This is a genomic window from Pseudomonas kilonensis (assembly GCF_001269885.1).
In the GTDB taxonomy this organism is placed as follows: Bacteria; Pseudomonadota; Gammaproteobacteria; order Pseudomonadales; family Pseudomonadaceae; genus Aquipseudomonas; species Aquipseudomonas kilonensis.
The window spans coordinates 1-57,671 of sequence record NZ_LHVH01000009.1 but is presented as its reverse complement, the minus strand read 5'-3'; the positions used below and the strand labels follow the sequence as shown (position 1 = coordinate 57,671).

Sequence of the window (57,671 nt, the reverse complement as noted above, 5' to 3'; positions counted from 1 at the left end):
TGCTCCTGGATTTGCGCGACCAGCGTGGGCTGTCGATCATCATGATCACCCACGACCTGGGGGTCGTCGCCCAGACCTGTGACTCCATCGCGGTGATGTACGCCGGTCGGCTCTGCGAGCACGGCAACAAGCTTGATCTGCTGGCTCACCCACGACATCCCTATACGGCGGCCCTGATCGACTGCCAACCGGCGACCAGCGCCGGCCATGCCATGCTCAAAACCATCGCCGGCCAACCCCCTCTGCTGGATGCGCTGCCCACCGGTTGCCGCTTCAACCCACGCTGCCTTCAGCAGGGCAGCCAGTGCACGCGGCTGTTGCCACAGATGCAAGTCACGGCAGAAGCACACCGGGTCGCCTGCCATTACCCGCTGCCTGTGGGAGCCTCGTCATGACCCTGTTGCACGTGAAGGATCTGCAGGTGCGCTTCGCCGCCCCTGGCAGTGGTCCGTTCGGGATCAACAGGCAATGGGTGAAAGCCGTCAACGGTGTGTCGCTGAGTCTGGCCACCGGGGAGGTGCTTGGGTTGGTGGGTGAGTCGGGCAGCGGCAAGAGCACCCTGGGTCGGGCCATCTTGCGCCTCACGGAGGTCAGCGCCGGACAAATCCTGTTCGATGGCGTGGATATGGCTCAAGGCAAGCGGATCGACATCGAGCGACTGCGCCACGAAACCGCGATGATTTTCCAGGATCCCTATACCGCCCTCAATCCGCGAATGAGCATCGGCGACACCCTGGCTGAAGTGCTGCGAGTGCGCTGTGCGATCCCTGCATCACTGATTCGCCAGCGGGTCGATGAATTGCTGACCCTGGTCGGCCTGCGGCCAGAGCTGGCCAACCGCAAGCCGGGTTCGTTGAGTGGCGGTCAATGCCAACGTGTGGGGATCGCTCGGGCATTGGCCATCGAGCCACGGTTGATCATCGCCGATGAATGCGTGGCCGCGCTGGACGTTTCCATCCAGGGACAGATCATCAACCTGCTGCTGGAGCTGCGACAGCGCATGAACCTGGCGATTCTGTTCATTGCCCACGACCTGGCGATCGTTCGGCGGCTCTGTGATCGGGTCGCCGTGATGTACCTCGGCGAGATCGTCGAGCAAGGCCCCACGGAGGCCGTGTTCAGCAGCCCGCGGCATCCTTATACCGTCGCGCTGATCCAATCCATTCCACACATCGACCCGACTCGACCGTTGCTGAGCGCCCCCCTGCCTGGCGAGCCACCCAGCCCCCTGAACCTTCCATCCGGCTGCGCTTTTCACCCGCGCTGCCGGTATGCACAACCCATCTGCGCGAAAACGCCGCCCCCCATCCATGACATCAATGGACATCGTTATAGCTGTGTGCTCGGAGAGCCATTGCTCTAAAAAACATTCATCAATAGGGAGTTTGACCATGCGATCGAAACATTTGAAGTTGCTGACCGCCGCGACGTTGACCGTTTGCACACTGGCAGCCGGTGTCGCCCAGGCGGCAGGCGTGCTGACCATCGGTTGCCGTGAAGAAAGTACGACGTTCGACCCGATCAAAAGCGCGCAGAACCGTGATAACTGGGTGTTCTCCAATGTCTACGACGTATTGGTGCGCGTCGACAACACCGGTACCAAGCTGGTACCGGGGCTGGCCGAAAGCTGGCAGGTTTCCGACGATGGCCTGACTTACACCTTCAAACTACGCTCGGCCAAGTTCTCCGACGGCTCACCGATTACCGCCAGCGATGCAGCGTTCAGTCTGTTGCGCATTCGCGACAACAAAGGGTCGCTGTGGAGCGACTCCTACAAGATTATCGACAAGGCCCAAGCACCCGACCCGCAGACACTGGTGGTGACACTCACGAGCCCTTCAGTGCCCTTCCTCGCGCAGCTGGCGTTGCCCAACGTCTCCATCCTGTCGCAAAAGGCCATGGAAAAAATGGGTGAGGAAGCCTATGCCCAGGACCCCGTTGCCTCTGGCGCCTTTATCGTCAAGGAGTGGCTACGCGGTGATCGCGTGGTGCTGGAGAAGAACCCCAACTTCTGGCAAGCCGACAAGGTGAGCCTGGATGGCGTGGAATGGATCTCCATCCCGGATGACAATACGCGGATGTTGAAGGTACAGGCCGGGGAACTGGATTCGGCGATCTTCGTGCCTTTCTCGCGCGTCGAAACCCTGAAGAAAGACCCCAACCTGGTCGTACACATGGATCCCTCCACCCGCGAGGATCATCTGCTGATCAACCATGCGCACGGACTGCTGGGCAAGCCTGAAGTACGCCAGGCCCTGGACCTTGCGATCAACAAAAAATCCCTGGTCGATACCGTGACGTTCGGCCATGGCCAGGTGGCTTATTCCTACATTCCTAAAGGCGCGCTTTATCACAATGCCGATAATCTGCAGCGCCCGTACGACCCGGAAAAAGCCAGGAAAATGCTGGCGGATGCAGGCGCTTCAGGCCTGAAGCTCAACTATGTGGTCAATGCGGGCAATGAAGCCGACGAGCAGATCGCCGTGCTGGTCCAGCAACAGCTCGCAGCCGTCGGCGTGACAGCCACCTTGCAGAAAGTCGACCCAACCCAGAGTTGGCAAATGCTGATCGACGGCGATTACGATCTGTCCGTGATGTACTGGACCAACGACATCCTCGACCCGGACCAGAAGACCACCTTCGTGCTGGGACATGACACCAACATGAATTACATGACCCGCTACAAGAACGACAAGGTCAAGGATCTGGTCGCGGCCGCGCGGGTAGAAGTGGACCCGACCAAGCGCAAGCAGATGTATACCGACCTTCAGGCGATCGCCAAGCAGGACGTCAACTGGATCGATCTCTACTACAGCCCGTACATCAATATTTCGCGCAAGAACATCGAGCACTTCCAACAAAACCCACTGGGACGCTTCTCTCTTGAGGAAACGGTGAAGCGCTAGCGAGTAGTGGCTTTTATCCGAGTCGGATAAGGCCAGTGGCAACGCCTTGATCACGAATCGAGGCTTGCCACTTGATGGCCAAGCAACATCGGCCACTCCCCGGTCATCTCGCACAGCAGCGCTGTGACAGCACTCCCCTCAACCGTGCCGTGCGCTTGCAGAAAGCCCGCCACGGCGCTGACAGCCGGCCAATAACGGTGCACCAGGCAACTGCAACGAGCGATGGCCTGGGATTGGGCATCGAGCAGTTTGCGCGGTGGTAGCAGGCTGATCAATTCCTGCCCCCGGTCCAGGTCACCCCGGCCACTGCCCCTGATCAGCCGATCGGATCGGCGGTGCCGGTAGACCGCTTCGGCCACCGGCCCCGCGAAGCAATGGAGCAGGTCCCGCTCAATGGCATCGACCATCGAGGGCAAGTATTCAGCGATCCCCGGGGCTTCGAAGGCCGGACGCGCGACAAGGTAGTCAGCTTCCACCAACCCTTCTGCGTATTGCGGGTTGCCGCGCAGGTCGAACAGAGGTCCCGTGCAGGCTTCAGCCTTGGTACGCACGGTGATGCGTTTTATCGGTTGGCCGTTCCACCAAAAGGCCAGGGCATGACCCGCTTCGTGGAAGGCCGTGCTGCGCGGGCATTTGTTCATTATTGGGTCCGTCACGGCAGGCGCTGTTCATATCATCTGCCTCACTGCGGGGCCCCGGTAAAAGATTATCCCTATCGACCGTTAATACTGCGCCTATTAGCTATCTGGCAAAGGGGGACTAGCCTGAATTCAGGCTGGTGTAATCCGGCCCGTGAAACCTGACAAAGAGATACGAAGCGTTCAGAAACGTACTGGGCTTGCCGTGGGCCACCGAATGGGTAACCAGACCTCTCGTGTGTTGCCGTGTGGCCGCACACGATCAGTTGAGCGAACTGTGAGCCCTGCGCCCTGAGTCATTTATTTCGCCTGTCGCTATTCGAAGCCCGGCCGGGCTCGATAGCTGGATGAATACGACCAAAGGTAGCTTCTCATGGGAAACGAATCGAAATGCCCGTTCAATCACGCCGCTGGCGGTGGTACGACGAACCGCGACTGGTGGCCGAACCAGCTGAATCTGAAGATCCTGCACCAGCACTCCTCGCTGTCCGATCCCATGGGCGAGGATTTCAACTATGCCCAAGCGTTCAAACGCCTGGACTTCCAGGCCTTGAAACAAGACCTGAATGCACTGATGACCGACTCGCAAGACTGGTGGCCGGCAGACTTCGGCCACTACGGTCCGCTGTTTGTCCGCATGGCCTGGCACAGTGCAGGCACCTACCGCACCGGTGACGGGCGCGGTGGGGCGGGTTCCGGCCAGCAGCGGTTTGCACCGCTCAACAGTTGGCCAGACAACGTCAGCCTCGACAAGGCACGTCGGCTGCTGTGGCCGATCAAGCAGAAGTATGGTCGCAATATTTCCTGGGCTGACCTGATCGTCCTCACCGGCAACGTCGCGCTGGAGTCCATGGGCTTCAAGACCTTCGGTTTTTCCGGAGGCCGCGCCGATGTCTGGGAGCCGGATGAAGACGTCTACTGGGGCTCGGAAAACAAATGGCTGGGGGGCGATGTTCGCTACGGCAAGCCCGACAAAGCCGCCATGCAAGATCCTGGCGAAGGCCAATTGGTGGCCGAGCCTGGCAACGAAGAAAGTCGCACTGACGAGGGCCGCAACCTGGAAAACCCGCTGGCCGCCGTGCAGATGGGGCTGATCTACGTCAACCCGGAAGGCCCCGAGGGCCAGCCGGACCCGGTCGCTGCCGGGGTGGACATCCGCGAAACCTTCGCCCGCATGGCCATGAACGACGAGGAAACCGTGGCATTGATTGCTGGCGGCCACGCCTTCGGCAAGACCCACGGCGCAGGCCCTGCGGACAACGTCGGTGCCGAGCCCGAAGCCGCTGGCCTGGAGCTGCAAGGCCTGGGCTGGAAGAGCACCTTCGGCACCGGTAAAGGCGCCGACACCATCACCAGTGGCCTGGAAGTCACCTGGACCACCACGCCCACCCGCTGGAGCAATAACTACCTGGAGAACCTGTTCGGTTTCGAGTGGGAACTGACCAAGAGCCCGGCAGGCGCGCACCAATGGACGCCGAAAAACGCTGCAGGCGCGGGCATCATCCCCGATGCCCATGACCCGGCCAAACGGCGCAACCCAACGATGCTGACCACTGACCTGGCGCTGCGCTTCGACCCGATCTACGAGAAAATTTCCCGGCGCTTCCTGGCCAACCCCGACCAGTTGTCCGACGCCTTTGCCCGCGCCTGGTTCAAGCTGATCCACCGCGACATGGGCCCGCTCTCACGCTACCTCGGCCCGGAACTGCCCAACGAAGAACTGCTGTGGCAAGACCCTATCCCGGCGGTCGACCATCCGCTGGTCAACGACAGCGACATCGCCACCCTCAAAGGCAAGCTGCTGGCCTCGGGCCTGTCGGTTTCACAGCTTGTGTCTACGGCGTGGGCCGCGGCTTCCACCTTCCGTGGTTCCGACAAACGCGGCGGCGCCAACGGTGGCCGCCTGCGCCTGGCCCCCCAAAAGGATTGGGCAGCCAACCAGCCAGAGCAACTGGCCAAGGTGCTGGCGACCCTCGAAGGGGTCCGGAATGAGTTCAACGCCGCCCAGTCCGGCGGCAAAAAAATCTCCCTGGCAGACCTGGTCGTGCTGGCCGGCAGCGCCGGTATTGAACAAGCCGGAAAAAATGCCGGACTCAGCGTGACGGTACCATTCACGCCGGGACGCATGGACGCGAGCCAGGAGCAGACGGACGTCGAGTCGTTCGGTTTTCTCGAGCCCATCGCCGATGGCTTTCGCAACTACCTCAAGGGCCGGTACCGCGTGTCCGCCGAGGCGTTGCTGATCGACAAGGCCCAACTGCTGACCCTCAGCGCCCCACAAATGACGGCGCTGATCGGCGGTCTGCGGGTGCTGGACACCAACGCCGGCCACACCGCGCACGGTGTCTTTACCCAACGGCCCGGGACGTTGACCAATGACTTCTTCGTCAACCTGCTCGACATGGGCGTGGAATGGAAAGCCCTTTCCGATACCCAGGAAACCTTCGAGGCCCGCGACCGCAAGACCGGCCAGGTCAAATGGACCGGCACCCGTGTCGACCTGGTCTTCGGTTCCAACGCCCAGCTACGGGCCTTGGCCGAAGTCTATGCCAGCCCGGATGCCCAGGAGCAGTTCGTCAAGGACTTCATCGCGGCGTGGGTCAAGGTGATGAACCTGGATCGGTTTGATCTCAGGTGAGCGGCGTACGAGAGCATGAGGTCTGGCAAGAAGGCGACCTCATGAACTTTTCTTCACCCCACGCCCCCGCGTGATTGGGTACAGTCGCCTCGCTCATTCAAGAAACTAAGGTTTTAGCCCGCTCTCCCAGCGGGCTTTTTTTTGCCTGGCATTCAGGTTGCTCCAAAGCCGCCCGCCCATAAAACAGCAACGCCATCAGCCAACAACTCAACCAGACAAAAATCCCCGCCCAGAACGTGTGGGACATGTAATGCCAGCCCTGCAGGACCCGCGTCGTGCCGTAGACAAACCCCAAGGCCAGCGCCCCGTGCATCAAGGCTTTCGAATGACGCCAGCGGTAGCGGCGAGCGACGAAATACAACGCCAGCATCGTAAAGCCGCCGGACGCATGACCGCCGGGCCAGCAGCGACCGTCACCGGCGACTTTCAGCAGGTCGAAATTCTGGAACCATTCCTTGTGCTCGATCTTGCCGGCGTATTGGGTGGTTTCCACCGGGCAGTACACGCTGGTGTGGCCCTTGAGGTAATGGATCACCCCGCTGCTGAGGGAAAAGGCGAAGACCACGTAGAGAAAGTCGCGCCGATGCTTGTGGGCAAAACGCAACGGCGCGGCCAACCGGGTTTTCTCCAACAGGCGAAGCAATCCGGGGCGCTTTTGCGGCTTGAAGATCGGCCAGACAAACGACAACAGCGCCCCGATAATCGCCGCCTCGCCGGTCCAGTTCGGGATGATCCTGGCCCACTTATGGGTGATTTTCTCGAACAGCCGCACGTGCTCCAACGCAAAGACCTGGTGCAGCGGGTCGTAGAATAAATTGCTGAAGGCGATGTCGATGCGAGTCATGTCGAACAGCAAAAACACCACCACGGCGCAGACCAGGGGAATTCCAAGATTGAGCCCGTAGAAACGGGCGCGAGCAGACATCAGCATGGGCGGTCCTAATCGTGGGAAAGGTTACTGAAAGCCGCCGAGCGCCAGTCAGAGGCTTCGATAAAACCGAGCAACTGCGGTGCTTGTGGCTGGGCGGTGGAGACGAACAGCGAAGCGCCGTAGCCAAACGTCGAGGTGGGCCGGTGGAGCGCGGTTTCCAATGCCTGCATGCATTCGCTGTGGGTGACCAGGATCAGGTTGCGCCCGGCGACTTTGTGGGCCAGGGCATTGCGCAGCAGGTCATGGCGGCAATTGATCAGCCAGTCGTCGCCAGCACTCACCTTGTTGAACATGTAGCCCGCCGTCTGGGCCGCACGGACCAGAGGGCTGTTGTAGAGGTCGGCGTTGTCCAGGCCCAGTTGCTCGAACCGGGCGCCGAGGCCCACCGCAACGGCACGGGCCCGGTCAGTGATGCCTTCGCGATCATTCAGGCACGCGGCCTTGGCGTGATCGCAGCGCTCGACATGACGCACCAGCACGATCATCTCGCCCTTGGCCCAGCCATCGGCCAAGGCCCGGGCGCCGGCAACATTGCCATGGGCCAGATCCGGTATCGCCGCCGGGCTGAGCAGCCAGAGGGTCAACGGGATGACCAGCAGCGCCGAAGCCAACACGACCACAGCGTTTGGGTAACGGGCAAAGCGCCGCGTATCGATCGAGCGCCTCAGGCCGAAAAGGCTCAGTCTCAGTTCCACATCAAGCCGCCCCGACGGCATCCACCCAGTCATTCGATGGCGCGACAGTAGAGAGGCTGACGTAGGCAGGCAGTGAAAGCGATGTGAAAAAAAACTTGGTGTGGGAGCAAAGCTTGCTCGCGAAACAGACACCTCGATTCTGTGGCAGACCGCATCGCCTTCATCGCGGGCAAGCCTTGCTCCCACAGATACTCGGAAAAAAACTTTCAGATCCAGGACCAGCGGCCGATACAGCCCTGTTACATGCTCTTGCTGGCTCTTAACAACAACAATCTTCCAGCGTACCGACGATCAAGCAGCACAACGTTCCTGGAGGAATTTGATGAACAGCTGGTTTGGCAACATTAGCGTCAACATGAAATTGGGCCTGGGCTTCGGTCTGGTGCTGGTACTGACCTGCCTGCTGGCCCTGACCAGTTGGACCAGCCTGGGCGGGCTGATCGACCGTAGCAACTGGATGAGCGACATCACCCAGCTCAACGCCGGCCTGACCAAGCTTCGGGTCACGCGCCTGCAATACATGCTGACCAACGGTGACGAGACCGCCGCCCAAAACGTGCAGACCACTCTCGATAGTTTTGTGACACAACAGAACGCCCTGCTCAGCAGCTTCAAGAGCCCGGAAAACGTCAAGTTGCTCAAGGAGCAGAGCGCAGTCATCAGCGCCTACCAGGTGTCCCTGAACAAAATGCGCAGCGCCTACCGCACGGGCAACACCGCCCGCGATGCCATGGGTGCGAACGCCGAGATCGCCTACAAGCTGATCGAGACCCTGGATTCGGACGTGCGGAAAATGGCCCCCGGCGATGAGCGTTTCGCCCAGTTCCAGGCCATCACCCAGGCCAAGCAGGACTTCATGCTGGCCCGCTATGAAGTGCGCGGCTACACCGCCAATAGCAATGCCGACACCGAACGCAAGGCCGTCACCCAGCTGGACGCCGCCATCGCGTCGCTCAAGCCGCTGAACGAGCACTTCTCCAGCACCCGCCAGGATGAACTGCGCCAACTGGAAAACGCCCTCACCCAATACCGCAGCGCCGTGCAGGCCTTCAAGCTGGCCACCGCCGACGCGGTACAGGCACGCAAGGAAATGACTGAACAGGGCGCGTCAATCGTGACGTTGAGCGAGCAGCTGTACCAGATCCAACTCGACCGCCGCGACGCCGAAAGCGCCGAGGCCCGCACCCTGCAACTGATCAGCACCCTGCTGGCGTTGCTGGTCGGCGTCATTGCCGCCGTGATCATCACGCGCCAGATCACCGGCCCGCTGCGCGAAACCCTGGCCGTGGTCGAACGCATTGCCAGCGGCGACCTGTCGCACACGGTCATCGTCACTCGCCGCGATGAACTGGGCGTGCTGCAACAAGGCATCGCGCGCATGGGCGTAACCCTGCGCGACCTGATCAGCGGCATCCGTGACGGCGTGACCCAGATCGCCAGCGCCGCCGAAGAGCTGTCCGCCGTGACCGAGCAGACCAGCGCCGGGGTCAACAGCCAGAAAATCGAGACCGATCAGGTCGCGACCGCCATGCACGAAATGACCGCCACGGTGCAGGAAGTGGCGCGCAACGCCGAAGAAGCCTCCCAGGCCGCGGCCGCCGCCGACGGCGAAGCCCGTGCCGGTGACAAGGTGGTCAGCGAAGCCATCGCCCAGATCGAGCGCCTGGCCAGTGAAGTGGCGCGCTCCACCGACGCCATGACCGTGCTGCAACAGGAAAGCGACAAGATCGGCAGCGTCATGGACGTGATCAAGGCCGTGGCCGAGCAGACCAACCTGCTGGCGCTCAACGCCGCGATCGAAGCGGCACGCGCCGGTGAAGCCGGGCGTGGTTTTGCCGTGGTGGCCGACGAGGTCCGTGGCCTGGCCCAGCGCACGCAGAAATCCACCGAAGAAATCGAAGGCCTGGTGGCCGGCCTGCAGAACGGTACCCAGCAGGTGGCGGCCGTGATGAACAACAGCCGCAACCTCACCGACAGCAGCGTGGCCCTGACCCGCAAGGCCGGCGCGTCACTGGGGAACATCACCCGCACGGTGTCGAACATCCAGTCGATGAACCAGCAGATCGCCGCGGCCGCCGAACAGCAAAGCGCCGTGGCCGAGGAGATCAGCCGCAGCATCATCAACGTGCGCGACGTGTCCGAACAGACCGCCGCCGCCAGCGAAGAAACCGCCGCCTCCAGCGTCGAACTGGCGCGGTTGGGGAATCAGTTGCAGATGATGGTCAGCCACTTCCGCGTCTAACCTCCGCACCGATTTTGCATGCCCCACTGTGGGAGCGGGCTTGCTCGCGAAAGCGGTGGCACATCCAACATCAATGCCAGCAGACCCACCGCTATCGCGAGCAAGCTCGCTCCCACCCTGGGTCTGCTGTGTCCTGCAACTCCGCGCCAGGCACAAACCACTGTGGGAGCGAGCTTGCTCGCGATGACGCCGGATCAGCCAGCATGGAAGTTGACTGACCCACCGCCTTCGCGAGCAAGCCCGCTCCCACAGGACTCGCGTCAGCACCGCCCACGAATCGCTCTTTCGTACAAATCTCCCGCCCCCTGTCCTACCGCCTTTCTTTGCCCGCTCCTGTACGGTTTTCGCTTGGACAAGCACATTCCGTTCGCACAGGAGATGGCAATACATGGACGTAAGCAACAACTTACTGTTGCACAGGCTCGTTGGCTCCCACGACGGTGAGGACGCCACAAAAACCGCTTTGAAAACCGCCCTGGAACAAATGGGCGTGACATCGGTGTTCGACATTGTGCGCATGAGCAAGGCGCAGTTCGCCCAGGAAGTCGCCAAGTACTGCGATGCGAATGCCGAGCAGGCCTATGACAACGCGCAGAGCCATGCCCGAAGGATCAGTCGCTTGTACCTGGAGCATCAGCTCTCCTCCAGCGACGCCAAGCCCCGTGTCCGACGCAGCCTGGATTCAGACCCAACATCAAAGCCGATCAGCTATCAAGGGCTATTCCAGGAAAATTGGGATCAATTCTGCAAGGACAGTGACATCGCCGCGATCGACTCACCCGTCGCCTACCTGCGTGCGCTGTATCTGTTCGCCAGGCAGCTGGAAGACAGCTCCACGGATGGCCGCAAGATATCCCTGGCATCACGTCGAGCGGATCTCGACACACTGATGCTCGATTCACAGAGTGCCTTGGTTCCACGCCCGATGCTCAACATCGTCAACGACACGTTGCGCAGCCATATCGAAGCCAGTCCCGATATGGGCACAACCGTCCATCAGGCATTGGCCAGCGCACACTATCCCTTTTCACTGCCCTATGATCTTCACCATCACCAATGCCTGCTTGGGTTGGGCGCGGGCAAACCGGCGTTGGGCGAAGTGAATTACCGGATCAGCCTGAAGCTGCCGTTTTGCCAGGACGGCTCAACGTACGGACAGGTTGTGCAGCCGTCTGCCGAGGCGCAAAAACTGCTTTCAGGGCTGAATCCGGAGCAACAAAAACTCTTGCTCGCACCGCTCGCTTCTGACCACGATCTCAAGCGCCTGAAAAAGGCCTATGGCACTGAAGCTGTCGCAGACCTGCGTGATCTCAAATTCTTCAAGGAGCGCACCGGGCTGTCGACGGAACAGGTCGAGCAGCTACTGGGACATGGCAGATACGGCCCTCGCGCCTCGACCAATATCCCGCCCTCGACTCGTAACCGCCAGAGTCCTGCTTACATCAATGGTCCCGACACTTCTTCCCCCGACCTGGTGCTTGAAACCCAAACGACCCGGCAAGGGTTCAATTACAAGTCCTACGAGCGCTTCGACCGCATGCAGCGAATGATCCGATTGCAGCGATGGACTGGTATTCCCTTTGCCGAACTGGATACGTTGCTCATCAATATCATGCATTCGGAAGGCAACACCCTGATGACGCTCAGCGCCAATACCTTGCGCGCGCTTGGGGTCTATCAGTACATGAAGCGGCGCCGTGGCATCACACCAGAAGAATTTGCCTCGCTCATGAGCGAAATGCCGACCCGCGCTAGTGCAGAGCGTGTTTCGTTGTTCGACCAGGTATTCAATCGCACCGGTCTTCTCCAAAGCCCTGCGTGGGGGGGGCAAGCGACAGACCTTGATACCGCAGACTCCAAGACACTCAGCTATCTCGGTGCGGGCCTGGGACTCGCGCTCACCGAAGATGCGTTGTTGCTGCTGCTGAAACAGACTGAGACGTACCTGGCGCTAAAACAGGATTTGCCGACCGTATCCTCACTCTACCGCCAGGCCCGTATCGCACGGATGTTCGGGCTGTCGCCTCTTGAGTGCACGGAATTGGCTCGGATACTGGGAGGGGAGACTTTCTGTCGAGCCTTGGTGACGGGGAGCCTGAACACGGCAGGCCCCGACATACTCGACGTACTGATGGCGATGGATTGGGCAGTGGACTGGCTCAAGCAAAACCATCTCGATGTGCTGGCGTGGTGTCGCCTGTTCGACACTTCCCGGGATGACTTACCGTTGAATCAAAATCTGCAAAACCGACTGGTCGCACTTCGAGATCACGCCAAACCCACCAGAGACGACCAACGCCTGGTAGAAACACTGCTGCACGATATCGCTGACTTGTCCGCCGAGTATTCCCCCTGCGTGATGAAAATGGCCGAGACGAATGCCACGAAAATTGTCGACGCCATCATCCCAACTGACGGCAAAGCCCTCCCGTTGCTCGCACGCGTGCTTCGCACCGCGCAAGCCTGCCAGCACTTACATCTGAGCAGCAGCACGCTACAGACATTGATGGACAATCCCACATGGTTAGCCCCGAACAGCTCAGGGGCGCTTAAACCGCAAACGCTGTATTTACTCGAACGCTTCAATCACTGCGCACGGCATCAGGCCCAGTCAGAAGAAAACCTGTTGCATTACTTGCAACTCGCCGATCAAGACGTAACGCAACATTCAGTGCAGGCAGCCAACGACCAGTTGGCCAACCTCCTGGGTTGGAGTACTGAGCAAGTGACTTGCCTGACAGCGCAATTGCCGACACAACGCGCCACCACGATACAAGACGTGGATTGGGTCATGCGTTGCCAGGCGTGTTGCATGGATACAGGCCTGTCGGCAAGCCTGCTGCTCAAGGCCGCCGCACTCAATGGCGACAGCCCGACGCCGGAGTGGAAAATCGTCGGTGAAGGACTGATCGCTGCGAGCCATTGAGGCGTACATTTTTTTTCAAGGATTGAATATGACCGTTGCCATGAAAAAGCAGCTGGATGAAAGCCTGCGAGATGCGCAGTTGGCGTTCTACCTACACAAGATCGCGCCGGGAAAAAGCCTGCCAGGAACAGCGCTACTCAAGACTGCCCGAGACCTTTATGAATATTGGCTGCTGGACGTGCTGGTCAGCCAGGATGTGCCCACCACGCCAGTGGCGTGCGCCATTGCCAGCCTTCAGCAATACATCAATCGCATCCTGATGAATATGGAGCCCGGCTACGATCTGGAAAGCATCACGCCCGAGCATATGCAAACGTGGCGCAACGAGATGCATCAATACCCAATCTGGGCGGCTCATCAGAACCTGCTTTATTTCCCGGCAGGTTATCTGGACCCCGTCCTGAGAAACAACAAGAGCGGCAACTTTCAGCAGTTGGAAAACGAACTCAACCAGAACCGGATCCAGGCCGACGCGGTTCAATCGGCGGTCATGGCCTACCTGACCCGATTCGAAGAAATCGCCAATCTGAATATTCTCAATGGCTACATCGACGGTGCAGATTTTGCCAACAGCACCTATTATTTCATCGCCAAGTCCCGCACCGAAAACACCTACTTCTGGCGCTCGCTGAACATGGGGCAACGTCCGCTGGGCGGTACGCCACCACCGCCCCCTGCCATCGCCGCCAAACTGGACCAGCCGGATCCGTTCGCCTGGTCGGATTGGGAAAAAGCCGATGTGCCGATTCCCGACAGCGCGGTCGAACACTCAATTCGTCCTGTCTGGTTCAACAATCGTCTGTTCGTTGTTTGGGCAGAATGCATCCATCAGGATCAGCCGGCCTCCAGCGCGCCTTCAAACGCCGAAACCACAGCCCCCCAAATGAATCATCCGCTACTGCGCTTGTGCTATTGCTTTAAAAAACAGGATGGTATTTGGAGCACCCCACGAGTTGGCCTGCAGGGTTATTGCGAGGACAAAACGCTGTGTGGCAAGGGCCTTGATGCCATTAAATCATCCATAGGTACTGCAGCTGAGCAACACAATAAAGGCGCCCACGGTGCATTGTTTCTCACTCTCTATGCAGCAGGGTCCAAAACGGACGCCCCCCATCAAGCCGACAACGAATTTGCCTTCAATAGAACGATTTGTATCGACAGTAATCTCGCCACTACTAGCCCAACCTTCACCGAAAAAGAGCACATAGGCGCTGTCAACCAACGCATTCAAACACGAATATTTTCAGAAATCGAAATCACTGAAACGCCTCTCCCAACGGACATGAACATCCTCATGTCGGGTTTCGAAAGCCAACAAGATCGGATAAACATCAGATCGAAAATAGACCGGACCGCCTCCGCGGTGAGGCTACGCATGACCTCAAGCAGCGACCTCAACGGGGTGGGTTTATATACGACGCCTGAAACAATCAAGTTGAGACTTGCAACCCGGCCCGATCGATCCCCGAGACTTCAACTTAACTTAGTACTTCCTGCCCGCAGCCTGCCAGACGCAGCCTATGTGGTGCTTGAGCCGGACTCACAACTCACCATCAGCGACCACACCCCGTTATCGCACCCGCACACACTATCGATCGACGGCATGGCTGATGTACTCAGAGACTCTGAACATTCGCCCGGTATCACCCTGCATGCCAATACAGATCTTCAGGGAAAAGTTGTCTCTACCGAGGCAGTACGTCATCTGATTGAGGAAAGTAGACGCGGGAATGACAGCTCAATTTCCGGGACGGTAAAAAACGTAACGATGCAAGCCAACAATGGCACAGCTATCGACCTTGGCCAGGCAACCGTCAATCTTGATGAACCACTTGACCTTCAATATGTAATTTTCCGTCAGCCAACCACCTTGGCAACTCAAACGCCGTCATATAAAGACCTGACGGTGGTAGTTGAGTCCAAGCCCGCGTCTAAGCTGATGGCGTCCTTCGAGTTCGCTTGGCACAGCAACGACCTCAGCGGCGACGGCGATACTTTTTTTTGTGGGGTGGCCTTTGTCTACCCCAATGAACCGGAAACGAAGCGCTATTCCGCCCTTAAAGGCATCAAGCTGAACTTCATCCCTACGCGCCTCCAGGCCCCAGGCATTACCTCCTCATCGACAGCCGGACTGGGCACCGCCCAATTTATCGATTTCACCCATAGCGCCGTCAAAACCAGCGATGCCGGAAGCCTACTCCGCCAGCCGATCAGGTTGAACACCACGTTTGCCGCAGAACTGATCCGCCGTACAGAAAACGGCCTGGATGAACTGTTCGATTGGACGACACAACACTTGCGCGAACCGACCATACCCGACGGCGCCAACGACGAGATGGATTTCCACGGCCCTTACGGTCGTTACTTCACCGAACTGTTCCTCTACTTGCCATGGCTGGTCGCCCACCGTTTGAACGTCGAACAGCGCTATGAAGAAGCCGAATGCTGGTTACGTCATCTCTTCGATCCAAGTCGCGGCAAAGAAAGTTGCTGGAAGGCCGTCCCTTTGCTCGACAGCAACACGCCTTCGTATGCCGACCAGGCGCCGCACGACCCTCATCAGATCGCGCTCAGTCATCCAGTGCACTTTCGCAAGGCGCTGTACTTCCTGTACCTCGACATCCTGATCAATCGAGGCGACGACGCCTACCGCGAACTGACCCCTGACAGCCTCAGCGAGGCAAAGCTGTGGTACGTGCGGGTGCTGGATCTGTTGGGACCACGCCCGATCGTTCAACTCATCGATGATTGGGCGAGCATCAGCTTGCAAACGCTTAGCAAAACGACCAGTGGCGATTTACGGACATTCGAACAATCACATGCCCATTCCCAGCCCTCATTGTCGGTTCGTGGGAGCGGTGAGCACGCGTCCTTGTCAGCGATCGACAGCCCGCACTTGCGCCTGCCATTTCACCCACAGTTGCTCCGGTGCTGGGACATTGCAGAAAGCCGCCTGTACAACTTGCGACATAACCTCGACATTGCTGGAAAACCGCTGCATTTGCCGATATTTGCAGCGCCGCTGGATCCTCGCGTGTTGCTCAGCAACGCGGTCTTGAATACTTCGGACAATACGGTTCGAGGGGGGCCGCCCACAGCTATCCCGCACTTTCGGTTCTCGGTCATGCACCATCAGGCGTTGAGTGCGGTGGAAAGCCTCAGCCAATTTGGCACCACACTGCTGTCATTGATCGAGCGCAAGGAACAGGCGCAGTTGCAAGAACTGCAACAACAGCAGGCCTGGGAATTGGCGAAAATCTCGATTGACCTGCAGCGCCAGGCCTTGAATATCGATCGTCAGAACCGCCAGGCGCTGCTCGCAAGCCAGGCAATTGTTCAAAACCGCGTAACCCATTACAAAACACTGCTGGACGGTAGTCTAACTGGCAAGGAAATAGCCGTCAGTGGGTTCTCCATATCCAGCGGTACGTTTGAGGCTGCTGCACTGTCCTTCCAAATCGGGGCGGGATTGGCGATGCTGGCTCCAAACATGGTGGGGTTTTGCATTGGCGGCAGCCGTTGGGAGGGGCCGTTGCTCGCCGCCTCTGCGGCCTCGCATAGCGCCGCGATCATAAACCGCACGATTGCGGCCGACCTCGACCGTCAAGCCATATTCGATCGCCGCCGGGAAGATTGGCAACACACCTATGAGCAATCACAGCTCGAGCTGGCCCAGATTGACGCACAACTGGCGCAATTCACCGAACAGGAAACCGCCACTCGCCTGCAACTGCGCCTGGCCGAATCAACCCTGAGCCAAACCAAGGCCAACTACGATCTTCTCAGTAAGCGCTTTACCAGAGCACAGCTGTATCAATGGCTGAACAGCCAGTTTGCCGCCCTCTATCGCCAGGCCTACGACACCACGCTGGCCCTATGCTTCGCCGCCGAGGCCTGTTGGCAATATGAAATTGCCAATTTCACCACGAGATTCATCCAACCCGGAGCATGGAATACCACCTATCGAGGACTTGGAGCAGGCGAGCAATTGAAACTCAGCCTGTTGAACATGCAGGCCGAATATCTGCGCCGTAGCGAGCGAGAGCTGGAGATTCGCAAGACGATTTCACTGCGTCAATTGAATGACCAGACCAAGACTAAAACCATCAACAAGCCATGGCTGGAAATGCATGCCGAACTGAAGAAAGGCCAATGCGAATTCGAGCTGTCCCAAGAACTGTTCGAGAGTGATTACAAAGAACAGAAGCACTACCTGCGGCGGATCAAAACCATCAGCGTTTCCTTGCCGGCCGTTGTGGGTCCTTACGAAAACATCCGAGCCATACTGACCCAAACCTCCAGCAAAGTGCTCATGTCCCATGATGCCAAAGGACAAGCCATGGAGGGCCGGCGCGCCAACCAACAGATCGCCCTTTCCACCGGCGTCGACGACAACGGCCTGTTCACCCTGAACTTCAACGATGAACGCTACCTGCCGTTTGAATACACCGGTGCGATCTCCAAATGGAAACTGACTTTCCCGAACTTCGAAGCGCAAAAAGACCTGCTTGACTCACTGACCGATGTCATCGTGCATGTGAGCTACACGGCCAGGGTCGGTGGAGGTGTGGCATGAGTGAACAAACCGCACTGCCGATCACTGCGCCGTCGCTGCCCAAGGGGGGTGGCGCCATCCAGAGTATCGGCAAAGGGTGGGGCGAAGTCGGCGCCCACGGCACGGCTTCCTATGAGGTGGCGTTGCCCATTTCCCCGGGGCGGGGCTTTGCTCCAGCCCTGTCCTTGAGCTACAGCAGCTCGGCCGGCAACGGTGTGTTCGGGATCGGCTGGGGGTTATCGTTACCCAGCGTGGCGCGACGCACCAGCAAGGGCGTGCCCGCCTATAACGATGATGACGAGATCGTCGGCCCCAGCGGCGTGGTCTGGTTGCCCGAACACGGTATCAGTCCAACCCAAGTCGATCGCTACAACGGTTTGGACCTGGGCACGACCTACACGGTGACGCGTTACTTGCCGCGAATCGAAGCCAGCTTCGACCGAATTGAATATTGGTCGTCGGAAGGGGATAAACCAGGTTTCTGGCTTGTGCACGGTGCCGATGGCAGTCTGCATGTCTTCGGGAAAGATCCGCAATCGCGACGGGCAGATCCCCAGGACAAGAACCGTGTGGGTGAGTGGCTGCTGGAGGAAAGCCTGAATGCTCATGGCGAGCACATTCTGTATCAATACACAGGAAAAAAGGGCAAGGGCCAACGCTACTTGAGCCACGTACGCTATGGCAATGTGAAGGCCGACGCCAGCCTTTACGCTTGGAAAACAGAGCCGCCGAAGCCAGGCCAATGGCACTTCGAACTGGTGTTCGACTACGGTGAGCGAAGCACCGAGTACGAGAAAAAACCATCCTATGAAGGACTGCAATCGCAAAAACGCAGCGATGCGTTCTCCACCTTTGCTTACGGTTTCGAACTGCGCACCGATCGCCTGTGCCGCCAGGTATTGATGTTCCATCGCTTTCCCAGAGAGCTGGGCGCCGATCCTGTTCTGGTGCGACGCCTGCTGCTTGAGTACCGCGAGACGTCCCTTGGATATAACCTGCTGAGCGCAGCGCACGACCAAGCATTCGGCGACGAAGACATCCCCCAGAGCCGTCCTCCCATCGAATTCCAATACAGCCCGTTCAACGCCCCGCCCGATAACGCGGCCTGGGAACCCTTCAAAAACTTGCCTGGGCTCAGCGGCGAACAAGGCATCCAATGGGTGGACTTGTATGGTGAAGGTTTGCCCGGCGTGCTCCATCGAAGCGATGCAGGCTGGTACTACCGTGAGCCCATTCGAGGTGAAGCCAAGACTGATAAAGTGACTTACGGCCAGTGGGAACTGTTACCTGAGATCCCTGTCGCCGACACAACAAAAACACTGCGCCAAACGCTGAGTGACCTCACAGGCGACGGTCGTCTGGACTGGATCATTGGCCAACCGGGGTTCAGCGGCTTCTTTTCCCTCGGCGCGGATCGAAAGTGGTCGAATTTCGCGACCTTCCAGGCGTTTCCTGCCGAATTTTTCAGTCCGAAAGGGAATCTGGCCGACCTGATGGGCGAAGGGCTCAGCGACTTGGCCCTGATAGGCCCACGCAGCGTTCGCGTGTATGCCAACCAGCGCGAGCAGGGTTTCGCTGCCGCCAGGGAGGTTTCTCACGACATCAATGACGATACGTTGCCGGTATTCAGCGGGTCATCCTCCGAGCTGGTGGCTTTCAGTGATCTGCTCGGCAGCGGCCAGCAGCATTTGGTGCGCATTCGTCACGACGAGGTGAAGTGTTGGCCAAACTTGGGCCACGGCCGATTTGGCAAAGGCATCGTGTTGGATTTTCCGGGCCTCGCCTACCACACCTTCGACGCCGCGCGTATTCGTCTTGCTGACCTGGATGGTTCCGGGGCCGCCGACCTGATCTATCTGCAAACGGATCAAGCATTGATCTTCATGAACCAATGCGGCAATGGTTTCGCTCCTGCGGCCAAGTTGCCCTGGCCGCCCGGCCTGCGCTACGACGACTTATGCCAGGCAAGCATCGTCGATCTGCAAGGGCTGGGCTGCTCCAGCCTGGTGCTGAGCGTGCCGCACCTGACCCCAGCGCAACATCAGCGCTACGACTTTGTGAAGAAAAAGCCGTATCTGCTCACCGAGACCCGCAACAACATGGGTGCCGCCAACCGCATCACTTATCGCAGCTCGGCCCAGGAATGGTTGGACGAGAAAGCATCAAGAGTCATAGCCGAAGAGTCCCTTGCCTGCCATGTACCGGTGCCCTTGCACTTGGTGTCGCGCCAGGCCCAGAAGGATGAGATTACCGGTAATCGCCTGACACAAAGATTTTCCTATCGCCAGGGTTATTACGACGGTCTCGAACGGGAATTTCGTGGCTTCGGTTTGCTGATACAAACCGACGCCGAGGCTTTTTCCGACGATGCCAACAAGTCCCCAGACTTCACAGTGCCTTGCTTTAAAAAAAGCTGGTTTCATACCGGTCAGGCAGTGGACATGGACCGCACCGGATATCACAGCGCCGACTCGAAGGCCCAGGCGCTTGGCAAAGCGTTACTGTGCCGATACAAAGATGAAGAAAATGCCGATACATTGGTTGACGCACCAGACGAAGCGACCAGACTTGAGATGTGCCGCGCCCTGAGCGGTCATTTACTGCGCAGCGAGACCTACGCAAAGGACGAAAAAGGGACGCTGTACTCGGTCCAGGAAAACCGTTATCGGGTCCGCCTGCAACAAGCTCCCCAGGGCTCGCGCAGTTATGCCTCCCTGCTGCCATTTCTGTTGGAATCCATCAGCTACCAATACGAAGGCCAGAACGAAGATCCACAGTGCCAGCACACGATCAACTTGCAGCATGATCGTTACGGTGCCGTGATCCACAGCGTGAAAATCCACTACGCCCGCCGCAAAACGCCTGCCGATCCTGCGCCATTCAGCGACATTGATCAGAACAAATGGTGGACAGACGCTCATGATCCGGCGCAACAGTGCTATTACCTGACCGAAAGCCGCGCTGAGATCATCAACCTGCAAACGTCTGAAGAATGGCGCCTGGGTTTACCTTATCGCCAGCGGACCAACGCGTTGAAACGGCCCAAGGCGCCTGAAGACGGAGGACTGGCACCGGAGAATATTTCTTTTGAGAAGATTTGCGAACTCGTCGCAAAGTCAAGCTGGACGACCCAGGCCGTTCTTACCGGCCTCTGCGTCACACGCTACAAGGAGGCTTCGGCCGACAAAACCTTGCCAGACGGCAAAGCCAGCTTCGAAGCCCTGGTCGACCATCTGGAAACCGCCGAGCTGGACGAAAACGCCCTGCAAGCCTTCGACCTGTTACCGGAAAGGTCGCGCCCCGCGGGAACTCTGTTGAAAACAATCGGCTATGAACCCATGACCGATTTCCTTCCGGCGAGTACCTCATCCAAGAAGCTGTGGTCAGTCAAGAGTGGCTTTGCGACCTATGCCGGCTTGGAAGGTTTCTACAAAACCAAGACCGTGCAGCCAAGCAACAGCCACGGCGTGACCAAGATCAGCTACGACCCATACACTTGCTTTGTGACCGGGTTCGAACTGCCCGATGGCTGCACGACCAAGGCGCAATACGATTACCGTACCTCCCTGCCCCAGCGCGTCGAAGACTCCAACGGTAACGTGCAGGAAGGCCTTGTCGATGCCTTCGGCCAGGTACTGGCCAGCACCTTTTACGGCGACGAGAACGGCAGCCCCGTTGGTTTCAAACCGGTTGCGGCGTTCAAGCAATCGCATAAAAGCCCGGCAGCAGCGATCGCACAGGACAAGGACGCTTTGCAAGACGCCGCCACTGCTATCTATTACGCGCCATTCAGCTGGATGGGAGACATATCGGAAACAGGCCGCGAGGACACCGACTGGCTGGAGCGCTGTGTGACCAACGGCGACGTATTGCCGACCGGGCATGTCCGCGCTTCGGCTCGCGCGCGGCTGTCGAAACGCGAGGTAGTTTCTGCCGACGATAAAAAACTGAAACGCGCAATTCGTACTTCGAAACGTGAGCCGATCCACATCGCCACACTAGTTGCCGATCGTTACCCCGATGACGAGCAAAAACAAATCCGAATCGCCATGACGTGCTTCGATGGCTTTGGTCGCCAGTTGCAAAGTAAGCAGCGGGTCGAATCAGGCATGGCTTACATCGTGGATGCCAAGGGTGAACTGACACTCGAGGGCGACAAGCCGCAGGAACAGATCGCCGCACCGCGCTGGCACGTCAGCGAACGTGTGGAATACAACAGCAAGGGACTGGCGGTCCGAATCTACCGTCCCTACTTTGCTGATCAGCATCACCGCATCAACGACAAATCCTTTCGGCAGTTCGGCCATTGCGATCAGCAGTTTTACGATGCATTGGGCCGCCCTACCCACACCCGTCTCGCCAAACAGAATGGTCTTTCCTGGATGCGCCGGCAGACCCGTCATCCTTGGTACACCGTGGAGGAAGACGAAAACGACACGCTGGAAGAAGTCATGGCCGAACATGCCTCGACAGTTGGAGGTGAAGCATGAGCGCACGCCTTCATAGCAAAACGCCCACCCTCAACGCCGTCGACGGCCGCGGCCTACCGGTGCGCCGGGTGGCTTACTGCCGAGACAAGGAAGGCGAAAACGCCCAGACGCGCGTCAGCCGGCAAGAGTACGACGTTGCCGGACGGCTGATTGCCCAGCGCGACCCTCGGTTTGCCAACGCAACTGACGCCAATCTTGCGACCATGTACAGCCTGTCCGGCAAGCCCCTGCAAGTTAACAGTATCGACGCCGGATGGCGCGTGAACTTGCCGGGTGACGCCGGGCAGGTCCTGCGAAGTTGGGATCAACGAGAAAATCATTGGCAGTCCACATACGACAACCAACTGAGACTGACCACCGTCAAAGAGCAAGCAGGAAAAAAACTGCGTACGGTGGAGTACCGTAGCTACGGTGACAGTTCGCCGGAATCGAAGAAGCTCAATCGGTGCGGCGCGCTCATACGTCACGATGACAGCGCCGGTACCTTGATCATTGAGAAATACGCGTTATGTGGCAAACCGCATAGCCTGATAAGGCACTTCCTGAGCAAGACTGAACAACCCGACTGGCCAACCGACGAGAAAGAGCGCGATGGCCTGCGCGAAGAGGGACAAGGTTTTAAAACGAGTTGGACCTACGACGCACTGGGGCAAATTATCCAGCAGACCGATGCGACCCAGCACGAACAGCACTACACCTTCGATGTCGCGGGCCAACTCAAATCCGTGAACCTGAAAATAAAAGACGATACGGCTCCAAAAATCATCGTCAAAGACCTGGTCTACAACGCGTTTGGCCACGTCGAATCCCAAACCGCCGGCAACGGCGTGACCAGTCGTGCGGTGTTCGATCCGGCCAGCGGGCGACTGACTTCGCTCAGCGCATCGGCGCCAGGCAAAACCTTGCAAGACCTCCACTACACCTACGATGCCGTGGGGAACGTGTTGCAAATTACCGACAACGTCCAACCGGAGCGTTTCAACAGCAATCAACGGGTAAAACCCGTCAGCACCTTCACCTACGACAGCCTCCACCAGTTGACCAGCGCCACGGGGCGTGAGGCCGCCGGATTGACCGCGCCCCCCGGTCTTCCAGGCACCGGTACGATTTCATTCGACCCTACGCAACTGTTCAACTTTGCCGAGCAATACACCTACGACGACGGCGGCAACCTGACCGAGCTGCGTCATTTACGCGACGGGAATAATTACACCCGCACATTGAACGTCGCCGCCGCCAGCAATCGCCTCGCGTCTTGGAGACAGGGCGACGACACGACGACCAGAATAACGATGGACTTCGATGCCAACGGGAATCTGCAGGCCCTATGCCCGGGCCAGACACTGGTATGGAATAGTCGTAACCAACTCGACAGTGTGGTGCTGGTCAAGCGTGAAAACGGTTCCGACGACATCGAACGTTACACCTACGACAGCAGCGGTCAACGCGTGCGCAAGATCAAGACAACCCATACCGCGACGATTTCTCACACAGGGGAAGCCCGTTATCTGCCGGGGCTCGAAATCCGCACCCGGCATAACGAACGCCTGGAGGTCATCACCCTGCAAGCCGGACGCTGCAGCGTGCGTTACCTGCATTGGACCAAAGGCCGACCGTCCAGGATCGCGGCCAATCAACTGCGCTACAGCCTCGATGATCATCTGGGTTCCAGCTCACTCGAACTCGACGACAAGGCCGACCTGATCAGCCAGGAAAGTTACCTGCCCTATGGAGGAACCGCTTGGGTGGCATCCCGTTCGGCCGTGGAAGCCGATTACCGGACCATTCGTTATTCCGGCAAGGAGCGCGATGCCAGCGGGTTGTATTACTACGGGCATCGGTACTATGCACCGTGGCTGCAACGCTGGATCAGTCCAGACCCGGCGTGGGCGGTGGATGGGTTGAACCTTTATTGCATGGTGGGGAACAACCCACTGCGCTATACCGATCAGTACGGTTACAACAGAGAAGAACCCAGCATCAAGGAGGAAATAGCAGCCTACCCAGCTATTTTGTCCGAGGTGACCCAAAGGGTCGGCACGCTGAACTACCAGATCTACAACAGCACGCGGAAAAGAGACATAGCCAAAAGAGCCTTTCAAGGCTACGTCTACGGGACATTCAGGTCGCTCATCTCGTTAGGCGCCGCCGTGTTGGCCGCCCCCGCCGGCGGGTACGCTTCAATGGCAGCGAAATTCAGCACATCCAAGGCGGCTGACTCCATTGCCGACAAATTTGATGCGACCCGGCATCTGCCGCTTTCGCTCTACCCACAAGCGTCCCGCTTGAGCCCTCAGAAGATCGAACGTGACGGCAGGACAGCCTTCTATGAGGTGAATAAGAAAAAAAACAATATCCAAGAAGATATGCACCCGAGCACCGCAGCCGGACGAAGAAAGCTAGGAATTATGGCCGCCGGCTACGTTGCGACCAAGAAGCTCGGGCTTCCACGTGCGGTCGTTGATGGCATCGGAACGACTTTCGAAGCACTCCATCTCTTGGAAGGAATCCCTTCACAGAAAATCAATCAATTAAACAATGCGCTGCTTGAACTCGACGATCACTTGGAGCACGACTCAACCGTCATAAACGAGGCATTCGATACCCTCGGGGTAGAGGAGTTTTACCCCAAGGGCGCGAAGGGATACCTGTCCAAAAAACTGGACCGAATAGCTAGTCAGGCAGGCATCACCGGCACCAGCACGTTGCGCCGCTCAGACATACAACGTGACATTCATATAGCACGTGAAACGATACAACACGGGCGGGAACTACTATTCAGACTTAAGGAACACAATACGTCGTTAGGGCGCTGGTAAACACCAACCGATTCCCAAATGGATCACTGATCGCCATGTCCTGGCTTCCCCAGGGCATGGCCTGGATCTGGGGGTGGGCGTAGCGGTATTGCTTGGCCAGTAATTGCTGCTGGAAGGCTTCCAGCTCATCGGTCTCGATCCGCAACGCCGAGCCCGGTGTGCAATCGCCATGGTGTTCGGACAGGTGCAGCACGCAGTCGCCGCGGGAGACTTGCAGGTACAGCGGGAAGTCGTCACCGAAGCGATGTTGCCAATCGACGGTAAAGCCCAGGAAGTCGACATAGAACACCAACGCCTTGGCTTCATCGAAGATCCGCAGGATTGGGGTGGTTTTACCGAAGCTCATGGGTTGCTCCCTGGCTGAAAAGACCCAGTTTAGATGGGTTGATCCCATTGCTTCGGCCTTGAACCGGGGTTCTTTAGTGTCGCAGTGCCGTTGTTGTGACGCCAATTAACACAATATCAGCCACTTACACGTCATTCGATAGACCAAATCCCTGGCGCAGATCGCCCTCGCGCGCCAGGAATCGACCTTCCCGTCGCCCGTTTGCCTGTCCTTCGCGATAGCCCAAGACACCATTGACCCACACGCCATCGATACCGTCAGCAGCTCGTTGAGGTTCGTTGAAATCGGCCACGTCGCGAATGGTTTGGGGATTGAACAACACCAGGTCCGCCCAATGGCCTTCACGAATTTCGCCCCGTTGCTTGAGGCCGAAGCGCGCCGCCGAAAGGCCGGTCATTTTGTGCACGGCGGTGTGCAACGGAAAAAGCCCGACGTCACGACTGAAATGCCCCAGTACCCGTGGGAAAGCCCCCCACAAGCGCGGATGGGGAAACGGGTCTTCGGGCAAACCGTCGGAGCCGACCATGGACAACGGATGGGCGAGGATCCGTCGTACGTCGCCCTCATCCATGCCGTAGTACACCGCGCCGGCCGGTTGCAGGCGCCGGGCCGCCTCCAGCAGCGACACGTCCCAATCGTTGGCGATGTCGGTCAGGTCGCGACCGCCCATGTGCGGATGCGGTGTCGACCAGGTGATGGTGATGCGATGGGCATCGGTCACCTGCTTGAGATCCAGGGTCGAGGAGCTGGCCGCATAGGGATAGCAATCACAGCCGACCGGGTGGGTCTGCGCCGCGCTTTCCAACGCCGCGAGCACCTGCGGGCTTCGTCCCCAATTACCGGCGCCCGCGCATTTGAGGTGGGAAATGATCACCGGGCTTTGGGCGTGTCGGCCAATCTGGAAGGCCTCGTCCATGGCTTCGAGCACCGGTTCGAATTCGCTGCGCAGGTGGGTGGTGTAGACCGCACCGAACGCGGCCAACTCTTCGCTCAGTTGCATGACTTCGTCGGTGGACGCCGAAAACGCGTTGGCGTAGGCCAGGCCGGTGGACAACCCCAGGGCACCGGCCTCCAGGCTTTCGCGCAATTGCCGACGCATGGCGGCGATTTCTCCCACCGAGGCGGTGCGCAACAAATCGTCCATGTGATTGCTGCGCAACGCCGTGTGCCCGACCAACGCAGCCACGTTGACCGCCGGTGTGGCGGCCTCTACGGCTGCGCGATAATCCGTAAAGCGCGGGTAGGCGAACGCCTGGGCCATGCCGAGCAGGTTCATCGGGTCCGGTGGATCGCCCCGCAGGCTCACCGGCGAAGCGCTGATGCCGCAGTTGCCGACGATGACGGTGGTCACGCCCTGGCTGAGCTTGGGCAGCATCTGCGGTTGGCGAATGACCACCGTGTCGTCGTGGGTGTGCACATCGATGAAGCCTGGCGCGAGCACGCAGCCGGCGGCGTCGATGTCTTCAACCGCGCGGGCATCGCGCAAGTCGCCGATGCGTTCGATGCGACCGGCGCGAATGGCGACGTCGGCGCGGTAGCCAGGCGTGTCGCTGCCATCGATGACCAGCGCATTGCGGATAAGCGTGTCGTACAGCATGTCAGTCTCCCAGCGGCAAGTGATCGTCGCCGCCGCGGTAATCGTCGAGGGCGAGTTTGACCCGCCGCAGACGCTCTTGATTGTCTTCGGGGTGGGTCAGCGCCAGCTCGGTGGCCAGCACATCAATGGCCAGCAGCATGCCGTAGCGCGCCGCCGTGGGTTTGTAGATGAACGAGGTTTCAGCGCCTTGCAGGGGCAGCACGCAGTCGGCCAGTTGGGCCAGTGGCGAGTCGGCACGGGTGATGGCCAGGATCGCCGCGCCATAGCTGCGGGCCAATTCAACGGCACTCAACAGCTCCGGCGTGATACCGGTCAGCGAACAGGCAATGACCAGATGTTGGTCGCTCAACGAGGTGGCGGTGATGCGCATCATCACCGGGTCGCGACAGGCGGCAATCGGGTAGCCAAAACGCACCAGCCGCACCTGCAACTCCTCGCCGCACAGCGCCGACCAGCCCCCGAGGCCGAACGCATGGATCATCCGCGCCTTGCCGATCATCCGCACGGCATCGCCGAACCGCGACTCTTCGAACGCCGACAAATGCTGGCGCAGGGTCGCTTCGATATCGCCGACGATCTGTCCATAAAACGCCGATTGCTCCGGCGCGCCAGCCGGGTCGAGGAAACGGCTACCGACACCGCTGGCCTGGGCCAGTTGCAGGCGCAAGTCCCGCAGGTCGCGGCACCCGACCGTGCGAGCGAACCGCGACAGCGTAGCGCTGCTGACTTCCGCCCGTTGGGCCAGTTCATCGAGGCTGGCGGAGGCGGCAAAGCCTACGTCGTCGAGCATCAGCCGAGCGATTCGGCCTTCGCCGGCGCTGAAGGAATCCTGCCGGGAGCGGATCTGGTAGAGGATGTCCATGGCGGCTCCTGTTGGGTGGCGTTGCGCTCAAAGCAAGCGTGAAAGCCCGAGGGTCAAGGCGAACGCGACCACGGAGATCAGCGTTTCGAGCACGGTCCAGGTCTTGAAGGTTTGGGTGACGGTCATATTGAAGTATTCCTTGATCAGCCAGAAGCCGCCGTCGTTGACGTGGGAAAAGATAACCGACCCGGCGCCGGTCGCCAGCACCAGCAACTCGGGGTGTGGATAACCCAGGCCAATCGCCACGGGCGCGACGATGCCCGAGGCGGTGGTCATTGCCACGGTGGCCGACCCTGTGGCGACGCGCATCAGTGCGGCGAACAGCCAGCCCATGACCAGCGGTGACAGCTGGAATTCCTGGGCCAGGCCGACGATCTGTTGCGTGACCCCGGCGTCCACCAAAATCCGGTTCAAACCGCCGCCGGCGCCCACCAGCAAGGTGATGCTGGCGGTCGGTGCCAGGCATTCGTTAGTGAACTTGAGGATCGATTCACGGTTGAAGCCCTGGGCCAGGCCGAGGGTCCAGAAGCTGAGGATGGTCGCCAGCAGCAAGGCGATCACCGAGTTGCCGATGAACAACAGGAACTGGTTGAAACCGCTGCCCGGCGTGGAAATCAGGTTGGCCCAGCCGCCGATCAGCATCAGGATCACCGGCAGGAGAATGGTCCCCAGGGTCACGCCGAAGCCCGGCAGATTCGCGCGCGGCTCACGGTCGAGGAATTGTCGCTCCAACGGGTTTTCAGCCGGTAGCTGGATGCGCGGCACGATGAATTTGGCGTACAGCGGGCCGGCGATGATCGCGGTGGGAATGCCGATCAGGATCGCGTACAGCAAGGTCTGCCCCACCGAAGCCTGGAAGGCCTGCACCGCCAGCATCGCCGCCGGATGCGGCGGCACCAGCGCATGCACCACCGACAGCCCGGCGACCATCGGCAGCCCCACCATCAGGATCGACACGCCCACACGCCGGGCGATGGTGAAGGCGATGGGCACCAGCAGCACGAAACCGACTTCGAAGAACAACGGCAGCCCGACCAGGAAGGCAATGCACACCATCGCCCAATGAGCGTTGCGCTCGCCGAAGCGTTCGATCAACGTCTGCGCCATCCGCTCGGCGCCGCCAGACTCGGCCATCATCTTGCCGAGCATCGTGCCCAGGGCCACCACCAGCGCAATGTGCCCCAGCGTCTTGCCGACACCCGCCTCGTACGCCCCCACCACACCCGAGGGCGGCATCCCGGCCAGCAACGCCAGGCCAATGGACACCAGGGTAATCACAATGAACGGATTGAGCCGATAACGGGCGATCAGCACGATCAGCGCAATGATCGCGATGGCCGCGTAGACCAGGAGCCAATAACCGAAAGCAGGGGCCATGCGTTACTCCTCGAATGGGGTCACGTCGATGTGTTGTGAAACTCATAAATCATTTCGACGGAGAATCTTCAAACCCACTGAAAGTAATTTTCGCGCACAGATAAAATTTGTCGCTGACGGACATCGCGACACGGCGTTGATGAAAATTCAGCGCAAGACTTTCATCGCCCTTGTGGCGAGGGGATTTATTTTGATCGTTCCCACGCTCCCGCGTGGGAATGCCACCAGGGACGCTCCGCGTTCCGCTTCTGCAAGGTGACGCAGAGCGTCACGGGATGCATTCCCACGCAGAGCGTGGGAACGATCAACAAATCCCCTCGCCACAGACGGCTGGCCGCCCCGCACTCAATTCCGTACCATCCGCCCCTGTTTTTTGCACCACTCCCCGGCAGCCGACTCTCCACCGGCGCCCAGTCAGGTAAATCATGAAATCAGCACGTCTTCGCGCCGACGCCCTCGCCGGCCTCACCACTTCTTTCGCCTTGCTCCCCGAATGCATCGCCTTCGCCCTGGTGGCCCACCTCAACCCGCTGATGGGGCTCTACGGCGCGTTCATCCTCTGCACGCTGACCGCCCTGTTCGGCGGCCGGCCAGGCATGGTGTCGGGGGCGGCGGGGTCAATGGCCGTGGTCATCATCGCGCTGGTGGTGCAGCACGGCGTGCAATACCTGTTGGCCACCGTGCTGCTGGGCGGGCTGTTCATGATGGCCTTCGGGCTGTTGCGGTTGGGCAAGCTGGTGCGCATGGTCCCGCACCCGGTGATGCTCGGCTTCGTCAACGGCCTGGCGATTGTCATTGCGCTGGCCCAACTGGAGCATTTCAAGCAGGGTGGAACCTGGCTCAGCGGCAGCCCGCTGTATCTGATGGCCGGCCTGGTAGCACTGACCATGGCCGTCGTCTACCTGCTGCCGCGGCTGACCCGCAGCGTGCCGCCGGCCCTGGTGGCGATCCTCGGTGTCGGCCTGGCGGTCTACCTGCTCGGCCTGCCCACCCGAACGCTGGGCGACATGGCCCATATCGCCGGCGGCTTGCCCGCCTTCGCCTGGCCCGATCTTCCCTGGAACCTGGAGACCCTGCAGATCGTCATGCCCTACGCGGTGATCATGGCAATGGTCGGTTTGCTGGAAACCCTGCTGACCCTGAACCTGACCGACGAAATCACCCAGAGCCGCGGTTATCCGGACCGTGAATGCGTGGCGCTGGGCGCAGCCAACATCGCCTCCGGGCTGTTCGGCGGCATGGGCGGCTGCGCCATGATCGGCCAGACGGTGATCAACCTCAGCTCGGGTGGGCGCGGACGGTTATCGGGCGTGGTGGCCGGGGTGATGGTGTTGCTGTTCGTGTTGTTCCTGTCGCCGCTGATCGAGCGCATCCCGCTGGCTGCGTTGGTGGGCGTGATGTTCGTGGTTGCGCAGCAGACCTTCGCCTGGGCCTCGCTGCGGGTGATCAACAAGGTGCCGAAGAGTGATGTGTTGGCGATCATCGCGGTGACCATCATTACGGTGTTCACCGACCTGGCGGTGGCCGTGCTCTGCGGTATCGTCATCGCGGCGCTCAACTTCGCCTGGCAACAGGCCCGGGAGCTGTACGCCGATACGCACCAGGAAGCCGACGGCAGCAAACTCTATCGCCTGCACGGCACGCTGTTCTTCGCCTCGACGACACCGTTCCTCAACCAGTTCGACCCGGCCAACGACCCGGCCCTGGTGACCCTCGATTGCCGTCACTTGCGCTTCGTCGACTACTCGGCCGTCGCCGCACTCAAGACCCTGCGCGAACGCTACAGCAAAGCCGGCAAGCACCTGCGTGTGTTCCACCTGTCCGAGCGTTGCAAGCAAATGCTCAAGCGCGCCGGCGTGCAGCACGACTGACAACATGCCAACACACACCCTGTGGGAGCGAGCAAGCTCGCTCCCACAGGGATAGGGGGTTATCAGCCCTTGAACTCCCGCGAGGCGTAGCCGGCGAGCTTGCCCTGGATGAAGTCCAGGAAGCACTGGATGCGCAGGGCCAGTTGCGAGTTGCGGTAATACACCGCGTTGATCGGCTGGCGATAGCCGCTGTTGGCGTCGGCCAGCAGCACCTTCAGCCGACCGGCACGGATGTCTTCGCGGGTCATGAAGTCCGACAGGCAGGCAATGCCCTGCCCCTGCAGCGCCAAGTGGCGCACGGTCTCGCCGCTGGACGCGCTGATGGCGGGTTGGATCGGCCAACGATCACCGTGTACGTGGCGCAGCGGCCACTGGTTGAGGCCCTCGTTCTGGGCAAACCCCAGCAGCGCATGGCCTGCCAGTTCGGCGACGCTTGACGGCGTGCCGTGCTGCTTCAGATAAGCGGGGCTGGCCAGGATGTGCAACGGGCTGCAACCCAGGGCGCGGGCGTGGAGCGTCGAGTCGGTGAGGGTGCCGATGCGGATGGCGATGTCGGTGCTTTGCTCCAGCAGGTCGATGATCAGGTCGTTGCTGTTGAGTTCGAGCTGGATGTCCGGGTAGAGCCTGCGGAACTCTTCGATGTGCGGGACGATGGCATGCAGCATGAACGGCGAGGCCGCGTTGATGCGCAACCGGCCTGCAGGGTTCTTCTGGCGGGATGACAGGCGCTCCTCCAGCTCATCCATCTGGTCGAGGATGCCTTTGGCCTGCTCGAAGAAATACTTGCCCTCCTCGGTCAGGTCCATGCGCCGCGTGGTGCGGTTGATCAGCGTGGTGTCGAGCTTGGCCTCCAGCCGCGACAACGTGCGGCTGACCGCCGACGGCGTCTGCCCGACCTGCTCGGCGGCGGCGGAGATGGATCCGCACTCGATCACGCAGATGAAAATCTGCAATTCGTCGGATCTGGCTTTCACGTATCCCCCTGTCGACTGATCTCTCTTGTGGCGAGGGGATTTATCCTCGCGATGTGGGAGCAAAGCTTGCTCGCGATGAAGGCGCCGCGGTCTTTCGGGGATCGAGGGGTCTGTTTCGCGAGCAAGCTTTGCTCCCACAGCGCAGGTTTACCCACCCGCCACAGGATAGTATCGGGATGTGAGGTAAAAGACAGGTCACGCCTTCAGACCGAACGCCTCGCGCAAATGCTGTTCATACCGCGCCACATCCCCTTCGATGTTCGGGCGCTTCATCACGTCCACGCACAGGAAGGTTGGCAGGCCGGTCATGCCGAGGAACTGGTTGGCCTTGTGGAACGGGAAGTACACCGCATCCACGCCCTTGGCCTCGAAGAAGTCGGTCGGGTCGTCGAAGGCTTGCTGCGGGGCGTTCCAGGTCAGCGACAACATGTACTGCTTGCCCTGGATCAGGCCACCGCTGCCGTATTTCTGCGAGGCATCGGAACGGGTCCGACCGTCGCTGGCGTAGAGGCTGCCGTGGCCTTCGGTGAAGACTTCGTCGATGTATTTCTTCACGGTCCAGGGCGCGCCCATCCACCAACCTGGCATCTGGTAAATGATCACGTCGGCCCAAAGGAACTTGGCGACTTCCTCCTTGATGTCGTAGCCGCCGTCGATGAAGGTGGTTTGCACATCAAAACCGCCACGGTCCAACACACTGACCGCCGTGTCGTGGAGGGTGGCGTTGTAGCGACCGTCGGAGTGAGCGAATTGTTTGCCGCCGTTGAGCAATAGGACTTTTTTCATGGGGAGCCTCATCGGGTTCCACGGCATGGCCGTCGAAGGGCCGCTGCATGGAAAGGTTGAAAATGATGGCGGCAGAATAACGATGAGCTTCATGGGGAATAAGCAGCCCAACGGCAAAACTGATTTGACCTATACGCACGAATGAACGACCGATTGTTGCCTTAGACTTCGAGACCTCTTTTATCTCAGGAGCCACCTCGATGAGCGAACTGCAAGGTTTCATCCTGCACGCCAAGACCCGTCCGGAAAAAGCCGAAGCCTTCGAAGCGCTGTTCCGCGCCTACGTCGAACCAAGCCGCGCCGAACCCGGCTGCATCGAATATCACATGCTGCGGGACCAGCAGGATCCGACGCTGTTTATCTTCTATGAGATCTGGGCATCCCAGGCGCACCTGGAGGTGCACTCGAACCTGCCGCACATGCAGCAGTTCTTCGAGCAACGCATGGATTATCTGGAGCGCGACTTCGACATCCGCCGCGTCGACATGCTCAGCCCGTCCTCGGCTAGCCGCTGATCAGCAGATGGCCGCCGAGCACGCCGAGGCCGACAAAAAACACCCGCTTGAACAACACGGCGCTGATCCGCTGGCGCAACCATTGCCCCAGCCACATCCCCAGCAGCGCCGGTGCCAGCGCCAGCAACGAAGCGCTCAATTCGCCCCCTCCCAGTGCGCCGCGCCACAACAGGCCGGCGGCCAGGGCCAGGGTAGAAACGGTGAATGACAGACCCAAGGCCTGTACCAGTTCGTCCTTGCTCAGGCCCAGCGCTTGCAGATAGGGCACCGCCGGAATGACGAATACGCCAGTGGCGGAAGTGATGAGGCCGGTGAGCAACCCGCAGAGCGGAGCGATCCACGGCTCGGCACGGGCGCCGACCCGCAACGTTGGCAGCAACAGCCCGCTCAGCGCATACAGCACGAGCGCCCCGCCCAAGGCCCGCACCACCCAGGCCCCACCCGTCATGCCGAGCCACAGCGTACCGAGCCCGGTGCCGATGAAAATCGCCAACAACAGCGGCCACAGGCGCCGAAGCAGGGCTTGCAGATGACCGCCAAACGCCAATTGCCAGACGTTGGTCAGGGTCGCCGGGATGATGAGCAGCGCCGCAGCCTGCGCCGGGGCCATAGCCAGCCCAAGCAAGCCCATGGAGATGGTCGGCAGGCCGAGGCCGATCACACCCTTGATGGTGCCGGCCAGCAGGAAGGTGCCGATAACCAGCAGGGAAAGGGCCAGGCCGAGGTTCTGATAAAAAGCGATGAGTGTGTTCATGGGGGTATCGTGCGCCCCGGGGCTTGGCTTGAAAATCTGCCATATACTGAGGGTGCCTCTCTTTTAGCAAGAGGCTAACAATGTTTTTGGTGCTACTGGCGCCTTCGCGAGCAAGCCCGCTCCCACAGTTGAAATGCAATCCCCTGTGGGAGCGGGCTTGCTCGCGAAGGCGCCACATCAGGCACCACAGCACTTGAGACAGGATCACCTGCCCATGCACTTCGACCTCACCGACCTGCGCCTCTACCTGAACATCCTCGACACCGGCAACATCACCGCCGGCGCCGCTCGCAGCCATTTGTCCCTGGCCGCGGCCAGCGCACGAGTGCGAGCCATGGAAGCGTCCCTGGGCATCGACCTGCTTGAACGCGGGCGGCGTGGCGTAACGCCTACGCCCGCGGGAAAAGCCTTGGCCGAGCACGCCCGGATCCTGCTGCAACAGGCCGAACGCCTGCGACAGGACCTGGCCGAATACGCCAAAGGCGTCAAAGGCCGGGTGCGGCTGCTGTGCAACACCAGCGCCATGACCGAATACCTGCCCGAGCTGCTGGCCGGCTTTCTCCAGGCCCATCCCAACCTCGACATTGACCTGCAGGAATTGCCCAGCTCACGGATCACCCACGCGCTGCGCCAAGGCGCGGCAGACCTCGGGATCGTTTCCGACGCAGTGGACACCGATGGCCTTCAGACCTGGCCTTTTCGCGACGATCCGCTGGTATTGATCCTACCGACCGGACACTCCCTGGCTGACGGTCGCGCCGTACGTTTCAGCGAGACCCTCAGCCACGATTATGTCGGCCTGAACGCCTCCAGCGCCCTGGCGATCCACCTGGAAGAGCAGGCCCTGCACATCGGCTCACGCATGCAAGTGCGCATTCGCGCCGATGGTTTCGACGGGATGATTCGCATGGTGGCCCATGGTGCAGGCATTGCCATCGTGCCGAAGGCTGCCATCGACCGGCGCCCACCCGAGCCTTCGTATCAATGCGTCCCACTGCAAGAGGCTTGGGCACACCGGGCGTTGCTGCTGTGCGCCCGCAACTTCGACGGTTTGCCGGCCTACGCCATGGCCCTGGCTCGGCATCTGGCCGATTGATGCGCGCTTCTGGATAGCCCGGTGTCGACCACAGACATCTACCCGCTCATGCCGCGCGTTAGGGTGCCTGTTCTCTTTTGCCCCTTTCGGAGCTCACATGACCGCACCCATCACCGTCCTGCGCGACACCCATCCGCTGCCCGTACTCGACGCCTGCAAATGGGAAAAACTCGAAGGCGACCCGCACACCGTCAACCTCAACGCCTACACCAGCGAAGACGGCAGCAAGATCATGGGCACCTGGATCTGCACACCCGGCAAATGGCGTGTGGATTATGTGAAGTGGGAGTACTGCCATTTCCAGGAAGGCTACTGCATCATCACCCCGGACGGCATGGCGCCGATCCATCTGCGGGCCGGTGACATCTTCGTCGTCGAGCCAGGCATGAAAGGCACCTGGGAAGTGGTCGAGACCGTGCGCAAATATTTCGTCTTTGCCTGAAACAAAAAACCGAGAGCCCACCCGACATGGTCTCTCGGAAAACAACTTTGTAGATTGCGCAGCCTCTGTGGCGACGGAGCAATCTGTAGGAGCAAGGCTTGCCCGCGATTACAGGCACCTCGTTCTCTCAGAGACCGCATCGCCTGTCATCGCGGGCAAGCCTTGCTCCCACAGATAATTGCCCTTGCCACAAAAGCCCGTCGATATCGCCGCTCTTACTGCGGCTTGCGATAGCTGTTCACAATCGCCGAAAAGTCCTTCCCGCCCTCGCCCCGCTGGCTCATCGCCTGGTACAACTGCTGCGCCACCGCCCCCAGCACCACCGGCTGATGGGCCTGCCGCGCGGCTTCGGTCGCCAGGCCCAGGTCCTTGAGCATCAGGTCGGCGCCAAAGCCACCCGTGTAGCCGCGGGACGCCGGTGCCGTTTCGATCACGCCCGGCCATGGGTTGTAGGTGTCCGAACTCCAGCAACGGCCCGTCGAGCTGTTGATGATGCCGGCCAACACCTGGGTGTCGATCCCCAAGGCATCGCCCAACGCCATGGCTTCGCTGACGCCGACCATGGAAATCCCCAGCAGCAGGTTGTTGCAGATCTTGGCGATCTGCCCGGTGCCGACTTCGCCACAGTGCACAATGTTACGACCCATTTGCGCCAGCACCGGTTGCAAGGTGGCAAACAACTCGGCCGTGGCACCGACCATGAAGGTCAACGTGCCCGCCGCCGCACCACCGGTGCCACCCGAGACCGGCGCATCGGCCATCGCCACCCCTTGTTTCGCCGCGGCAGCCGCCACGTCGCGGGCGGTTTGTGGATCGATGGTGCTGCAATCCACCGCTGGCGTACCGGCAGCGATGCCGGCCAGCACGCCGTCTTCACCCAGCCAGACACTGCGCACATGGGCGGCGGCCGGCAGCATGGTGATCACCAGAGCAGCGCCCTGGGCCGCGTCGCGCGGCGAGGCGCTGATCGTGCCACCCAACGCCGCCAGTTCAGCCAGCACCGTCTGGTTCAGGTCGAACAGGTTCAGCGAATGGCCAGCCTTGAGCAGGTTGCGTGCCATGGGGGCGCCCATGTTGCCCAGGCCGATAAATGCGATGTTCATGTCCGGCTCCTTAACGCAAATTGATGGTGGTGTTCACACCGTCATTGACGCTGTCATCATCGAACCAGCGCGCGGTCACGGTCTTGGTCTGAGTGTAGAACTGCACCACTTGTTTGCCGTACGGACCAAGGTCACCGAGTTTCGAACCACGGGAACCGGTGAAGCTGAAGAACGGCACCGGTACAGGGATCGGAATGTTGATGCCCACCTGGCCGACGTCGATTTCGCTCTGGAATTTGCGCGCCGCCGCGCCGCTCTGGGTGAACAGGCCGGTGCCGTTACCGAATGGGTTGGCGTTGACCAGGGCAATCGCCTGATCCAGGGTGTCGACTTCCAACACCACCAGCACCGGGCCGAAGATTTCTTCGGTGTAGATACGCATGTCGGTGGTCACACCGGAAAACAGGGTCGGGCCAACAAAATTGCCCTGCTCGAAACCCGGCACGCTGATGCCACGACCATCGAGCTCCAGCTTCGCCCCTTGCTGCACGCCACTCTCGATCAATTCGAGGATCCGTGCCTTGGCGCGCTTGGAAATCACCGGGCCGACGTCAGTGCCCGGCTCGCTGCCGGCATTGACCTTGAGCTTCTGTGCCAGGGCCTTGAGCTCCGGCAACCACTGCTTGGCCGCGCCCACCAGCACCACCGCGGAAGTGGCCATGCAACGCTGGCCCGCCGCGCCGAAACCGGCGCCGACCAAAGCGTTGAGGGTCTGTTCACGATTGGCATCAGGCAACACCACCGCGTGGTTCTTGGCGCCCATCATCGACTGCACGCGCTTGCCATGACGACCCGCCAGGTCATACACGTGGGTGCCGACCGCCGTCGAACCGACGAACGAAACCGCCTTGATGTCCTTGTGAGTGCAAAGCGCATCCACCACGTCCTTGCCGCCGTGTACCACGTTGAGCACGCCCGCCGGCACGCCGGCCTCGATGGCCAGTTCCACCAGGAGCATGGTCGACAGCGGGTCCTGTTCCGATGGCTTGAGCACAAAGGTATTGCCGCAGGCGATGGCCATCGGGAACATCCACAGCGGAATCATCGCCGGGAAGTTGAACGGGGTAATGCCCGCACACACACCAATCGGCTGGCGCAGCGTGTAGGTATCAACGCCACCGGCAACGTTCTCGGCGAACTCACCCATCTGCAGGGTGCCGATGGAACAGGCGTGCTCGACCACTTCCAGGCCACGGAAAATATCGCCCTCGGCGTCAGCGATGGTCTTGCCCTGTTCGGCGCTGAGCACCACGGCGATACGCTTGGAATGCTCGCGGATCAACGCCTGGAGCTTGAGCATGATGCGCATCCGCGCGCCGATGGGCGTCAGTTTCCAGGTCTGGAAAGCACGCTGGGCAGCGGCGATGGCGGCATCGACTTCCGAGGCCGTGGCGAACGGAACCTTTGCCAACACCTGCTGGGTGGCCGGGTTGACGATGTCGTGCCATTCGCTGGATTGGGATTCAACCCACTCGCCATCGATCAGCAGTCTGACGGTTTGCAGGGTGGTGTCGCTGGGCGTAAGGGAAACGTTCATGCTGGCCTCCGGGATTGTTCTTATAGAGAGCGTTGGTTCAGCAAAAACCAAGGTGCATAGGACACGCTTGGTGATGAGACTGTTTTTGGAGTATAGATGTGCAAACTTCTAATAAGAATGCACATAAAAGCCGGTCCAACATGCAAAAAAACATCACCTCCCTGGGGTCGCTGAATTGGGACGACCTCAAGTTTTTCCTCGAAGTGGCCCGCACCCGCAAGGCCAGCACGGCCGCCAAGCGCCTGGCCGTCGACTACACCACGGTGTCGCGACGCATCAGCTCGCTGGAAGCCTCGTTGGGCACGCTGCTGTTCGAGAAGTCCCGGACCAACGGTTTTGTCCTGACGGCCGAAGGCCAGCGCCTGCTGGGTTACGCCGAATCGATCGAAAGTACCCTGCACATGGCCTGCGAACAGGTTTCAGGCTCTGGCGTCGCGCTGTCCGGCCACGTGCGCATGGGCTGCACCGAAGGCTTCGGCAGCTTCTTCATCACCCCGCAGCTGAGCCACTTCGTCGACGCCTACCCGGCCATTTCGGTAGACATCCTGCCGCTGCCGCACTTCATCAGCCTCTCCAAGCGCGAAGCCGACATCGTCATCGCCCTCGAACGCCCCGAACATGGCCCGTATGTGTGCTGCAAATTGTGCGACTACCGACTGCAGCTCTACGCCACCCAGCAATACCTGGACAACCACCCACCCATCCAGCGCCCGGCAGACCTGGGCAAGCACTCGTTCATCAGTTACGTGGATGACCTGGCGTTCAGTTCCGAATTGCTCTACCTGGCCAACGTCCTGCCCGGCGCCAACGCCCACCTGCGCAGCACCAGCGTGATCGCGCAATTCGTGGCAGCGCAGCAAGGCCGCTCGCTGGCAATCCTGCCCTGCTTCCTCGCCGCCCAGGACCCACGGTTGTTGCCCGTGCTGCCGGAAGAAATCACCGTCACCCGGCAGTTCTGGATGTACTGCCGGGAGGACTTGAGGAAGCTGAAGCGGATTACGTTGTTGTGGGATTACATTCGCGAGGTGACTGAACAGAACCAGCCACTGCTGATGGGCGACAGTCGGGAGATGGTGTTCGCCGATTGACGGCCGAATCGCAACGGGCTCAACACGTCTTTGCCAAAGGTTTGTGTCAGAGGTTGATACGTGACTTCTAACATCTGAGAGCTCCCAAAGTCCCTCATCCAGAGGCGCACGCGGGCGAACGAAAAGATCCATGCAGGAGCGATAAGGCTCCCGCGGGATGCGCGAGTACGCCCGTAGTGAGGTGGTCATTCAGATATTTCTGTTAGATTCTCAAGGGCCCACCTTGTCACGCTTGGCCTCAAGGCCCGCTAGCATGACTATGGCAGATGCCGTTAAATGCAACCCATAGGCGACGATTTCTGGCTCCACCACCCTAATTTCTTCCCCTTGCCCATGTCCGCCGTTCCTGTTTCGCAAAGTGGGTATTCCGCTTATCAGAACGTTTTCTAAAGACTGTAGCTGGGACTCGTTATATGAGGGGATTAGCCCAGCCTTTGAGCACTTGCCAACGAGTTTTGCAGCGGTGTCACTCTTGTCATAAGGCTTCTTGTTCAGACTCAGTATGACCTTCATAGTGCTCTCAAAGGACTTCAAAGATTCAACCAGCGCTTCTTCGTAGAACCCATGGCGGTAGTGCTCATATGCCCCTAAAAACTCATCGCGGGGCCCTTGAAACTCCTCAGCATTAAGGAATCCAATCGCAGGCTTAATGACCTCCGAATGGATAAGCTGTGAGTCTATGCGGACAATTCGTCCGTCGATTAACTCGTACCCTAACCCTGCCTCTTTAAACCTTTCGTTCAGCTCTGTTAAGCATTCATCCACATGTGCATCGGCGTTTGTACGACCCGAGTAGGACTGCGACCGCGCCATGTCAGACCCAAGCGCATAAGATAGCTCGATTGCGTCGAGGCATTTTTCTACGTCAAGCTCTTCTTGCAAGAAATGATGCAGCTCGGAAAATGCTTCTCTTTGTTGAATCTTGCTTATGCTCCGCTGCCCATATTCCTTCCGTAGAACTCTCACGATTTCCGTGTACGCCTCTCGTGGTTGCCAATGCCGGATGTAGTCGTTTTCGTTACCTAAAAGATCCTGGATCATAAAGGACAATTGCGTACGAAACGGGTCGGAAAATGGGCCATAGGTGTATACATCGCAGACCTCACCGCGTGAACGTCTTTGACGCTTAGAGTACAAATCAAATATTGCCATTCAATTCATCCGAGTTAGTTTCAGCCAAAGTGGCATCATAGCTTCTGCAAGATCACCCAGCACAGCCACCGAGTAGAAGGCAGACGACATCCCCAAAGGCTTCGCCTAGAGGACCATCCTGACTAATGCCAAAACGAAGGAGTAAACCAAGAAATCCGTAGCTGACACGGTGGGTAGCCAAAGTCCGGCCTACGACCGCCGTAGTCGCATGATGATGGCGCCAGTAATCCCTCGGGCATTCGTGTCCAGCGCTTCCATGGCTGCTGTAGCGTTAGCCGCAACACTCCCTACACCACTCTCTGAGAGCCACTTGGCAATATCTTCTATGGCAGCACTCAAGGCGTGCTAGTTGTGCAGGGGCCATGTTAGAGCGTCGGCAGTGGCGATCTTGGCATCTGAGTTATCTGACATGGCTATCGTCCTTGACTGATGGTGCGGGAAGCCTAGATCATCTCACCGCTGGTTGGGGGCCAATTTTCCAGATCCGTTGACACCTGGTTAATTGCACTGACTTGACCACTCATTCGCATTGGGCTTGACCTGCACGCTTAGTCATCATGACCGGCAGTAAACGACCAATTGCAGCTCTAAGCAATAGACACCTAACGGCCAAGAGTCGCCGCCCCCAAAAATTGGCTTTTTTTCACCACAATAAATCTCTTCACATCTTGCTTCGCAGTTGTATTTCCCGCCTATCACGCGTTAGTCTCCGCAGACGTACAAATTTATACGCAAAGGGAGGTGCTGCATGATTCATAACGGACCGATGCCTCTCGCCACCTTCATTAAAATGCCGCGTTCTAGCAGGAAACTTTAAAATGCAATTGCCACCTCGCATTGAAAATCTCATACGTCAAGATCATGCTCTTAACGCGGCAGTACTAAAAGCATTATCAATTGTTGAGCCGTGGACTCTAGACAACAGAACGGTTTTCTTTCACGAGTATACGGATCACAGCCTTAAACATTTAGCTGAGGTATTACTTACTGCAGAAGGACTAATATCCGACGAGTCGTGGCCGCATCTAACAGCTGAAGATGGGGCAGTTATTACACTATCAGTACTCTTGCATGATTGCGCCCTCCATATTTCCGAAGACGGTTTTTTTTCCCTGATAGAGGGTAGGTACCAGTCCGCACCATCTCGCTATATTCAAAATGAGATGGCGTGGCCAGCCCTTTGGGACCAGTTTCTGACAGAGGCACGTCGATTTGACCAGCGAAAGTTACACGCGTTATTTGGAAGCTCAGATCCAATTCAAGATATCCCATCAAATAAACTTGATCTTACATTCAAACATCGCTTGCTAATTGGAGAGTTTCTGCGAAGGCATCATGCGAGACTTGCGCATGAAATTGCCATTTCCGGAATACCTGGACCAAACTCTCCATTATCTCTTGCAGATGACGAATTCAGAGACCTAATGGATCTTTCAGGATATGTGGCAAGGAGCCATAATTCATCCATCCGGTCGGCAGTTGATGTACTAGAGCCAAACCAGCGACGCGTACACCGTAACTGTCGAGCACCCTTTATAATGATGGTGTTACGTATTGCTGACTACCTCCAAATCCATTCATCACGAGCTCCAGGGCAGTTACTTAGACTCAAATCGCTAGTTAGCCCGGTTTCGCGCGGTGAATGGCGTAAGCATATGTCAGTGCGGGAGATCAACCAAGCGCATGACGATCCAGAAGCCATTTTTGTGGATTGCGAACCAGAGAGCGCCGCAACGTTTCTAGGGATGCAGAGTTTACTTCGTGATATTCAGAGTGAACTAGACAAAAGCTGGGCTGTGCTTGGCGAGGTCTATGGTCGACTCCCACCACTGAGTTCTCTTGGAATCACAATTAGACGAATTAGATCCAATATAGACGATCCGCACTTATTCTGGAAACAACGAAAACCACCGTTTCTTCCTCGTGACTTTCGATTCAAGACCGCTAGCGCCGAGCTAATGGACTTACTAGTTATGCCACTTTACGGTGAAAAACCGGAAATTGGCATCCGCGAGCTAGTCCAAAACGCTGTTGACGCTTGCCGAGAGCGTGACGATTTGATCGTGAAAGGGTTGGTGACCTCGACATTAAAATCAAGCGACGATGTAATCGTCACATTAAATTGTTCCGACGGCAGTGCCGCGAAGCTAGTTATCGAAGACTTCGGCGTCGGCATGACCTCCGATGTAGTTGACAAATACCTTCTCAATATTGGAGCATCATTTCGGCGTAGTGATATATGGCGGAAAAATCACGAATCGGCTGGCCACTCCACAGTCCATCGTACAGGTCGCTTTGGAATAGGCTTGCTCGCAGCCTTTCTCCTAGGTCCTGAGATTAAAGTTACTACCCGATCAATCTTCGATACCGAAGATGATGCGATTACATTTTCGTGCAAACAAGGCTCAGAGTCGATAGAGGTGAGGCCCTGCAAGTTTCACGCTGGAACCCGTATTGAGATTCCAATATCAGATAAAGTCAAAGCTAAACTCATTAAAGAGGCGGGATTATGGGATTGGTATTGCCTTGCAAGTCCGAGCGTAAAAAGAATATTCGCGGACGAAACTGAAACTCACCTGAGGCAGAAATATACCGTACCAGAGTGCGACTCCAATCTCGACTCAACCAAATGGCGCCGAGTCTTTGCCGAAGGATACGACGATATACTTTGGAGCTATGAGATGCTTGAGAAATGGGGACGACCGGATGACATAGTTATCTGTAATGGAGTAATGGTCTGCCAAAATAGTCGCAAACTAACGCCAGCAATTTCGGAAGAACTTGGCTATATTTCCGCAACCCCACCGAGCTTGGTTGTTTTTGATGCTGATGGAAGGTTTCCCATAAACTTGCAGCGCGACGCGGTAGTCATGGATCACACAGAGTTTCAGAAGGAGCTTGCTCTGGATTTATCGAATTATTTAGCCACACGACTAATTCATAAATTTGAAAATCTCAATCCCGGAATCACACCTGAAAATGTATTGCTTACCGTTAAGCCGGGAATAATTGGTATGTCGCCTACAGGAGACTACCGCAACAAAATTTCCCCTATAGTTATTTCAAAGACTGGGATAATACCCACGGACGCGGATCTTCTGCGAGCAGCAAAAATAACTAGCATCGTCATCGATCCAGCTAACGTATCAAACAGTCGCGGAGCATTTACGTCACAATCACTAACGGAATGGGCCGAGCATTACGTCGCCGTAGATGGGATCACCCACACCAAAATAAGTAGAACTAACTTTCTGCGAGACTCCATTGGCGGCTATGAGCAGTATGGGACTTCAACTGTTTTCTTTGAGCCATTGGGAGTAGTGGGACGGCGAATACTTGTTCGAAAAAAAGATGTCTCTGAACTTGTTACGCCTGGGAACGTCCCACGAAGTCAGTGGAATAGGTTAACTTTGGAGGTTGATCTCGGTGCTTGGGGGCTTTGGGCAATGGGTATAGTCCCCCCACTGACGCTCGACTTATCCGCGGTATGCGCAGAACTTACTCTCACAGACTCGTTCGGAATCACACTCCTCTATTTTGGTAGCGACACTAATATTAGGGAAGCCGCCGACTCTCAGCCCTCCGCCTTTTCTGAAGTGTGGGACCAATTGGTCCGTGCGCCAGTTTTACAGCAACGCTCCCGTTACTAGTAGTTTTAAATAGGAAATTTTGATTCCAGCGGTCAGTTTTAACGGCCGCTTGACTCAGGCTTGACGGTCATGGCTTTTACCCTGTAGATTTTTAAGTTAACAATCGCATTCATGCGTAGTGATGCAGGATAACTTTAGTTTTTTACTTGAGTTACTACTGTTCGGTTTCTTCCGTTTAAGAGGCAAGCTTTGGGCGATCTTTTACTGTGGCCACCGGCAGCAATGGGCAGTTCTCTACCGACCATGGTGACGAAGCTGGCTGGCCAAGTAGAGTGCAATTTCGCAACACCCAAACTCTTCAATTTTTGCACCCGCCCTTGGCTGAAATCACCCGTAAATCTGCGGACGGAATATCAGAGGGTTATCTGGTGAAACAGAGGAAACTCCGCACAGGCTGGTTCGAGGTTAAGCGCCGTTCCCAGGCTGCAAAAAGACAGGTGCCGCTAGCTAAGTGCTCTGCCAAGGTCTGTATGCCTGAGGCACGGTAGCCACTGGCATTTCTCCTGTGCGGTGCCCTAGGGAGGGTGTCAGTCAGGGGCGGGGATACGCTAGCACAGGGCACCTCACGCCAAGAGTTATAGCATAACGGTTCGCTTTAACCCCCCCAACAGCCACTAGGGCCTGTCGCCCTCAAACGCAGGTAGTAGATACCGTTGCGCCTGTAGTGATATGGCATAGCGAGCCTTGCGGCAGGCCTCTGAGATGCGAGGAGACTTGTGACAATGGTTGTGACAGCAGGTCGCGTTAAAGTGAGGTTCATATCGGTTAAGCCCCGTATTCATTGGGTTAACCTGTATCCCTTAAAAGTTCTGGATGTACTGCCGGAGGACTTGAGGAAGCTGAAGCGGATTACGTTGTTGTGGGATTACATTCGCGAAGTGACTGAACAGAACCAGCCACTGCTGATGGGCGACAGCCGGGAGATGGTGTTCGCCGACTAGTCGGCGATGACCACGATGGCGACACGGCGGTTTTCGGTGCGACCGCTGACGGTGTCGTTAGAGGCAACCGGTTTGCTGCTGCCCAGGCCGCGCAGTTGGACGTTCTCTTCGCGCATGCCAACGCTTGTCAGCACCTTGCTCACGCTGGCGGCGCGCCGCTTCGACAGTTGTTCGTTGTAGGCCTGTGAGCCCGATGCGTCGGTATGGCCATCGACACGTACCCGCTCGATGCCCGCTCCCAGCAACGCCTTGCCGATGCGCTCGACGATTTCGGTACTGGCCGGATTGAGGTTTTCCACATCGCTGCCAAACAGCACCTTGCCCGACAAACCGAAGGCCCAGCCATCGTCAGTCAGCTCGAAACCTTGTTGCTTGAGTACGGCAATTTGCGCCGGGGTCAGGCCTTTCGGCAGTGCTGTCTGGCAACCGCTCAGGACCACGACGGCAAGCAGGAAAAGTGCCGCGAACCAGCGCAGGGAAAGTTGAAGGGATGAACGCACGAGTCAGCTCCTGGTTTGAAGATCAGCGACGGAATGATCCGACCCCGCCGTATGTTGACCGCCTCGGGCGAGGCGTTTGGCTTGATACATGGCCGCATCGGCGGCGTGGAGCAGGGTGCTCGGTGTGGCACCATGATCCGGGTAGAGGGCAATGCCGATACTGAGGGAGGTCAACACGCAGGCGTTACCGGGCAATTGAATCGGCATTTCCATGCTGGCGATGATCTTTTCAGCGATCCGCTCAGCGTCCTCGGCCTTGTGCAAGGGCGCCAGCAGCACGGCGAATTCGTCGCCCCCCAAGCGCGCGACCAAGTCGTCCTCGCGCAACTGTGCCCGGACCCGAGTCGCCACGGCCGTCAGCACCGCGTCGCCGGCGGCGTGGCCGAAATTGTCATTGATGCCCTTGAACCGATCACTGTCCAGGTACAGCACGGCCACTTGCTCATTGTGCTTGTTGGCATTGCGCAAGGCGCGAATCAGCCGGCCTTCGAACAGCGCCCGGTTCGGCAAGCCGGTCAAGCTGTCGTGACTGGCCTGGTGGGCCAGGGTTTCGTTTTCGCTTTGCAGGTGAGTCTGCCAGGATTCCAGTTCATCAAGCAGTGCGTTGAAGTCATTGGCCAGGTTATCCAGTTCGGCGATGGCTGCTGGTGGCACGCGTCGGTCCAGGGCTCGTTCACTACGGGCCGCGTGGGCCACCTCGGCCAGGCTGCGCAGCGGCCCGGTGATCGCCCGCAACTGGCGCCGCGCCAGGTAAAGCGCCACCCAGGCACTCACCGCCGTGCATAGGATGATCCCCGCCAGACCGCTGAGCAAAAAGCGCAACAGGCTGCCGCCATGCCCCGCCAACACGATGCGACCGATGTTCTGCCCTTGATGAACGATCGGCAGGCTGATGGGCTTTTCCAGGAATGCCTTGGCAATGTGCACTTCCAGTTCTGACAACAGGCCGGTTTGCGGTCGTTGCCAGCGCGCCAACAGACGGCCATTTTCATTGAACACCTCGGCATCGGCGACTTCCTCGGTAGAGGCGATCAAGGCCAGTGCTTCGGTGGCCGCGGCCGAATCATCGAAAACCACGGCGGCTTCTACGGTGTAGTTGATCGAACGGGCGATCAAGTGCAGGTTGTGGTCGGCGTAGACCCGCAACGCCAGCAGCCCGAGCAAGGTCAGGGACACACTGGCCATGGAAATGGCCACTAATGCGACGATCAGATGACCGCGACCGATGACCGAGCCCAGGGTGGGACGGCCCCGTGGTTTGCTCTGCTTCATGGCGTTGCGGACCTGCGGCGGGAAAGCTGCAGCACACTCGGATGGATGCGCACGCCACTGCGTGCCACGGAATCGAGGTTGACCTCGAAAGACACTTGTTCATCACCGACCCGCAGGCAGAACAGGCTACCCACGGTGCACTGGTCGCCGCCTTCACTGATGCTCAACACTGGCTTGCCGATCAAGGACGCAAACAGACGGGCGTGCTCATCGTTGGTCAGCCTGCCGACATAGACCGCGTTGCACTCAGTGGCGATATCGGGATGATCGGCCAGCAACCGCTGCACAGTCACCGGCCGCCCCGTGGCCTGGGTGGTGCCCTTGACCAGATCATCGGTGTATTGGGTCGGCCCGACGATGCACAGTTGCAGTTGGGTGGGCTCCACAGGCCAACGGGCGTAGCTGAGGATTCCCAGCACAACCTGGGTCACCGCTTCGGCCCGCTGCTCGGCCTGGGTCGTCGCCTGCTCTTCGGCTACCACGACAGGCAACAGCAGACACAAAAGGCCGGCAAGCAGAAAATGCCCCCAGCCTTTGCCGCGCACTGCCTCCCGTACAGGCACTTTCATGGAAAGTCTCTTGATCCAAGCGATAAGTGCCGGAACGATAGCACAGTGCCAAAAAGCCAGCGAGACAGCGTGTTACGTAGGCTTGGGAGCGAAACAGCCCAAGCTGGCACAAGGGCATGATTCCTTGAAAGCTGATGATTCAGTCAGCCTGCTCCAACGCCAGCATTAAACCGCTCAAGCGCTTGACCTTGCGCCGGACCGCCTCCTCGAACACCCCCGCCCGCGGTTCGATCAGGCTGAACCATTGCTTGCCCCGGGTAATGGCGGTGTACACCAACTCCTTGGTCAATACCGGGTTCAGCGCATCCGGGAGGATCAACGCGGTGTGGGTGAATTCCGAGCCCTGGGATTTATGCACCGTCATGGCATACACGGTTTCCACATCATTCAGGCGGCTGGGCAGGACGAAACGCACACCGCCCTGGCCGTCGTTGCGCGGGAAAGCGACCCGCAGGACCTGTTTGCCGGCATCGGGGCCGTCACGCTCGGGCAACTTGAGGGCGATACCGATATCGCCGTTCATCAGCCCCAGCCCATAGTCGTTGCGGGTCATCAGCACCGGGCGCCCTTCGTACCACTGGTGATCGCTATCGATAAGACGGGCCTTGAGCAAGGCGGCGGTGATTCGCAGGTTCAGTCCTTCGACCCCCCACGGACCTTTGCGCACCGCGCAAAGCAATTGGAATTCGTCGAAGGCCGCCAGGACTTCCCGGGCCCAATCGGCCCAGCAACGGTCTTCCAGCGGGCGAGAAATGGCCGGGCGTCGCTGCCGTAGCAGGCTCAGGTAATGCCGATAACCCTGGGGCCCTTCTGGCTTGCCGTCGAGTAACAGCTTTTCCAGTTTCGTGTCGTGTTCACTCGCCAGTTTCAGGGAAGACAGATCGGCATGCTGCCCTTGCTCCAGCAACTGACGGGCTTTTTCAGGCTGCTGCTGGTTGACCCAGCGAGCCAGCTGACCGATCCCGCTGCCTTCGCCGAAGCGCCTGGAATGCCTGAGCATGACCACTTGCTGTGCCAGGGGATGAGTGCCGTCGAGGTCCTGTCGCAGGTCACTGGCCGCCAGGTTTTCACCACTGACCGACTCAAGCCAGGCTCGGGTCCGGGGGCTGTACCAGCCCTCCTCGGCGTCTCGACACAAATCCCCCAGCACCGCACCGGCTTCTACAGAGGCCAATTGGTCCTTGTCCCCCAGCAACACCAACCGTGCATGGGCCGGCAGTGCATCCAGCAGATTGGCCATCATCTCCAGGTCGATCATCGACGCTTCATCGACCACCAGCACATCCAGAGGCAAGCGATTGCCTGCATGGTGGCGAAAATGCCGGGTGCCGGGGCGGCTGCCCAGCAAACGATGGACTGTCGTGACGTCGCAGGGAATCCGTTCGCGCACCGCGTCGTCCACATCCAGGGTCCGGACCTGCTGGCTGATGGATTCGGTCAGGCGCGCCGCCGCCTTGCCGGTTGGCGCAGCCAGGCGAATCCGCAGCGGCTTCCCGGCCTCGACGGCCGGTGCCTGCAGAAGGGCCAGCAGGCGCACAACGGTCGTGGTCTTGCCGGTGCCCGGGCCGCCGGTCACGATACTGAAGGCCCCGCGGGTCGCCAGCGCGCAGGCCAGTTTCTGCCAATCGATCGGGACGCTGGCATTGGCCGGCCCAAACAACCCGTCCAAACGCTCGCGCAGGTCACCGGGCGCCGCTTCATGCTCGATAAGCCGTTGACGCAACGCTTCATCGATCCGCCGTTCATAACCCCAGTAGCGACGCAGATAAAGACGTTTGCCGGACAGCACCAACGGGCGTTGCTGCGCCTCTTCGCTCCCATCCACGGCCAGGGCCACCAGACGACTGGACGCCAGGGCCTTGCACCAATGGACGCCGTCCAGTGTCGCCAATATTTGCGATGGCAACAGCATGACGCCCGTCTGCAGGTCACCCTCGGGAGGCAGCGACAGCGCAAAATCCGGTTCCTTGAGGGTCTCGAACACATCCAGGCAAACATGGCCGTGGCCCAGTTGATGGCTGGTCAATGCAGCAGCGAGCAGAACCAAAGGATCATCATCGGGCGCCAGTTCATGGAGGAACGCCACGAATGCCTTGTCCAGGGCACGCAACCAGCCGCGCTCGACCCAGCGCGTCAGTAACAACAGCAGGTCCTGCGCACGGCTCAAGGGTGCCAACTCCACCAGGCTTTCGTCGTCGGACGATTTGGGCAGCAGGTCGGCAAAAGAACGACTCATAGCAACTCTCCCTGTACCCACGCCGGTTCAGCCTTGGGTTCGGGCGCCCCCTGGAACAGGCGATCCAGTTGTTCGATCAATGCCCGTGGCGGCTTGGTGAAATACACCCCCTGGCTGGCTGAGCGGGTTCCGCGAAGGAACAGGTACAACGCGCCGCCGACATGCCGGTCGTAGTCGTAATCGGGGAGCCGTGCCTTGAGCTGGCGATGCAGGGCCAACAGGTACAGCACGTATTGCAGGTCGTAGCGATGGTCCAGGATCGACTGTTCCATGGCCGGTACGGTGTAGGCCATGTCATCGACACCCAGCCAGTTGGATTTGTAATCGGCCACGTAGTACCGACCGTCGTGCTCGAACGTCAGATCGATGAAGCCCTTGAACATGCCGTTGAGCAGCACCGGCTCCGCCGCAACGCGGGCCACACCGCCATGGGTGAACCGGCAAACCAGCTGGTCGAGCTTTTGCACATCGACCTTGTGGCTGGCGAACCAGAACTCCATCTCGACCTGGAATCGGCTCAAGTGTTCGAGCACCACTGGCGCCTGGTCGTTGCCGACGTGCATGGGCATCTTGATCAGGTGCTGCAGCCAATCGCTCAGCGTGGCGATCCAGCCTTTCCAGCCTCGGCGACTGCAGCGTCGGGCAATGGCATCCTCGATATCCGTTGGCGCCGATGAAAAGCCCTCCCCAGCGGCCCACTCCAGCAGGCCATGCAGGAAAGTGCCGGGGTTGGGGCCACGGGGAAAGCGGTGGATGTCGCCACCGACAGCGACGGTCTCCCTGGGCGCGTCCGGGTCCAGTCGTTCATCGTCGAACAGTTTCTGGGCCTGGGGACTCTCTGGCGCGGTATCGCTGCCTTCGCTCAGGCTTTCGCTGATGCGCAAGGCACTGTAGGACGCGATCCACCAGTTCTCGCTGGCTTTTCGCAAGGGCACCAAGGGTTCAAGCAACACGGCTTCGTTGCGCGGGGGCCGGTAGTGCTCGTCGGTGGCCTCAGGCATTGGCTGGTAGCTCACCGCGTCACTGCCTTGCTGCAGGTCTTCCAGCCAACGCCTCAACTCCACCGATTCGGCCAGCGGCGCACCACCACCCAACAAGTACCCCAGCGCGGACACATGGAGGATCGAGCGGTTGTTGCTGCCCCGCTTGAGATCCGCGACACCTAGCCAGCAGGCATGTTGCGCGCGGGTCAGGGCCACGTAGAGAAGCCGCAGATCCTCGGCCAGACGCTCGTCATCGGCCTTGGCGATCAATTCGGCAGTGGGCTTGAGGCTGATCTGCGCCTTGTTGGCCTCGTCGTGGTAGTGCAATGGCAATCGACTGCCGTCCACCGGTTTCGTCGAACAGATGAAGGGCAAGAAGACCAACGGATATTCAAGCCCCTTGGACTTGTGGATCGTGACCACCTTGACCAGTTGCTCATCGCTTTCCAGGCGCAGGATCTGCTCTTCTCCCGCTTGCCCGGACAAGGCCAGGTGCTCGGACAAATGCCGGATCAAGGCTTGTTCGCCATCCAGTTCACCGGCTGCCTGCTGCAACAGTTCGCAAAGGTGCAACAAGTTGGTCAGCACCCGCTCGCCGTCGCTGCGCGCCATCAAGGCCTGGGGCAGTTCGAAATCATGCAGCAGACGCCGCAACATCGGCAGCACGCCCTGGCTGCGCCAGACCGTACGATAACCGCGGAATTGCATGACCCGCGCTTCCCAGGCCAGCTCATCCTGATTGAGGCGCTCCAGTTCCGTCAGCGACAGGTTCAACGTGATGCTGGCCAGGGCCGCCCGTAGCGGCCGTTCGGCATCCGGCTCGGCACAGGCCCTGAGCCAGATCAGCAAATCCCGCGCTTCCTGCGAGGCAAAGACCGAATCCTTGTCGGACAGATAGACACTGCGCACGCCCCGCGCGGACAACGCGTCTCGCACCGCCTGCGCTTCTTTACCATCGCGCACCAGGATGGCGATATCTGCCGGGCGCACGCCCCGCAGCACTTTTCCATCGACGGTGAAGCCGTCGCGTCCCGACTGGCCGCCGTTGAGCAACGCCGTGATCTCACTGGCGCAGGTGGCCGCCATGGATTGTCGATACACCGCACCGGAAAGTGGCTGGTCCGACGACAGGTGCCAGATGTTCAGCGCCGCGACCGCCTGCCCAGCGACCTGCAAGGACTCCTTGCGCCCCTGGGACTCGACGGACAGGAACGGCACCGGGTTCTCGCCCGAAGGCTCACGGAACAGAAAAGCCCCACGCCCCTTCGGGCGGGACTCGGCATTCTGGAAAACATGGTTTACCGCGCCGACCATGGCATGACTGGAACGGAAATTCGTGCCCAGCGTGTGCAGCCTGCCAGCAGTGGCTTCGCGAGCACGCAGATAGGTATAGATGTCGGCGCCGCGAAAAGCGTAGATCGCCTGCTTCGGATCGCCGATCAGGAAAAGTCCGGTCCCGGGGTCGTTGTCTTCGATACGGTAGATGCTTTCGAAGATCCGGTATTGAACCGGGTCGGTGTCCTGGAACTCATCGATCAGCGCCACCGGAAACTGTTCGCGGATCAGGCTCGCCAGACGCTCGCCTCCGTCGGCCTGCAGGGCTGCATCGAGACGCAGCAGCATGTCATCGAAGCCCATCTCGGCGCGGCGACGTTTCTCTGCCTCGAAGCGCGCCCCGACCCATTGCGCAGCATGCTGCAACACGGCGGCATCTGGCGTGGGCAACGCATCCAGGCTGGCCTTGAGACTGGCCATGGCGTCCAGCCCGGGATGGTTGGGCACTTCACCTTTCCAGGCTTCGGCCATGCCCTCGGGCGTCAACCGCGTGAATCCGGTGCCGATGTCCAACAGCTCAAGGCTTTCGTCATCAACCCAGGCAGTGATTTTCTGAAACCATGGCTCGAAGTAACGCGCCTGCATCTTGCGCCCGTCGACAGCCTTGCTGGCAACGCCTTGCTGGCAGATCTCCAGCAGTTCCACCGCCCATTGCCGCCACGGCGCCTTGAGATCGAGCAAGGCGGCACTGCGCTCCTGCAAGGCTGCCGCGATGAGTTCGGCAGGCTCAAGCCCGTCACCGTCGCCACGCTCGCTGGAAAACAAACCTCGCACCCGCGGCAACAGCGCAGCAGGCCCTCCCCAATGGGCACGCACCCAGTTCAGCGCCTCGCCTTGCATCGAATAGCAGAACAACCGCCAATAATCGCGCAGCACCTCGCCCAGCAATTCGCTGTGGTCGGTTTCCAGGGTCTGGGTGAACAGGCTACCGCTGTCGAAGGCATGCTCACGCAACATGCGCTGGCACCAGCTATGGATGGTCGAGACGGCTGCTTCGTCCATCCACTGCGCGGCGATGTCCAGCCGGTTCGCGCAACCAGGCCATTGCTCAGCACTGAATTCATCGCGCAACGCGGCGATCAGCGAATCCGGGGCTGGAATCTCGTCGCGAAAGAAACGTGCGGCTTCGGCCAGACGAGTGCGAATTCGTTCACGCAACTCCTTGGTGGCAGCGTCCGTGAAGGTCACCACCAGGATTTGCGGTGGAAGTAACTCGCGGCCGAAGCCGGACGCCGAACCGCCATGCCCCAGCACCAGACGCAGGTACAACGCCGAGATGGTGAAGGTCTTGCCGGTACCGGCGCTGGCCTCGATCAGTTGACTGCCCCGCAGCGGGAAAGCCAGGGCCAATGGTGCCTGCTGACTCATGAACGGGCCTCCTCGCTGACCAATGAACGCCATGGGGCTTCGAGCAATGGTCGGTAGAGTGCATCGCACCAATCGGGGAATGTTTCGTCAGCCATCAAGGCATCGAAATCAGCAAACTGTCGAGCCAACGCCGGGCTTTCCCGCCGTTCGCCTTCAAACGTCTGTCCATCGCCCTCATAGGCTTTGCGAGCCGCCGCTTCGGCCTTGACCGGATCAGTCTGGCCGAGCCAGGCGAAAGCCGTCTTCACCGCGATCGGTAGCGGCTGGCGCATACCGGTCTGCCAGGCCAGCAACATGTCGCCCAGTAGCCTTTGTGCGACAGTCTCTTCAAAAGGTGCCAGCAGCAAGCTGTCATCACTGGCCACCAAGGCCGTCGTCAACGACAAGCCATTAGCGCAGGCCACGAGATGGTTGACCCAAGGCCGTATCAGGCGATGCCACTTACGGGTCTTGATGGAGCCGATGCTGTTGGGTATGGCCGTGATGGCGAGGACCGCACCGTCGGAACGCTGGTGCAAACCACTGAGCCAGCCCTCGACATTCACTCCCTGCAATTGCAGGCTGACTGGCACAGCGCTGACCGACGGTGTCGGCCATAACGCCAGAAGCTGTTGGTACCGCTGGAGCAGATCCGGCAGGGGTTCGATCAATTCGCGCTGCATGCACTCACCAAAACCGGCCATGGGTAACAGGCCACTGTTCTGCAGTCTTTTGGCGTGGGCGGTGAGAGCAAGATCAGGCTGGTCCAGGCGTACCAGGGCGGCCTCGAGCAAGCTGTCACTCAGGCTGTAGCGTTGCAGCGCATCGAGCACAAAAGGTTCGTCATCGGCCAGAGGCGCTTCGATGGCCTCGAAGAACACTTTCAGCCGCTGGCTGAAGAAATGGCGGACAGGATTGCGCAGGAAGTCCTGCAACTGACCGAGGCCCAAGGGTTCTTCCTGAACGTAAGGCTCCAGCACCTGGGTTGTGTCGGCGTCATCGGAGATGTCGTGGAGCATTCGCCATTCGCTGGCGTAACTGAACAGCGCATCGCCTTGATGGAAATAACGCGCACTGAACGGTTGCAGCGGGTGCTCCTGGGTCAGGGCATCGAGAAGATTCTCGCTGTCATCTGCCAACCGCCAACCATTGGCGAGATGATCGCGCAGTTGGCCGATCAACACCGATGCCGGGCGCTCGCTGTTGTCGCGAATACTGCGCCCCACCCAACTGATGTACAGCTTTTCCCGGGCAGAAAGCAGCGCTTCCAACAGCAGGTAACGATCGTCCTCACGGCGGGAACGATCGCCCGGACGATAATCGCCGCCCATCAGATCGAAATCCAAGGGTGGCTGGGCTCGCGGGTAATCACCATCATTCATCCCCAGCAGGCACACCAGCTTGAAGGGGATCGCGCGCATTGGCATCAAGGTACAGAAGTTGACTGCGCCGGCCAGGAAACGCTGGGACAGTCGCCCCTGATCCAGCCCGGCCAACCACGCTTCACGCACCACCGTCAGCGGCAATTCATCGTGCAGCCCCACCGACTCACAGGTTTCCAGCCAGGTTTCACGCAAGTCTTCGAGTTGGGCCAGCAAATAGTCGTCATGCTCGTTGCTTGCCTGGAAAAACAGCTGCATCAGATCTTGCAGGCGGGAACCCCATTGCTGCGGCGATGCCGGCCGGGTGAGTTCCTGATGGGCGACTTCCAGGGCATCCAGCAATGCAACCAAGGGACCGATCAACGCCGCATCCAGGCCACCGATCTCGTCATAGGGCTCAATGCCCTCATAAGCGTTCGAACTGCCGACGGCATACCCCAGCAACATGCGACGCAAGCCGAAATGCCAGCTGTTCTGCTCAAGCTCGGCAGGCAGGCCCAAGCCGGCACGGTGTTCGGCGCTCATCCCCCAGCGAATGCCGGCGCCTTCGATCCAGCGGTGCAGTGTCGGCAGGTCGGCCTCATCGATGCCAAACCGTTCGCGCAACGCGGGAACATCCAACAGATCGAGGATTTCGCTGACCGGGAAACGACTGTCCGGCAGCTTGAGCAAATGCTCGACGGCGATCAGCAATGGATCACGTCCACGCTGGCCCTGGTCGGTCAGCGTGAAGGGAATGAAACGCGGGTCGTTCCTGTCGAGCTGGCCGAACACTGCACGAATGTGCGGTGCATAACTGTCGATGTCCGGGACCATGACGATGATATCCCGTGGGCGCAGGGTCGGATCCGCACTGAAGTGGGCCAGCAATTGGTCGTGGAGAATTTCGACTTCACGCTGGGCGCCATGGGCCACATGAAAACGGATCGAGCCGTCTCGCTCCGGATCGACGACAGGCCAGTGCTCCCGGGTTTCATTCAGGGGGCGCAGCTCCAGGATGTCATCCTGCAACTGGCTGAGAAGGGTCGTGGGGGTCCCATCGGTGAACAGGTCGATTCGCCCATCGCGAAATACCGAGCGATAGCTGTTGGGATCATCGTAGCTGTCGAGCAGGTTGATATAGTCGCGCCCTTGCTTGCCCCAGGCGGCCAATAACGGATGGGCATGTTGATGCAGGGTTTGCGGATCGAGGACGACGGGCATGCCAGCCTTGCGTGCCTGGCGTTTGTATTGGTGACGCAACAAATCCTTGTCGGCGACGATGTCTGCCCAATGATGGCGACACGGGTTATGCACGCAGAGCAGAACCTGGCTGAACCGGGAAAGGCCGGCGAGCGCCTCCAGGACCTGGGCAGGCAAGGAAGAAATACCAAACACGATGACCCGTGCGGGCAGGCCTTTCGGAGCGGCTTCCAGGCTGTTGATACGTTCGATGTAGCGCTGATGAACGCCGGCACGGCTTTGCGCCATGCCTTGTTCCCCGACATCCAGTAGCAAGGCTCGCCACAGTTCCGCTTGCCAGCAATTTGCCGGCGCGAGCGGCTTTATTTCGCCTCGGACATTTCTGGTCTGGTGTCGACCTTCGGCCCAATCCTCAAGCCAGTCGGCCCGGTAGACCTGGTACTGGTCGAACAGATCGGCAAGACGCTCGGACAGTTGATAGCGCTTGCGCAAGTCGGTGTCGTGGGTAAGGAATCGTCGCAGAGGTTCGAAATGAGGCTGCTCGATCAACTGCGGCAGCAGACGCATCAGGCGCCAGGTCAGCGGAGCTTTATCCAGCAGGGACTTGGCCGGAATTTCGTCACGTCCCAGGACTGTTCGATAAAGCTGCCACATGAAACTGCCCGGCAGCTGTACATCAATGGCTGCCGCAATACCGCAACCGCCGGAATCATCGTCTTCCGGGTCTTCAGCCAGCGCGAGCTTGAGCCATTGGGCAATGCCGTTGCTCTGTACCAGGGCGATTTCATTTTCAAGGGGGGCCAGCGGGTAGCGCCGCATCAAGCTGATCACCAGGCTGCGCAATTCATCAAGGCGATTCCCGTGAACCACCATGAAAGCAGGGCTGAGGGACGTTGCGTCCGGCATGAAAGGCATCCTTGAAAATGCAAAAGCTAGGGGGCAGAACCTTAGCACTGTCGGGGGGTTGTGACAGCCGGGAGCTGTCCGCACTTGTCGTAAGAACTTTCCTGAGGACAAAAACAAAACCCCTACCTGCATCAGCAGATAGGGGTTTCGGAATTTAATCTTGACGATGACCTACTCTCACATGGGGAAACCCCACACTACCATCGGCGATGCATCGTTTCACTGCTGAGTTCGGGATGGGATCAGGTGGTTCCAATGCTCTATGGTCGTCAAGAAATTCGGGTACTGAATCGTGGCCAGTTGGCCTCGCTTCAGCAAATTGGGTATGTGATAGCGTCGGTGTTTTGTGAGATTCGAACTTTCGGTTCGTTTCGTCTTCACACACCGCAATCTGGTCTCTTTCGAGTTCACAAATTGCTTGGGTGTTATATGGTCAAGCCTCACGGGCAATTAGTACAGGTTAGCTCAACGCCTCACAGCGCTTACACACCCTGCCTATCAACGTCGTAGTCTTCGACGGCCCTTCAGGGGACTCAAGGTCCCAGTGAGATCTCATCTTGAGGCAAGTTTCCCGCTTAGATGCTTTCAGCGGTTATCTTTCCCGAACATAGCTACCCGGCAATGCCACTGGCGTGACAACCGGAACACCAGAGGTTCGTCCACTCCGGTCCTCTCGTACTAGGAGCAGCCCCTCTCAAATCTCAAACGTCCACGGCAGATAGGGACCGAACTGTCTCACGACGTTCTAAACCCAGCTCGCGTACCACTTTAAATGGCGAACAGCCATACCCTTGGGACCGGCTTCAGCCCCAGGATGTGATGAGCCGACATCGAGGTGCCAAACACCGCCGTCGATATGAACTCTTGGGCGGTATCAGCCTGTTATCCCCGGAGTACCTTTTATCCGTTGAGCGATGGCCCTTCCATACAGAACCACCGGATCACTAAGACCTACTTTCGTACCTGCTCGACGTGTCTGTCTCGCAGTCAAGCGCGCTTTTGCCTTTATACTCTACGACCGATTTCCG

The 57,671-nt window shown here is 59.1% G+C and carries 35 protein-coding genes, 2 rRNA genes and 3 pseudogenes (1 of these 40 running past the window's edge); 18 read left to right on the top strand and 22 right to left on the bottom strand.

From position 1 onward, the window contains the following. The 3 genes in view from AD662_RS03740 to AD662_RS03730 are tightly spaced (at most 28 nt apart) and all read left to right on the top strand, a layout consistent with a single transcriptional unit that may run on beyond the window. Positions 1-395: the final stretch of an ABC transporter ATP-binding protein gene (locus tag AD662_RS03740; protein WP_053185556.1), read on the top strand. Its footprint begins 592 nt before the window's first position; 395 of the gene's 987 nt are visible here — the last part of the coding sequence; its start codon lies off the left edge, out of view; its stop codon occupies positions 393-395. After that, positions 392-1,363 (top strand): ABC transporter ATP-binding protein, encoded by a 972-nt coding sequence (locus AD662_RS03735; protein WP_053185553.1) that lies wholly within the window; start codon positions 392-394, stop codon positions 1,361-1,363. The genes AD662_RS03740 and AD662_RS03735 overlap by 4 nt, the downstream gene beginning before the upstream one ends. Before the next feature lie 28 nt (positions 1,364-1,391). Beyond that, positions 1,392-2,906 carry an ABC transporter substrate-binding protein gene (locus AD662_RS03730; protein WP_018613020.1) on the top strand — a complete coding sequence of 505 codons (1,515 nt, stop codon included), beginning with the start codon at positions 1,392-1,394 and terminating at the stop codon, positions 2,904-2,906. 50 nt (positions 2,907-2,956) lie between these two features. Here the strand turns inward: AD662_RS03730 and AD662_RS03725 are convergent, their stop codons facing one another. Next, the gene (locus AD662_RS03725; protein ID WP_053185549.1) at positions 2,957-3,547 is read right to left on the bottom strand and encodes a hypothetical protein; all 591 of its coding nucleotides are present in this window, start codon (positions 3,545-3,547) and stop codon (positions 2,957-2,959) included. Between the two features lie 370 nt (positions 3,548-3,917). Between AD662_RS03725 and katG the strand changes: the two genes are divergently transcribed. Further along, positions 3,918-6,182, top strand: coding sequence for a catalase/peroxidase HPI (katG, locus tag AD662_RS03720; RefSeq protein WP_053185546.1), 2,265 nt, complete (start codon positions 3,918-3,920; stop codon positions 6,180-6,182). A gap of 97 nt (positions 6,183-6,279) precedes the next feature. Here the strand turns inward: katG and AD662_RS03715 are convergent, their stop codons facing one another. Continuing rightward, positions 6,280-7,113 carry a phosphatase PAP2 family protein gene (locus tag AD662_RS03715; protein ID WP_018613026.1) on the bottom strand — a complete coding sequence of 278 codons (834 nt, stop codon included), beginning with the start codon at positions 7,111-7,113 and terminating at the stop codon, positions 6,280-6,282. Positions 7,114-7,121: 8 nt separating this feature from the next. Next, a complete protein-coding gene (gene pmrG, locus AD662_RS03710; protein WP_053185543.1) occupies positions 7,122-7,829 on the bottom strand; it encodes a lipopolysaccharide core heptose(II)-phosphate phosphatase PmrG in 708 nt (235 codons plus the stop codon). A gap of 301 nt (positions 7,830-8,130) precedes the next feature. Between pmrG and AD662_RS30050 the strand changes: the two are divergent. From AD662_RS30050 to AD662_RS03685, 6 genes and pseudogenes are all read left to right on the top strand, one after another. Continuing rightward, a pseudogene (locus AD662_RS30050) lies at positions 8,131-9,144 on the top strand (methyl-accepting chemotaxis protein); the annotation flags it as partial. A 42-nt stretch (positions 9,145-9,186) separates the two neighbouring features. Then, complete coding sequence (locus AD662_RS30045; RefSeq protein ID WP_408003944.1) at positions 9,187-10,050, top strand: methyl-accepting chemotaxis protein; 864 nt, start codon at positions 9,187-9,189, stop codon at positions 10,048-10,050. A 388-nt stretch (positions 10,051-10,438) separates the two neighbouring features. Then, complete coding sequence (locus AD662_RS03700) at positions 10,439-12,976, top strand: Tc toxin subunit A (RefSeq protein ID WP_053185540.1); 2,538 nt, start codon at positions 10,439-10,441, stop codon at positions 12,974-12,976. Between the two features lie 28 nt (positions 12,977-13,004). Beyond that, a complete protein-coding gene (locus AD662_RS03695; protein ID WP_053185537.1) occupies positions 13,005-17,552 on the top strand; it encodes a Tc toxin subunit A-related protein in 4,548 nt (1,515 codons plus the stop codon). Further along, entirely contained in the window at positions 17,549-22,021 is a 4,473-nt protein-coding gene (locus tag AD662_RS03690; protein ID WP_053185534.1) for a SpvB/TcaC N-terminal domain-containing protein, read from the top strand. Before AD662_RS03695 ends, AD662_RS03690 begins: the two co-directional genes overlap by 4 nt. Beyond that, complete coding sequence (locus tag AD662_RS03685) at positions 22,018-24,840, top strand: RHS repeat domain-containing protein (protein ID WP_235862381.1); 2,823 nt, start codon at positions 22,018-22,020, stop codon at positions 24,838-24,840. The genes AD662_RS03690 and AD662_RS03685 overlap by 4 nt, the downstream gene beginning before the upstream one ends. Here AD662_RS03685 and AD662_RS03680 read toward each other — a convergent pair. The 4 genes from AD662_RS03680 to AD662_RS03665 form a co-directional block, all read right to left on the bottom strand. Further along, on the bottom strand, positions 24,806-25,186 hold the full coding sequence (locus tag AD662_RS03680) for a glyoxalase superfamily protein (RefSeq protein WP_053185531.1): 381 nt from the start codon (positions 25,184-25,186) through the stop codon (positions 24,806-24,808). The two genes, AD662_RS03685 and AD662_RS03680, sit on opposite strands and share 35 nt — an antisense overlap. A gap of 124 nt (positions 25,187-25,310) precedes the next feature. Beyond that, the gene (locus AD662_RS03675; protein WP_053185528.1) at positions 25,311-26,783 is read right to left on the bottom strand and encodes an N-acyl-D-amino-acid deacylase family protein; all 1,473 of its coding nucleotides are present in this window, start codon (positions 26,781-26,783) and stop codon (positions 25,311-25,313) included. Between the two features lies 1 nt (position 26,784). Further along, complete coding sequence (locus AD662_RS03670; protein WP_053185527.1) at positions 26,785-27,645, bottom strand: MurR/RpiR family transcriptional regulator; 861 nt, start codon at positions 27,643-27,645, stop codon at positions 26,785-26,787. 27 nt (positions 27,646-27,672) lie between these two features. Further along, positions 27,673-29,022: a GntT/GntP/DsdX family permease gene (locus tag AD662_RS03665; protein ID WP_018613047.1), complete on the bottom strand. Its 1,350-nt coding sequence runs from the start codon at positions 29,020-29,022 to the stop codon at positions 27,673-27,675. Positions 29,023-29,447: 425 nt separating this feature from the next. On the opposite strand from AD662_RS03665, the gene AD662_RS03660 reads away from it, so the two are divergent. Continuing rightward, entirely contained in the window at positions 29,448-30,893 is a 1,446-nt protein-coding gene (locus AD662_RS03660; RefSeq protein WP_053185524.1) for a SulP family inorganic anion transporter, read from the top strand. Positions 30,894-30,955: 62 nt separating this feature from the next. Here the strand turns inward: AD662_RS03660 and AD662_RS03655 are convergent, their stop codons facing one another. Both AD662_RS03655 and mdaB read right to left on the bottom strand, forming a co-directional pair. After that, on the bottom strand, positions 30,956-31,867 hold the full coding sequence (locus AD662_RS03655; RefSeq protein WP_018613051.1) for a LysR family transcriptional regulator: 912 nt from the start codon (positions 31,865-31,867) through the stop codon (positions 30,956-30,958). Between the two features lie 195 nt (positions 31,868-32,062). Continuing rightward, a complete protein-coding gene (gene mdaB / locus AD662_RS03650; RefSeq protein ID WP_018613052.1) occupies positions 32,063-32,653 on the bottom strand; it encodes an NADPH:quinone oxidoreductase MdaB in 591 nt (196 codons plus the stop codon). Here mdaB and AD662_RS29170 point away from each other — a divergent pair. Both AD662_RS29170 and AD662_RS03645 read left to right on the top strand, forming a co-directional pair. Further along, complete coding sequence (locus tag AD662_RS29170; protein ID WP_018613054.1) at positions 32,652-32,798, top strand: hypothetical protein; 147 nt, start codon at positions 32,652-32,654, stop codon at positions 32,796-32,798. The two genes, mdaB and AD662_RS29170, sit on opposite strands and share 2 nt — an antisense overlap. 55 nt (positions 32,799-32,853) lie before the next feature. Next, positions 32,854-33,168: a putative quinol monooxygenase gene (locus AD662_RS03645; protein ID WP_018613056.1), complete on the top strand. Its 315-nt coding sequence runs from the start codon at positions 32,854-32,856 to the stop codon at positions 33,166-33,168. Here the strand turns inward: AD662_RS03645 and AD662_RS03640 are convergent. Then, on the bottom strand, positions 33,158-33,922 hold the full coding sequence (locus tag AD662_RS03640; protein WP_053185520.1) for a sulfite exporter TauE/SafE family protein: 765 nt from the start codon (positions 33,920-33,922) through the stop codon (positions 33,158-33,160). The genes AD662_RS03645 and AD662_RS03640 overlap by 11 nt on opposite strands. 214 nt (positions 33,923-34,136) lie before the next feature. Between AD662_RS03640 and AD662_RS03635 the strand changes: the two genes are divergently transcribed. Further along, positions 34,137-35,018 carry a LysR substrate-binding domain-containing protein gene (locus tag AD662_RS03635; protein ID WP_018613061.1) on the top strand — a complete coding sequence of 294 codons (882 nt, stop codon included), beginning with the start codon at positions 34,137-34,139 and terminating at the stop codon, positions 35,016-35,018. A gap of 97 nt (positions 35,019-35,115) precedes the next feature. Next, positions 35,116-35,460, top strand: coding sequence for a cupin domain-containing protein (locus tag AD662_RS03630; protein WP_003197542.1), 345 nt, complete (start codon positions 35,116-35,118; stop codon positions 35,458-35,460). 215 nt (positions 35,461-35,675) lie between these two features. Here AD662_RS03630 and mmsB read toward each other — a convergent pair whose 3' ends face one another. After that, on the bottom strand, positions 35,676-36,563 hold the full coding sequence (gene mmsB, locus AD662_RS03625; RefSeq protein WP_046063065.1) for a 3-hydroxyisobutyrate dehydrogenase: 888 nt from the start codon (positions 36,561-36,563) through the stop codon (positions 35,676-35,678). Positions 36,564-36,573: 10 nt separating this feature from the next. Beyond that, the gene (locus AD662_RS03620) at positions 36,574-38,100 is read right to left on the bottom strand and encodes a CoA-acylating methylmalonate-semialdehyde dehydrogenase (protein ID WP_053178037.1); all 1,527 of its coding nucleotides are present in this window, start codon (positions 38,098-38,100) and stop codon (positions 36,574-36,576) included. A 140-nt stretch (positions 38,101-38,240) separates the two neighbouring features. Here AD662_RS03620 and AD662_RS03615 point away from each other — a divergent pair, with 140 nt between their 5' ends. Then, positions 38,241-39,188: a LysR family transcriptional regulator gene (locus AD662_RS03615; RefSeq protein WP_053185515.1), complete on the top strand. Its 948-nt coding sequence runs from the start codon at positions 38,241-38,243 to the stop codon at positions 39,186-39,188. Between the two features lie 210 nt (positions 39,189-39,398). Here AD662_RS03615 and AD662_RS03610 read toward each other — a convergent pair whose 3' ends face one another. Next, positions 39,399-40,340, bottom strand: a complete 942-nt coding sequence (locus tag AD662_RS03610) for an abortive infection family protein (RefSeq protein ID WP_053185512.1) — start codon at positions 40,338-40,340, stop codon at positions 39,399-39,401. A 189-nt stretch (positions 40,341-40,529) separates the two neighbouring features. Further along, positions 40,530-40,751 (bottom strand): annotated as a pseudogene (locus AD662_RS29695) (hypothetical protein). 407 nt (positions 40,752-41,158) lie between these two features. On the opposite strand from AD662_RS29695, the gene AD662_RS28065 reads away from it, so the two are divergent. Further along, complete coding sequence (locus tag AD662_RS28065; RefSeq protein ID WP_082308731.1) at positions 41,159-43,990, top strand: HD domain-containing protein; 2,832 nt, start codon at positions 41,159-41,161, stop codon at positions 43,988-43,990. Positions 43,991-44,794: 804 nt separating this feature from the next. Further along, positions 44,795-44,931: pseudogene (locus AD662_RS28060) on the top strand (LysR family transcriptional regulator); the annotation flags it as partial. Here AD662_RS28060 and yfiB read toward each other — a convergent pair. The 8 genes from yfiB to AD662_RS03565 form a co-directional block, all read right to left on the bottom strand. Next, positions 44,928-45,431: an outer membrane lipoprotein YfiB gene (gene yfiB, locus AD662_RS03600; RefSeq protein ID WP_053185508.1), complete on the bottom strand. Its 504-nt coding sequence runs from the start codon at positions 45,429-45,431 to the stop codon at positions 44,928-44,930. The pseudogene AD662_RS28060 and the gene yfiB sit on opposite strands and share 4 nt — an antisense overlap. A 3-nt stretch (positions 45,432-45,434) precedes the next feature. Further along, on the bottom strand, positions 45,435-46,703 hold the full coding sequence (gene dgcN / locus AD662_RS03595) for a diguanylate cyclase DgcN/YfiN (RefSeq protein ID WP_053178029.1): 1,269 nt from the start codon (positions 46,701-46,703) through the stop codon (positions 45,435-45,437). Beyond that, positions 46,700-47,272: a regulatory sequestration protein YfiR gene (gene yfiR / locus AD662_RS03590; protein WP_053185505.1), complete on the bottom strand. Its 573-nt coding sequence runs from the start codon at positions 47,270-47,272 to the stop codon at positions 46,700-46,702. The genes dgcN and yfiR overlap by 4 nt, the downstream gene beginning before the upstream one ends. Positions 47,273-47,411: 139 nt before the next feature. After that, positions 47,412-49,508, bottom strand: coding sequence for an exodeoxyribonuclease V subunit alpha (gene recD, locus AD662_RS03585; RefSeq protein WP_053178027.1), 2,097 nt, complete (start codon positions 49,506-49,508; stop codon positions 47,412-47,414). Further along, the gene (gene recB / locus AD662_RS03580; protein ID WP_053178026.1) at positions 49,505-53,194 is read right to left on the bottom strand and encodes an exodeoxyribonuclease V subunit beta; all 3,690 of its coding nucleotides are present in this window, start codon (positions 53,192-53,194) and stop codon (positions 49,505-49,507) included. The genes recD and recB overlap by 4 nt, the downstream gene beginning before the upstream one ends. Next, complete coding sequence (recC, locus tag AD662_RS03575) at positions 53,191-56,643, bottom strand: exodeoxyribonuclease V subunit gamma (protein ID WP_053185502.1); 3,453 nt, start codon at positions 56,641-56,643, stop codon at positions 53,191-53,193. Before recC ends, recB begins: the two co-directional genes overlap by 4 nt. 158 nt (positions 56,644-56,801) lie before the next feature. Continuing rightward, a 5S ribosomal RNA gene (gene rrf, locus AD662_RS03570) occupies positions 56,802-56,917 on the bottom strand. Positions 56,918-57,072: 155 nt separating this feature from the next. Further along, positions 57,073-57,671, bottom strand: a 23S ribosomal RNA gene (locus AD662_RS03565); the annotation flags it as partial.

Bases quoted from the DNA above. Each gene is read 5' to 3' on its own strand.
- AD662_RS03675 (WP_053185528.1), bottom strand. From the start codon at position 26,783: ATGCTGTACGACACGCTTATCCGCAATGCGCTGGTCATCGATGGCAGC.
- AD662_RS03730 (WP_018613020.1), top strand. From the start codon at position 1,392: ATGCGATCGAAACATTTGAAGTTGCTGACCGCCGCGACGTTGACCGTT.
- AD662_RS03635 (WP_018613061.1), top strand. From the start codon at position 34,137: ATGCACTTCGACCTCACCGACCTGCGCCTCTACCTGAACATCCTCGAC.
- AD662_RS03615 (WP_053185515.1), top strand. From the start codon at position 38,241: ATGCAAAAAAACATCACCTCCCTGGGGTCGCTGAATTGGGACGACCTC.
- AD662_RS03725 (WP_053185549.1), bottom strand. From the start codon at position 3,547: ATGAACAAATGCCCGCGCAGCACGGCCTTCCACGAAGCGGGTCATGCC.
- mdaB (WP_018613052.1), bottom strand. From the start codon at position 32,653: ATGAAAAAAGTCCTATTGCTCAACGGCGGCAAACAATTCGCTCACTCC.
- AD662_RS03715 (WP_018613026.1), bottom strand. From the start codon at position 7,113: ATGCTGATGTCTGCTCGCGCCCGTTTCTACGGGCTCAATCTTGGAATT.
- recB (WP_053178026.1), bottom strand. From the start codon at position 53,194: ATGAGTCAGCAGGCACCATTGGCCCTGGCTTTCCCGCTGCGGGGCAGT.
- AD662_RS03685 (WP_235862381.1), top strand. From the start codon at position 22,018: ATGAGCGCACGCCTTCATAGCAAAACGCCCACCCTCAACGCCGTCGAC.
- recC (WP_053185502.1), bottom strand. From the start codon at position 56,643: ATGCCGGACGCAACGTCCCTCAGCCCTGCTTTCATGGTGGTTCACGGG.
- AD662_RS03690 (WP_053185534.1), top strand. From the start codon at position 17,549: ATGAGTGAACAAACCGCACTGCCGATCACTGCGCCGTCGCTGCCCAAG.
- AD662_RS03610 (WP_053185512.1), bottom strand. From the start codon at position 40,340: ATGGCAATATTTGATTTGTACTCTAAGCGTCAAAGACGTTCACGCGGT.
- AD662_RS03670 (WP_053185527.1), bottom strand. From the start codon at position 27,645: ATGGACATCCTCTACCAGATCCGCTCCCGGCAGGATTCCTTCAGCGCC.
- pmrG (WP_053185543.1), bottom strand. From the start codon at position 7,829: ATGCCGTCGGGGCGGCTTGATGTGGAACTGAGACTGAGCCTTTTCGGC.
- AD662_RS03640 (WP_053185520.1), bottom strand. From the start codon at position 33,922: ATGAACACACTCATCGCTTTTTATCAGAACCTCGGCCTGGCCCTTTCC.
- AD662_RS03660 (WP_053185524.1), top strand. From the start codon at position 29,448: ATGAAATCAGCACGTCTTCGCGCCGACGCCCTCGCCGGCCTCACCACT.
- AD662_RS03680 (WP_053185531.1), bottom strand. From the start codon at position 25,186: ATGAGCTTCGGTAAAACCACCCCAATCCTGCGGATCTTCGATGAAGCC.
- katG (WP_053185546.1), top strand. From the start codon at position 3,918: ATGGGAAACGAATCGAAATGCCCGTTCAATCACGCCGCTGGCGGTGGT.
- AD662_RS03665 (WP_018613047.1), bottom strand. From the start codon at position 29,022: ATGGCCCCTGCTTTCGGTTATTGGCTCCTGGTCTACGCGGCCATCGCG.
- AD662_RS03700 (WP_053185540.1), top strand. From the start codon at position 10,439: ATGGACGTAAGCAACAACTTACTGTTGCACAGGCTCGTTGGCTCCCAC.
- AD662_RS28065 (WP_082308731.1), top strand. From the start codon at position 41,159: ATGCAATTGCCACCTCGCATTGAAAATCTCATACGTCAAGATCATGCT.
- dgcN (WP_053178029.1), bottom strand. From the start codon at position 46,703: ATGAAGCAGAGCAAACCACGGGGCCGTCCCACCCTGGGCTCGGTCATC.
- AD662_RS03620 (WP_053178037.1), bottom strand. From the start codon at position 38,100: ATGAACGTTTCCCTTACGCCCAGCGACACCACCCTGCAAACCGTCAGA.
- recD (WP_053178027.1), bottom strand. From the start codon at position 49,508: ATGAGTCGTTCTTTTGCCGACCTGCTGCCCAAATCGTCCGACGACGAA.
- AD662_RS03645 (WP_018613056.1), top strand. From the start codon at position 32,854: ATGAGCGAACTGCAAGGTTTCATCCTGCACGCCAAGACCCGTCCGGAA.
- AD662_RS03695 (WP_053185537.1), top strand. From the start codon at position 13,005: ATGACCGTTGCCATGAAAAAGCAGCTGGATGAAAGCCTGCGAGATGCG.
- AD662_RS03630 (WP_003197542.1), top strand. From the start codon at position 35,116: ATGACCGCACCCATCACCGTCCTGCGCGACACCCATCCGCTGCCCGTA.
- mmsB (WP_046063065.1), bottom strand. From the start codon at position 36,563: ATGAACATCGCATTTATCGGCCTGGGCAACATGGGCGCCCCCATGGCA.
- AD662_RS30045 (WP_408003944.1), top strand. From the start codon at position 9,187: ATGGGCGTAACCCTGCGCGACCTGATCAGCGGCATCCGTGACGGCGTG.
- AD662_RS03735 (WP_053185553.1), top strand. From the start codon at position 392: ATGACCCTGTTGCACGTGAAGGATCTGCAGGTGCGCTTCGCCGCCCCT.
- AD662_RS29170 (WP_018613054.1), top strand. From the start codon at position 32,652: ATGGGGAGCCTCATCGGGTTCCACGGCATGGCCGTCGAAGGGCCGCTG.
- yfiR (WP_053185505.1), bottom strand. From the start codon at position 47,272: ATGAAAGTGCCTGTACGGGAGGCAGTGCGCGGCAAAGGCTGGGGGCAT.